This is a genomic window from Clostridium septicum, from assembly GCF_003606265.1.
Taxonomy (GTDB): domain Bacteria; phylum Bacillota; class Clostridia; order Clostridiales; family Clostridiaceae; genus Clostridium; species Clostridium septicum.
In genome coordinates this window covers 3,344,229-3,399,422 of record NZ_CP023671.1, presented here as the reverse complement: position 1 = coordinate 3,399,422, position 55,194 = coordinate 3,344,229, and the positions used below count along the sequence as shown (strand labels likewise).

At 25.5% G+C, this 55,194-nt stretch carries 60 protein-coding genes, 1 pseudogene and 1 riboswitch (1 of these 62 cut by a window edge); of the genes and pseudogenes, 7 read left to right on the top strand and 54 right to left on the bottom strand.

Features of this window, described 5'->3' with window-relative positions; translation table 11 throughout:
- Positions 1-148: 148 nt before the first annotated feature.
- The 5 genes from CP523_RS15820 to CP523_RS15795 form a co-directional block, all read right to left on the bottom strand.
- Complete coding sequence (locus CP523_RS15820; RefSeq protein WP_066678930.1) at positions 149-1,315, bottom strand: MFS transporter; 1,167 nt, start codon at positions 1,313-1,315, stop codon at positions 149-151.
- Positions 1,316-1,467: 152 nt separating this feature from the next.
- Positions 1,468-1,833 (bottom strand): hypothetical protein, encoded by a 366-nt coding sequence (locus CP523_RS15815; protein WP_066678928.1) that lies wholly within the window; start codon positions 1,831-1,833, stop codon positions 1,468-1,470.
- A gap of 152 nt (positions 1,834-1,985) precedes the next feature.
- Entirely contained in the window at positions 1,986-2,714 is a 729-nt protein-coding gene (locus CP523_RS15810; protein WP_066678927.1) for an HAD-IB family hydrolase, read from the bottom strand.
- A 734-nt stretch (positions 2,715-3,448) separates the two neighbouring features.
- Entirely contained in the window at positions 3,449-5,113 is a 1,665-nt protein-coding gene (locus tag CP523_RS15800; protein ID WP_066678925.1) for a ribonuclease J, read from the bottom strand.
- 73 nt (positions 5,114-5,186) lie between these two features.
- Entirely contained in the window at positions 5,187-5,972 is a 786-nt protein-coding gene (locus tag CP523_RS15795; protein WP_066678923.1) for a CPBP family glutamic-type intramembrane protease, read from the bottom strand.
- 167 nt (positions 5,973-6,139) lie between these two features.
- On the opposite strand from CP523_RS15795, the gene CP523_RS16650 reads away from it, so the two are divergent.
- Complete coding sequence (locus tag CP523_RS16650; RefSeq protein WP_066678921.1) at positions 6,140-6,655, top strand: DUF6512 family protein; 516 nt, start codon at positions 6,140-6,142, stop codon at positions 6,653-6,655.
- Between the two features lie 30 nt (positions 6,656-6,685).
- Here CP523_RS16650 and CP523_RS15785 read toward each other — a convergent pair whose 3' ends face one another.
- From CP523_RS15785 to CP523_RS15740, 10 genes are all read right to left on the bottom strand, one after another.
- Positions 6,686-6,955, bottom strand: a complete 270-nt coding sequence (locus CP523_RS15785; RefSeq protein ID WP_066678919.1) for an ATP cone domain-containing protein — start codon at positions 6,953-6,955, stop codon at positions 6,686-6,688.
- Positions 6,956-7,051: 96 nt separating this feature from the next.
- Positions 7,052-8,560: a DUF1846 domain-containing protein gene (locus tag CP523_RS15780; RefSeq protein ID WP_066678917.1), complete on the bottom strand. Its 1,509-nt coding sequence runs from the start codon at positions 8,558-8,560 to the stop codon at positions 7,052-7,054.
- A 180-nt stretch (positions 8,561-8,740) separates the two neighbouring features.
- Positions 8,741-9,112, bottom strand: coding sequence for a DUF1540 domain-containing protein (locus CP523_RS15775; RefSeq protein ID WP_066678915.1), 372 nt, complete (start codon positions 9,110-9,112; stop codon positions 8,741-8,743).
- Between the two features lie 132 nt (positions 9,113-9,244).
- On the bottom strand, positions 9,245-10,579 hold the full coding sequence (locus CP523_RS15770; protein ID WP_066678910.1) for an APC family permease: 1,335 nt from the start codon (positions 10,577-10,579) through the stop codon (positions 9,245-9,247).
- A 627-nt stretch (positions 10,580-11,206) separates the two neighbouring features.
- Positions 11,207-11,542: a hypothetical protein gene (locus CP523_RS15765; RefSeq protein ID WP_066678908.1), complete on the bottom strand. Its 336-nt coding sequence runs from the start codon at positions 11,540-11,542 to the stop codon at positions 11,207-11,209.
- 42 nt (positions 11,543-11,584) lie between these two features.
- Positions 11,585-12,145, bottom strand: a complete 561-nt coding sequence (locus tag CP523_RS15760; RefSeq protein ID WP_066678904.1) for a metal-binding protein — start codon at positions 12,143-12,145, stop codon at positions 11,585-11,587.
- A 12-nt stretch (positions 12,146-12,157) separates the two neighbouring features.
- Positions 12,158-13,579 carry a transcriptional repressor LexA gene (lexA, locus tag CP523_RS15755; RefSeq protein ID WP_066678902.1) on the bottom strand — a complete coding sequence of 474 codons (1,422 nt, stop codon included), beginning with the start codon at positions 13,577-13,579 and terminating at the stop codon, positions 12,158-12,160.
- 85 nt (positions 13,580-13,664) lie between these two features.
- Positions 13,665-14,567 carry an AEC family transporter gene (locus CP523_RS15750; protein ID WP_066678900.1) on the bottom strand — a complete coding sequence of 301 codons (903 nt, stop codon included), beginning with the start codon at positions 14,565-14,567 and terminating at the stop codon, positions 13,665-13,667.
- Positions 14,568-14,671: 104 nt separating this feature from the next.
- Positions 14,672-14,914 (bottom strand): TIGR04540 family protein, encoded by a 243-nt coding sequence (locus CP523_RS15745; protein ID WP_083089635.1) that lies wholly within the window; start codon positions 14,912-14,914, stop codon positions 14,672-14,674.
- 311 nt (positions 14,915-15,225) lie between these two features.
- A complete protein-coding gene (locus tag CP523_RS15740; protein ID WP_120140380.1) occupies positions 15,226-16,248 on the bottom strand; it encodes an IS6 family transposase in 1,023 nt (340 codons plus the stop codon).
- 124 nt (positions 16,249-16,372) lie between these two features.
- On the opposite strand from CP523_RS15740, the gene CP523_RS15735 reads away from it, so the two are divergent.
- The gene (locus tag CP523_RS15735; RefSeq protein WP_083089620.1) at positions 16,373-17,545 is read left to right on the top strand and encodes a DUF1002 domain-containing protein; all 1,173 of its coding nucleotides are present in this window, start codon (positions 16,373-16,375) and stop codon (positions 17,543-17,545) included.
- A 394-nt stretch (positions 17,546-17,939) separates the two neighbouring features.
- On the opposite strand, the gene CP523_RS15730 is transcribed toward CP523_RS15735, so the two are convergent.
- The 15 genes and pseudogenes from CP523_RS15730 to mobB all read right to left on the bottom strand — a co-directional run bounded on the left by CP523_RS15730 (position 17,940) and on the right by mobB (position 29,870).
- Positions 17,940-18,707 carry a hypothetical protein gene (locus CP523_RS15730; RefSeq protein ID WP_066678597.1) on the bottom strand — a complete coding sequence of 256 codons (768 nt, stop codon included), beginning with the start codon at positions 18,705-18,707 and terminating at the stop codon, positions 17,940-17,942.
- Positions 18,708-18,777: 70 nt separating this feature from the next.
- Positions 18,778-19,506, bottom strand: a complete 729-nt coding sequence (locus CP523_RS15725; protein ID WP_066678599.1) for a metallophosphoesterase family protein — start codon at positions 19,504-19,506, stop codon at positions 18,778-18,780.
- Between the two features lie 15 nt (positions 19,507-19,521).
- Positions 19,522-21,114 carry a hypothetical protein gene (locus CP523_RS15720; RefSeq protein ID WP_066678601.1) on the bottom strand — a complete coding sequence of 531 codons (1,593 nt, stop codon included), beginning with the start codon at positions 21,112-21,114 and terminating at the stop codon, positions 19,522-19,524.
- The gene (locus CP523_RS15715) at positions 21,107-21,817 is read right to left on the bottom strand and encodes an ABC transporter ATP-binding protein (RefSeq protein WP_066678603.1); all 711 of its coding nucleotides are present in this window, start codon (positions 21,815-21,817) and stop codon (positions 21,107-21,109) included. Before CP523_RS15715 ends, CP523_RS15720 begins: the two co-directional genes overlap by 8 nt.
- 175 nt (positions 21,818-21,992) lie before the next feature.
- On the bottom strand, positions 21,993-22,298 hold the full coding sequence (locus CP523_RS15710) for a hypothetical protein (protein WP_066678605.1): 306 nt from the start codon (positions 22,296-22,298) through the stop codon (positions 21,993-21,995).
- A 139-nt stretch (positions 22,299-22,437) separates the two neighbouring features.
- Positions 22,438-22,884 carry an MOSC domain-containing protein gene (locus CP523_RS15705; RefSeq protein WP_066678606.1) on the bottom strand — a complete coding sequence of 149 codons (447 nt, stop codon included), beginning with the start codon at positions 22,882-22,884 and terminating at the stop codon, positions 22,438-22,440.
- A 3-nt stretch (positions 22,885-22,887) separates the two neighbouring features.
- Entirely contained in the window at positions 22,888-23,859 is a 972-nt protein-coding gene (gene moaA / locus CP523_RS15700; RefSeq protein WP_066678608.1) for a GTP 3',8-cyclase MoaA, read from the bottom strand.
- 41 nt (positions 23,860-23,900) lie between these two features.
- A complete protein-coding gene (moaC, locus tag CP523_RS15695) occupies positions 23,901-24,377 on the bottom strand; it encodes a cyclic pyranopterin monophosphate synthase MoaC (protein ID WP_066678610.1) in 477 nt (158 codons plus the stop codon).
- A gap of 11 nt (positions 24,378-24,388) precedes the next feature.
- The gene (locus tag CP523_RS15690; protein WP_066678614.1) at positions 24,389-25,405 is read right to left on the bottom strand and encodes a molybdopterin-binding protein; all 1,017 of its coding nucleotides are present in this window, start codon (positions 25,403-25,405) and stop codon (positions 24,389-24,391) included.
- A gap of 17 nt (positions 25,406-25,422) precedes the next feature.
- Entirely contained in the window at positions 25,423-26,082 is a 660-nt protein-coding gene (gene modB, locus CP523_RS15685; protein ID WP_066678615.1) for a molybdate ABC transporter permease subunit, read from the bottom strand.
- Between the two features lie 9 nt (positions 26,083-26,091).
- Positions 26,092-26,808, bottom strand: a pseudogene (modA, locus tag CP523_RS15680) (molybdate ABC transporter substrate-binding protein).
- A 41-nt stretch (positions 26,809-26,849) separates the two neighbouring features.
- Positions 26,850-27,341 carry a MogA/MoaB family molybdenum cofactor biosynthesis protein gene (locus tag CP523_RS15675; RefSeq protein WP_066678618.1) on the bottom strand — a complete coding sequence of 164 codons (492 nt, stop codon included), beginning with the start codon at positions 27,339-27,341 and terminating at the stop codon, positions 26,850-26,852.
- On the bottom strand, positions 27,341-27,901 hold the full coding sequence (locus CP523_RS15670) for a molybdenum cofactor guanylyltransferase (protein ID WP_066678619.1): 561 nt from the start codon (positions 27,899-27,901) through the stop codon (positions 27,341-27,343). The genes CP523_RS15675 and CP523_RS15670 overlap by 1 nt, the downstream gene beginning before the upstream one ends.
- Before the next feature lie 18 nt (positions 27,902-27,919).
- A complete protein-coding gene (locus CP523_RS15665) occupies positions 27,920-29,122 on the bottom strand; it encodes a molybdopterin molybdotransferase MoeA (RefSeq protein WP_227909507.1) in 1,203 nt (400 codons plus the stop codon).
- Positions 29,123-29,228: 106 nt separating this feature from the next.
- A riboswitch (molybdenum cofactor riboswitch) is annotated at positions 29,229-29,369 on the bottom strand.
- Complete coding sequence (gene mobB, locus CP523_RS15660; protein ID WP_066678620.1) at positions 29,367-29,870, bottom strand: molybdopterin-guanine dinucleotide biosynthesis protein B; 504 nt, start codon at positions 29,868-29,870, stop codon at positions 29,367-29,369. (Overlaps the previous riboswitch by 3 nt.)
- 206 nt (positions 29,871-30,076) lie before the next feature.
- Here mobB and CP523_RS15655 point away from each other — a divergent pair, with 206 nt between their 5' ends.
- Positions 30,077-31,036: a TDT family transporter gene (locus CP523_RS15655; RefSeq protein WP_066678621.1), complete on the top strand. Its 960-nt coding sequence runs from the start codon at positions 30,077-30,079 to the stop codon at positions 31,034-31,036.
- 69 nt (positions 31,037-31,105) lie between these two features.
- Here the strand turns inward: CP523_RS15655 and CP523_RS15650 are convergent, their stop codons facing one another.
- From CP523_RS15650 to CP523_RS16145, 5 genes are all read right to left on the bottom strand, one after another.
- A complete protein-coding gene (locus tag CP523_RS15650) occupies positions 31,106-32,332 on the bottom strand; it encodes an NAD(P)/FAD-dependent oxidoreductase (RefSeq protein ID WP_066678623.1) in 1,227 nt (408 codons plus the stop codon).
- Positions 32,332-32,745 (bottom strand): 4Fe-4S dicluster domain-containing protein, encoded by a 414-nt coding sequence (locus tag CP523_RS15645; RefSeq protein ID WP_066678625.1) that lies wholly within the window; start codon positions 32,743-32,745, stop codon positions 32,332-32,334. The genes CP523_RS15650 and CP523_RS15645 overlap by 1 nt, the downstream gene beginning before the upstream one ends.
- Positions 32,746-32,757: 12 nt before the next feature.
- Positions 32,758-34,836 (bottom strand): nitrate reductase, encoded by a 2,079-nt coding sequence (locus CP523_RS15640; RefSeq protein ID WP_066678626.1) that lies wholly within the window; start codon positions 34,834-34,836, stop codon positions 32,758-32,760.
- Between the two features lie 393 nt (positions 34,837-35,229).
- A complete protein-coding gene (locus CP523_RS15635) occupies positions 35,230-35,457 on the bottom strand; it encodes a hypothetical protein (RefSeq protein ID WP_066678628.1) in 228 nt (75 codons plus the stop codon).
- Between the two features lie 86 nt (positions 35,458-35,543).
- Positions 35,544-35,735 carry a hypothetical protein gene (locus CP523_RS16145; protein WP_141669551.1) on the bottom strand — a complete coding sequence of 64 codons (192 nt, stop codon included), beginning with the start codon at positions 35,733-35,735 and terminating at the stop codon, positions 35,544-35,546.
- Between the two features lie 197 nt (positions 35,736-35,932).
- Here CP523_RS16145 and CP523_RS15630 point away from each other — a divergent pair, with 197 nt between their 5' ends.
- Positions 35,933-37,522 (top strand): IS1182 family transposase, encoded by a 1,590-nt coding sequence (locus CP523_RS15630; RefSeq protein ID WP_066678630.1) that lies wholly within the window; start codon positions 35,933-35,935, stop codon positions 37,520-37,522.
- 215 nt (positions 37,523-37,737) lie between these two features.
- On the opposite strand, the gene CP523_RS15625 is transcribed toward CP523_RS15630, so the two are convergent.
- The 5 genes from CP523_RS15625 to CP523_RS15605 all read right to left on the bottom strand — a co-directional run bounded on the left by CP523_RS15625 (position 37,738) and on the right by CP523_RS15605 (position 41,386).
- Positions 37,738-37,929, bottom strand: a complete 192-nt coding sequence (locus CP523_RS15625) for a hypothetical protein (protein WP_066677279.1) — start codon at positions 37,927-37,929, stop codon at positions 37,738-37,740.
- Positions 37,930-37,943: 14 nt separating this feature from the next.
- Entirely contained in the window at positions 37,944-39,173 is a 1,230-nt protein-coding gene (locus tag CP523_RS15620; protein WP_120140379.1) for an IS91 family transposase, read from the bottom strand.
- Between the two features lie 187 nt (positions 39,174-39,360).
- Positions 39,361-39,909, bottom strand: a complete 549-nt coding sequence (locus tag CP523_RS15615; protein WP_066678687.1) for a Yae1 family protein — start codon at positions 39,907-39,909, stop codon at positions 39,361-39,363.
- An 88-nt stretch (positions 39,910-39,997) separates the two neighbouring features.
- The gene (locus tag CP523_RS15610) at positions 39,998-40,939 is read right to left on the bottom strand and encodes a DUF6414 family protein (protein ID WP_066678688.1); all 942 of its coding nucleotides are present in this window, start codon (positions 40,937-40,939) and stop codon (positions 39,998-40,000) included.
- A 117-nt stretch (positions 40,940-41,056) separates the two neighbouring features.
- Complete coding sequence (locus tag CP523_RS15605; protein WP_066678689.1) at positions 41,057-41,386, bottom strand: hypothetical protein; 330 nt, start codon at positions 41,384-41,386, stop codon at positions 41,057-41,059.
- Between the two features lie 196 nt (positions 41,387-41,582).
- Between CP523_RS15605 and CP523_RS15600 the strand changes: the two genes are divergently transcribed.
- Complete coding sequence (locus CP523_RS15600; protein WP_066678690.1) at positions 41,583-42,533, top strand: L-lactate dehydrogenase; 951 nt, start codon at positions 41,583-41,585, stop codon at positions 42,531-42,533.
- Positions 42,534-42,558: 25 nt separating this feature from the next.
- Here CP523_RS15600 and CP523_RS15595 read toward each other — a convergent pair whose 3' ends face one another.
- From CP523_RS15595 to CP523_RS15575, 5 genes are all read right to left on the bottom strand, one after another.
- Positions 42,559-45,153 (bottom strand): 3'-5' exonuclease, encoded by a 2,595-nt coding sequence (locus tag CP523_RS15595; RefSeq protein WP_120141028.1) that lies wholly within the window; start codon positions 45,151-45,153, stop codon positions 42,559-42,561.
- 230 nt (positions 45,154-45,383) lie between these two features.
- Entirely contained in the window at positions 45,384-46,280 is an 897-nt protein-coding gene (locus CP523_RS15590) for an HD domain-containing protein (RefSeq protein ID WP_066678693.1), read from the bottom strand.
- 71 nt (positions 46,281-46,351) lie between these two features.
- On the bottom strand, positions 46,352-47,185 hold the full coding sequence (locus CP523_RS15585) for a pyridoxamine kinase (RefSeq protein ID WP_083089623.1): 834 nt from the start codon (positions 47,183-47,185) through the stop codon (positions 46,352-46,354).
- A gap of 18 nt (positions 47,186-47,203) precedes the next feature.
- Positions 47,204-47,722, bottom strand: a complete 519-nt coding sequence (locus CP523_RS15580) for an ECF transporter S component (RefSeq protein ID WP_066678695.1) — start codon at positions 47,720-47,722, stop codon at positions 47,204-47,206.
- A gap of 126 nt (positions 47,723-47,848) precedes the next feature.
- Positions 47,849-48,079 carry a hypothetical protein gene (locus CP523_RS15575; RefSeq protein WP_083089625.1) on the bottom strand — a complete coding sequence of 77 codons (231 nt, stop codon included), beginning with the start codon at positions 48,077-48,079 and terminating at the stop codon, positions 47,849-47,851.
- A gap of 170 nt (positions 48,080-48,249) precedes the next feature.
- Here CP523_RS15575 and CP523_RS15570 point away from each other — a divergent pair, with 170 nt between their 5' ends.
- Positions 48,250-48,639 (top strand): PadR family transcriptional regulator, encoded by a 390-nt coding sequence (locus tag CP523_RS15570; RefSeq protein WP_120141027.1) that lies wholly within the window; start codon positions 48,250-48,252, stop codon positions 48,637-48,639.
- On the opposite strand, the gene CP523_RS15565 is transcribed toward CP523_RS15570, so the two are convergent.
- The 5 genes from CP523_RS15565 to CP523_RS15545 all read right to left on the bottom strand — a co-directional run bounded on the left by CP523_RS15565 (position 48,632) and on the right by CP523_RS15545 (position 52,353).
- Positions 48,632-49,651: a hypothetical protein gene (locus CP523_RS15565; RefSeq protein ID WP_066678699.1), complete on the bottom strand. Its 1,020-nt coding sequence runs from the start codon at positions 49,649-49,651 to the stop codon at positions 48,632-48,634. The two genes, CP523_RS15570 and CP523_RS15565, sit on opposite strands and share 8 nt — an antisense overlap.
- The gene (locus CP523_RS15560; protein ID WP_066678701.1) at positions 49,632-50,528 is read right to left on the bottom strand and encodes an ABC transporter ATP-binding protein; all 897 of its coding nucleotides are present in this window, start codon (positions 50,526-50,528) and stop codon (positions 49,632-49,634) included. Before CP523_RS15560 ends, CP523_RS15565 begins: the two co-directional genes overlap by 20 nt.
- Positions 50,529-50,912 (bottom strand): GntR family transcriptional regulator, encoded by a 384-nt coding sequence (locus CP523_RS15555; protein WP_066678703.1) that lies wholly within the window; start codon positions 50,910-50,912, stop codon positions 50,529-50,531. It abuts the gene before it with no gap.
- Complete coding sequence (locus CP523_RS15550) at positions 50,909-51,544, bottom strand: hypothetical protein (RefSeq protein WP_066678705.1); 636 nt, start codon at positions 51,542-51,544, stop codon at positions 50,909-50,911. The genes CP523_RS15555 and CP523_RS15550 overlap by 4 nt, the downstream gene beginning before the upstream one ends.
- Positions 51,545-51,708: 164 nt before the next feature.
- On the bottom strand, positions 51,709-52,353 hold the full coding sequence (locus CP523_RS15545) for a hypothetical protein (protein ID WP_227909510.1): 645 nt from the start codon (positions 52,351-52,353) through the stop codon (positions 51,709-51,711).
- A gap of 188 nt (positions 52,354-52,541) precedes the next feature.
- Between CP523_RS15545 and CP523_RS15540 the strand changes: the two genes are divergently transcribed.
- Complete coding sequence (locus CP523_RS15540; protein WP_066678709.1) at positions 52,542-53,000, top strand: hypothetical protein; 459 nt, start codon at positions 52,542-52,544, stop codon at positions 52,998-53,000.
- Positions 53,001-53,042: 42 nt separating this feature from the next.
- On the opposite strand, the gene CP523_RS15535 is transcribed toward CP523_RS15540, so the two are convergent.
- From CP523_RS15535 to CP523_RS15520, 4 genes are all read right to left on the bottom strand, one after another.
- The gene (locus CP523_RS15535; RefSeq protein WP_083089627.1) at positions 53,043-53,591 is read right to left on the bottom strand and encodes a hypothetical protein; all 549 of its coding nucleotides are present in this window, start codon (positions 53,589-53,591) and stop codon (positions 53,043-53,045) included.
- A 19-nt stretch (positions 53,592-53,610) separates the two neighbouring features.
- Positions 53,611-53,796 (bottom strand): hypothetical protein, encoded by a 186-nt coding sequence (locus CP523_RS15530; RefSeq protein ID WP_066678711.1) that lies wholly within the window; start codon positions 53,794-53,796, stop codon positions 53,611-53,613.
- Positions 53,797-53,907: 111 nt separating this feature from the next.
- Positions 53,908-54,492 carry a hypothetical protein gene (locus tag CP523_RS15525; RefSeq protein WP_066678713.1) on the bottom strand — a complete coding sequence of 195 codons (585 nt, stop codon included), beginning with the start codon at positions 54,490-54,492 and terminating at the stop codon, positions 53,908-53,910.
- 64 nt (positions 54,493-54,556) lie between these two features.
- Positions 54,557-55,194, bottom strand: partial view of a ClC family H(+)/Cl(-) exchange transporter gene (locus tag CP523_RS15520; protein WP_066678715.1) — the end only. The gene runs 925 nt beyond the window's last position; only the last 638 of its 1,563 coding nucleotides appear in the window; its start codon lies off the right edge, out of view — the gene reads right to left on this strand; the stop codon is at positions 54,557-54,559.

Here is a 55,194-nt window from a genome sequence, read left to right as displayed (position 1 = left end):
CTGTTAAACCTCTAATTTATAATTAATTAATCTAACATATTTGAAGGCTAAAAGCTAGATAATATCTAACTTTCAGCCTTCAAAATTTTTATACTTTCCTGTACATTAAAAAAGAGTGATTATATAAATCACTCTTTTCATTAATCTTTTATTTATCAATTACTTCTAATTTAAATTTAGTTAATATTATATAGCCTATAATTAACACAAAACTAGCTATTAAAAATGGTAGTTTACTTCCAAAATCAAAAATAAATCCTGCAAATAATGATCCTAATACCATTCCCATAGACTTAGCTGAATTTTGAAGTCCCATAAGAGAACCATAATTTTCTTTTGTAAGTCTTGTTATTATATTTTGCTGTATTGGTACATATATACTTCCAATTGTTACAAAAATTATTATCCAAACAAAAAATAATCCTGTATTCTTTGTTACTGCTGCAAGAAGTAACGTTATTCCTAAGAATATAGTTAAGTATTTAAAACTTATTGTATCATCTAATTTTTTACCAATATACGGTGTTAAAATTAAATTCCCTAAAAATCCACAAATACCTGCTATAGATAGAAATGCTCCATTAAATGAAGGTGGTAATCTTAGTATAGATTCTATGTAATAATTAATTGATGAGCTATAACTTGTTGATGAAAAATAAAAAATAACTACCATTAAAAGTATTAAAACTAAATTTTTATTTAGTTTTTCATTTTTATTACTAAACCTAAAACTATTTAATTTTATAACTACCTTTTCTCCATTATTAGTAATAGTTTCAGATAACATAAAATATATAACACCACTTAATATAATACAAATTATAGATTGAGTTAAAAAAGTTAACTTATAATTTGTATTACCAATAACTCCTCCTAACAAAGAACCTAATGCATTTCCTACTGTATTACAAGCTGCGTAATATGCCATTATTTTAAGTCTATTTTCTTTTGTTGTTATATCTGTTAAATATGCTATAGAAACAGTTAAATATCCTGTAATAAAAGCTCCTCCCAATAATCTAAATACTACTATTACTACAGAATTATTACTAAAACCAAATCCTATTTGACTTATTCCATAACCTAAAAGACCTATAATTAAATACTTAACTCTCCCTTTCTTATCTGATAAACCTCCCCATATAGGTGAAAAAACAAAATTACCAAATGACATAGTTGCAAAAAATACTCCAAACATAAAAGAAGGTAGTCCTAATTCTCTTATAAGTGCAGGAGTAACTGGATGTGCCATGCTTAAAGCAATTGATATAAATATAGTTAATATAAGTAATGACCTAATTGATTTTTCTTTCATATAACAGCGCCTCTTCTTTAACCTTATATATTTCCTTATAGTAATGTTAATCTAATATTTATAATAATGTCAAGAATTTAAACTATTCAATATTATTTATAAAATAAAAAAACTATAGAGTTATTTTAAACTCTATAGTTTTAACATTTAACTTATCTTGCTATTTTAGTGTTATTTATAATAGAATAATTAACTTCTTTAAACTCATTTTCATTTTTAAGAACAAACTTAAAAAGGTTTTTAAATAAGGCATTTACAAATAATAACTTTTTCTCTGAAAGTTTAGGAAGCTTTTTAGAATAATATGATAAAAATGTATCGACTGGTGATATATTTAAATAATCATTATTAAATATAGCTATCTTTAAAAAATCTTCATCTTTTATTGCAACTTTAAAAACTTCATGAATCCTTCCATTCATCATATCTCTAAATTCACTATAATTTTTTTTGAAAGACTCTTCTGCTTCTAACATAAATTCAACTGGTGATTGTAAATTTAATTTATCAAATTTCATATTAAATTCCTCCTAAAAATCTATCTAAATATTAATTATTTATCTTTTTATATTATAATAATACCAGCTTTAGAATACGTTTTCAATATATTTTCAGAAAATTCTTGTTATAAGTAGAAGCTAAGGTTCTTTGTAATCTTAGCTTCTATATCTTATATTATATCTATTGTATTTATATCTAAATTATATGTTACATCTTTTCTTTCTACAATAAGCTTTATTTTATCCATAAGTGCATTATCTTCTTTAACTTTACCTATAAGCTCTTTAGTTGGATTAATTGCATATGGATTTCCAACAGATTTAAACATTGTAAAGTCTCCTGATGTATCTCCATAAGCAAAGCTTTTATCTAAATCTATATCATATTTATCTTTTAATTCCGTTATAGCATTTAACTTACTTTCATGATCCCACATAGGTATTATATCTCCATTATAAGTATTATCTTCTCCCAACTTATATATAGTTCCTCTATAATCGTCCATTTTATACTTCTTAGACATTTCTCTAACTAATTCTACTGGTGAACCAGATATAGCAATTACAATATGTCCTTGATCTTTATGCCATTTAATTCTTTCTCTACTAAAAGTATATACTCTATCTCCTTTTTGCTCTATAACCCTTTTAGCTATATAGTCTATATGATACTTATTAATTCCTTTAATAGCATCCGTATATATATCTACCATTTTTAATAGGTAAGTATCATAATCCCCCTGTCTTTTATCCCACTTTATATATGATGGTCTAACATCTCTATACCATTTGTTTTCATTTACTAATTCATATTTAATTATTTTTTTAAATACTTCAGTTATAAGACCTTCTCTATATATAGTTCCATCAATATCAAAAAATGCTGCTACTTTTCCCATTATAACTTCCTCCAACTTCTTTTGTTTTATAACTATAATTTTATTTATAGTATTATACCACTTTTTTCTTAATGATGAAAATAGCATTATTTTGTATATTATATTAAATTCAATATATACCACATAATAAAAATTGAAGAAATTGATATTTTAGTTTTATACTCAAATGTATAGCAACCAAATTCATCATATTTACATCTTAATGAAAATATATTATTATATCTACTAATATTGTTTTTTAATATGTTATATATTCCATTATTATTATACTTCTCTGCTGCTAAATCATTTGTTATATAATCTTTAACTTCATTTACTCTTAAAATAGATACCTTTGTTACTTAAAATTATATTATCAAATTTTTGTTTATCTCTATTATTTTTTATAATAACATTAGATATTATTTTATATTTTTCTATACTTAATTTTTCTAGCTAATTTTGAACTTTCTGTTCTAAAAGTAAACCCGATTTGATTATTTCATTTTTCTTTTTATTATTCTTAAAATATGGAATAAATAAGAAAAGAAATATTACTATTAAAAAGAATTGTCTTCCAAATGAAATCATTCCAAAATCAATTAGAGTAATGGATATATTATATATAGCTAATATAAAAATCAGAATGGTAAATATATACGATGTTTTGTTAGTAAAGCCTTTCATATTGTCATCTTTAAGTTATATTATATATTAATTATTTACCTAAAATATCTTAACTAAACCAAATCTTACTAAAGTTCCATTATTATTGGTATTACACTAGGCCTTCTTCTAGTATTTTCATAAATATATCTTTCTACAGCTTTTTTTATATTTGTTTTTAATACACACCATTCTATAATATTTTTTTCCAAGCATTTATTTACTTCTATGCTAGCTATTTCTTTAACTTCATTTATTAATTTTTCGGATTCTTTAACATATATAAATCCTCTAGTTATTAAATCTGGACCTGCTATTATGCTATAACTTTCTCTCTCAATTGCCACTACTATTGTTACCATACCATCCTCTGCCAATTGCTTTCTATCCCTTAAAACAAGAGTACCGACATCCCCTACCCCTAATCCATCAACATATATTGACCCTGTTTTTACTTTTCCATCAATTTGTGCAAAATCTTCGTTTAGACTTAAAACATCTCCTGTTTCTAATATAAATGTATTCTTATTAGCCATTCCTAGACTCTCTGCCAATTCACTGTGATGTTTTAAATGCCTATATTCTCCATGTACTGGCATAAAATATTTAGGATGAACTAATGTATGTATAAGCTTTAATTCCTCTTGATAAGCATGACCTGATACATGAACCTCTTCTAAATCTTCGTATATAACTTCAGCTCCTCTTTTAAATAATTCATTAATAACTTTTGATATAAGTTTCCCATTACCGGGAATAGGAGATGCTGATATTATATACAAGTCCTTGGCCTCGATCTTTATCTTTCTATGATTTGAAAATGCAATCCTTGCAAGGGCTGCCATTGGTTCTCCTTGACTGCCTGTAGTTATAATAGTTATTTGATTATTAGGATAATTTTTTATATCATCTATTGTAATTAAACATTCTTCTGGTATATGAAGATATCCAAGATCTATTGCAACTTTAGATATATTCTCCATACTTCTCCCACTAAATACCACTTTTCTTCCGTATATCAAAGAGGAATCAATTATTTGTTGCATTCTATGAATATTAGATGCAAAAGTAGCTACTATTACTCTTCCTTCTGCTCCTTGAAATATTCTATTGAAGGTTTTTCCAATAGACTTCTCTGACATTGTAGAACCCTTTCTTTCAACATTTGTACTATCTGCCATTAATAATAATACTCCTGATTTTGCTATATTAGAAATTCTCTCTAAATCTATAACTAACCCATCTATAGGCGTATAGTCTATTTTAAAATCTCCTGTATGAAGAATAGTTCCTACTGGACTATGTATGGCTATAAAACATGAATCAGCTATACTATGGGTACTTCTTATAAATTCAACCTTTAAGTAATTAAATTGAATAATATCTCCAGGATTTACTTTATGTAGTACTGAATCTGATAAAATATTATGTTCTTTTAATTTATTTTCCACAATTCCTAAAGTTAATTTTGTTCCATATACCGGTATATTAAGTTGTTTTAAAATATATGGTAATGCTCCTATATGATCTTCATGTCCATGAGTTAAAAAAATTCCTTTTATCTTTTCGCTATTTTCTTTTAAATAACTTATATCTGGAATTATTAAATCAACTCCATACATACTTTCATCCGGAAAACCTGCGCCACAATCTATCACTATTATTTCATCTCTATACTCAAAAGCAGTAATATTTTTTCCTATTTCTCCAATTCCCCCTAAAGGAATAACTTTTATATTAGATTTACATAACATTATTTTTCCTCCTTTTAATTTACATAACCTAATAAAAATAGTTTTCCTTTATATAATAAAATTAATTCCTATATTAGACCAATAAATTTATTAAAAATACTACTAAAGTTAAAATTAAAGAAGATAAATAGTTACTCATGCAATGAGATACTATAGAAACCCCTAATCCATATTTGCAATATAAAAAACCAAATAACAACCCTGGTAATAAATATATAGGAAGACTTAAAATGCTTGGACCATGCATAATAGCAAATATTAAAGAAGTAAAAATAAGAGCCATAAGTCCATATCTACTTCTTAAATTTAACACATTTATCTCTATTAAACTTTTCTTATCTTTTCTTATCTGTTGAAATATAAATCTAAATATTACTGCACAAATAGTAAAACCTCCAACCCTAAAAACAAACTCTTCTAGTATAGCTGGAGTAATTGATGTAACTAATAAACTTTCAAAACTAAAATCTTTGTAAGTACTTACAGCCTGATTTGAGCCTATAGCTATTACTCTTTTCCCTATAAAAACTGGTATAATCCTATATAAATAAGTAATAAACATAATTCCTAATCCTGATATAGTTCCTATACCTATTCCTTTTAATATACTTTCCTCTCTAAATAAATTGTCCTTCAAGAAATCCATTCCACCTATAACAGTTAAAATAGTTCCTATAATTAATATAGCTTCGCCTATATAAAGCACATCACTCATCTGTATATCTAATATTAGCATTAACTTAAATAAAGTTAGAACTTGCATTGTTAAAATGGAAATTAAAAATGATATTATTATGTATCCCATTTGTAGTCCTACCTTATTAGTTTTAAATTTATTATCTACAACTGATCTTTTCATTATATTTACTCCTTTTAAAATTCATTAATCGAAGTAATATATGATTTTTATTTTTAATATATTCAAAATAAAATTTTCTTTTATAATTGCAAAGTCTATATTTTATTTGTTATTTTTTATTATTTTTAGATATATAATATATAAAAATAATAAAAGAGGTTTTTTATATGGATAGACTCATTACTATTTGCGTTATATTTAGTTTTATTTTAGGAACACTTCTACACTTTACTTATGAAATATTTAATAGAAATAAATTTATTGGATACTTTTCTGCTACAAATGAAAGTATTTGGGAGCATATAAAACTCTCAATATTTCCAATTTTTATTTTTATGATAATATTAATTTCTTTCAATTACAAAAATATAAACAATCCTTTCTTTGCCCTAGGTATATCACTATTATTTTCCTTAATAATAGTACCTACCTTATTTTATAGTTACACCTATTTCACTAAAAAATCTATATTTTTAATTGATATATTAATATTTGTTATTGCAGTTGTTTTACCATTTTTACTTATTAAATATATAATAAATCTTCCTAAATTTTTTATAATATTTGAGTTAATAGGAATACTCTTAACTGTAAGTATACTTTTTATGTTTTTTTATTTTACTTATCATCCTCCTAAACATAAAATATTTATCCCTTTTAATTATTTAAAGAAAAAAAGCTAGGAATAAATTATTCCTAGCTTTTCAATAATATTATTTATCATATCTAATATAAGTTTTAATAATATTTCTAAATCCTTCTTTTTTAAGAGTATCTATAACAACTCCTATTATTTCATAACTTGAAGTAATTTCTGTTTTTTCTCTAATTTGTTCTAAGGTTTTTATAATATCTTTTTTTAACATATTAAGATCTGATTCATTTAAAATAGTATCAGCATCTCTTCCTGCATTTTCTATACTAGTTATTAATTTTTTTGAAGAAAACTCTTCCTTTTTACCATTTTTCTTTAATATTTCCATGATAATCACCCTCCAATAATATAGTAAAATTTGTCGTTATATATACATTATACCATAATATTGACGTTTTTTTCTAAAATTTATAACTATATACTTTTAATTATTATAATATAAATTATCTGTTTGATATTCTGGATCACAAGTAATATCAATTCCTAGTTTCCTAAATGTTTGATCGTCACTTCCATTTACTATTGTAGTTGAATGTGCTTGGCATCCCTTAAGCATTGATAGTTTATTAAGTGCCGCTTGAGCAGTAGGATTTGTTGCCGCACATATACTAAGAGCTATAAGTATTTCTTCACAAGTTAAAGCTGTGTTCTTGTTTCCAAAAGTCTTAGATTTTAAATTTATAATAGGTTCAAGTATAACAGGTGATATTAAATGTATATCATCATTTATATTTGCTAAATATTTAATAGCATTTAATATAACAGCTGCAGATGCATCCATTAATTCTGATTCTTTACCTGTTAATATAGTTCCATCAATTAGCTCTAATGCAACAGCTGTAGAAATTTCATTTTTATCTGAAAGCTCCTTTAATTTAGCTGCATGTTCTCTAGAAGGAATAACTACTTTTCTATCTGACTCTTTTAAATTTAGTTCTTCCATAATAAGCTTAGCTCTATCAGCTGTTTCTTTATCAACATATCCTTTTTTATATTCACAAGCAGTTTTAAAGTACCTTCTTATTATTTCTTGTTTTGATGCTTCCTTTACTACTTCATCATCTACAATACCATAGCCAACTCTATTAACCCCCATATCTGTTGGTGATTTATAAACTGATTCTTCACCAGTTATTTTTTCTATAATTCTCTTTAATAAAGGAAAACTTTCTATATCTCTATTGTAGTTAACAGCAAGTTTATTATAAGCATCCATATGGAATGAATCTATTAAATTTACATCTTTAAGATCTACTGTTGCTGCTTCATATGCTATGTTTAAAGGATGCTTTAATGGTACATTCCATACTGGGAATGTTTCAAATTTTGAATATCCCGCAACATTTCCTCTTCTATATTCATGATATAATTGACTTAAACAAGTAGCTAATTTTCCACTTCCTGGTCCTGGTGCTGTTACAACAACTATTGGTTTTGTTGTTTCTATATATGGATTCTTTCCATATCCCTCATCACTAACTATTGTATCTACATCAGCTGGGTACCCCTTAGTTGCTTTATGTTTATAAACCTTTATTCCTCTACGTTCAAGTTTATTTATAAACACAGTAGTTGCTGGTTGTCCATTGTATCTTGTGATAACTACGCTATTTACATCTAATTCATAAGCTCTTAAATCATCTATAAGTCTAAAAACTTCTAAATCATATGTTATACCGAAATCTCCTCTTATTTTATTTCTTTCTATATCACCTGCATAAACACAAATAACAACTTCTACTTTTTCTTTTAATTTATGTAATAACTTTATTTTAGCATCTTCATCGAATCCTGGTAGTACTCTTTTAGCATGAAGATCACACATTAATTTACCACCAAACTCAAGATATAACTTATCATAGTCATTAACTCTTTCTAAAATGAACTTTGATTGCTCTTCTAAATATTTCTTTGGATCAAATCCTAATTTCATTAATACCGCCTCACTAACTTTATTTACTAATCTTCTCATATAACTAAGTTTTTATTATACAACATTATTTTTTAATTTTCTACATTTAAAATTACTAATAATACTATTTTTTTATATAAATAAGTAAGTATTTTTTTGTTTTATCTGCTGACTTATTTATATTTAATGTTATTTGTAACTTTATATATGACTATTTATTAAAAATGTTTTACATTTTATACCTTCACATTCCTTAGCTTTAAAACCCTCAATCATTACAGTTTTAGATTTACATATTGAAGATTCATTATACTTACAATTTATTAACTCGTAATATATATGTGGTAATTCTATTTTAGAATTACTACTATCTATATCGTTTAACATATCCCTATAAAAATCTATTTTTCCTATCATTTTAACACGCTTAGAAAGTTTAAATTTTTCAAAACTAAAACATTTAGAACCATGGTATTTTTCATTACTACAACTTAACACTCTTATAGTATGCATATCACAAATTCCAAACAGATTATGATTGCATTTTCTTACATTACAGGATAGTTTATTCATTTTATCACCTACCTATATCAAAATAAATTAGTAACACCTATATATTAGAATTATCATATTATCATTTATTTATTCCATTCTTTACATAAATAAAAAAAAGATAGAAATAAATCCTATCTTTTTTAAAACATATTATTCTAAATTAACCTTTTTACTTTGATATTTCCAAAATACTATTGCTGATAAAAGTATTATTACTGATATACTAGCATTTATCCAAAATAATGGATTTCCAATACTACCTACTAAGATTATTAATGATCCTAAAGTAGCTAATAATGGATTTAATAATCCCTTCCATACACCAACTATTTCGCCACTTAGTCCCATTCTAAAGACTTTAGCATATAAAAGTATATATAAAACATAATTTATTGTAATTGATATTTCTGATATATCTGAATTTGGTAATAGTGAAAATTTTTGTGTTAAATAATGAATAACTAACCATGTAATTGATATTACTAATGCTATAATTGATGATTGAATAGGCATTCCTAATTTTTCATTTACCTTTGAGAATGTCTTATATTTAGGGAACATTCCTCTTATAGCTAATGAATATGGTAATCTAGTAAGACCCATTGTTAATCCATTTACTGTTCCTAAAATTGATATAACAACAAAAGTTAATATAATTTTAGCACCCCAAGCACCAAAAATATTATTTGCTGCAAGATCTACATGGGCATCACCTAAACTCATTACTGTTTCTGGTCCAACATAAATACTTATTCCTACAAAATATAATAAATAAATTCCTAATATAAATAATGGAGCCACTACTAATGCCTTAGGTAAATTTTTACTTGGTTCTTTTATCTCATGAGCAATTGATGTAGCTACAATCCATCCATCAAAGGAAAATGCTATTGGAGCAATTGCAGAAATCCAAGCAAAGGATTGCATATTAGTTATATCAGTTATTGCTATAGCACTTGGTTTTCCAAAAACTAACCCTGCTATTGCTATAAATATTAAAGGTATTATTTTTATAACTGTAGAAGCATTTTGAAAAATACCTCCAAGTTTAGCCGATAATATATTTGTAATAAATATAATTAACATCATAGCTAGTCCAATTAAAATTTGAGTCTCTAGAGTACTTTCTAAGCCAAATAACATAGATATGTATATACCTGAAACCCATGTAACCACTGATATAAGTGTTGGATAATATAAAAATGTGTGAAACCATCCAAATGCACACGCTACTGACTTATTGTAAGAATACTCTGCATAAGTTATTATTCCACCTGCTTTTGTATTACGTGATGCAAGTTCTGAAATTGTTAAACTTCCAAAAATAATTCCTATAGCTGCTATACAAAACACTAAAATTCCTAAACTAACACTTCCATTTGTAGCTATTAAGATATTATCACTTTTAAAGAATATTCCTGATCCTATAACTACTCCTACTATCATTCCTATAGCTGTAAATAAACCATATTCATTCTTCTTCATATTATTCCTCCTTATCCTACGTAACCTTATTTGATAATATAACAAATAGTTGTTATGAATATATCATAATTTATTAAACATTAAAAGTCTTTACTAAAACTTTTTTCAATTTATTATAAAAATTTTAACAAATAAAACTATAATAATTTATTATTCTCTACTTTATTATAATAAATTGCCTATAAATTATTTCTAATTCATATATTTTGTTAATAAAATAACAAAATATATGAATTCTTATAAAATATGTTATTTAAATAAATATTTAGAATATTCAATGACTAATTATACAAATTCTTACTTAAATAAAATAATAGACTAGCCTACAAAATGTAAGCTAGTCCATTAAATCCGTTCACCTAATATAACCATAATCTCTCATTTTTACTTATACCATAATTTCATTTGAGAAATATTAGGATTAATATATCTTCACTATAAAATATACTTTAACAAACAATTTTACAGCTATATTTTTTATAATTTTAGTCCTAGTTATTTCTTAACTATAATTATACAACCTTTTTATATTATTAAAATACTTTCGATAAAACTAGTGTTTAATTTTTCTATTTGTAAATAATAGTATTTTTTTATTTAAAATTATTAAGTTATATTTAAGTTTAGTTATTTTATTTTTATATTACTTTTTATTGTAGAACTAGGAAATAATTGATTATAGAAGTTCTCAAACCCTTCATCATCTATTTTAATCTTCTCATTATCATTTATATAAAATTTATCCATAGTATCAACTATTAATTGAAACTTATTTATATTATTTTCTTCTAATAATACTTCATATAAATATGCTAAATGGTCTTGTAAATAACATTGTATTGTCTTTATATCTTCATCAGAAACTTTGCCTTCTTTATACATCTCTTTAATAGGACCATTTCTAAATATAAAATATGCTGATGCCTTTGATATTTTAGCTATATGCTCTTTTGCTTCCTTCATAAAGTCTACACCTCTTTTAAAATAATTCAATTAAACTTATAATTATGCTATAAATTTATTTTTTCTCTTTATATAAATTTTATTTTTTCTTCTAAATTTCTTTTTTATAAAACTAGAAAATAAATCAGTAATAGTATGTAATCCTGAACCTAAAAATAAAGCTAAAACTATATTTATTGATATAACTTTATTTGAGTTTATGTATTCTAAAGTTAGATTTATTAAATCATCAGTTGCTAAATTTATTACTTTTAAAGAATATAAAACTGAACATACTATTAAAACTATTATATATGTATATATAATACGTATTATGGGACCTAATAAAAACCCATGAGTAAATATACTCCTATGCTTAAAAATTTTTTGATATGGATTCCAAATAAATCTAATTTTTCCCCATCTATAATATTCTGAACTTTTAATATCTAAGTCACCTGAAAACATAAAGCCACCAAATAAATAAGTTACTACTCCAAATAAAGTTACAATAACTAATTTATTGGAATTTTCAAGTAATTCACTATTAATCATAAAAAAAACTAATCCTATAAAAGGGGATACTATTAATGTTACTTTATCATGTGTCTTCCCCTTGGCCATCTTAAGTACTCCTTAACTGTACTTAATAACTCCTATTGCAATTCCTAAAATATTAACATCTTTATCTCTTAATGTTATATTAGTATATAATGGGTTTGCTGGAGTAAGTACAGGTTCTTCTCCATTTGTATTAAGTATTTTTAAAGTTGCCTCTCCATCTAAACTTGCCGCTACTATATCATTATTATTAGCTGTAGACTGTTTCCTAATAACTACAAAATCTCCATCACAGATATCTTTATTAATCATACTATCACCTTTAACTTTTAAGATGAAAGTATCAGAACCTCTTCCAATCCAACTTTTGGGTAAAGAAAAATCACCTTCAACACTACCATTCATCTCTATTGGACTTCCTGCTGCTATATCATTAAATATTGGTATATCTAAAAGTTCATCTTCTTTAAATGATAAACCATCTTTAAGTAATATCTCTTTTTCTACTGCTGATGTATCAATATCAAAATTAGCTTCTGTTTTATTCTTTATATTTAAATATCTATAGGTATCTATTGTCTTTGGCATAATAATCTCTTTATTGTTAAATATTGTCTTGTATAAAAATGTTTTGCCCTTAAAATCCTCTCCTAAAGTCTTTAACTTCCTTCCTTTAACAAGCCATGAATATTTCTCATTACAAAGCTCACTATTAACAATGAAAATTAAGGAAGAGTAAGGATTATTCTTATAAATAGATTTTACAAAATCTATTTCACTCCTAGATAACTTTTCAGAATCATCTAATATAATGTGAGTATATTTTATATTATGTTTCTTTACATAGTTCTTAGCATATAAAACATCATTAAATCTATCTGAATAATTATTATCTTTTAAAATATTTACATAAGCATCTTTAATACTATATATTACTTTTCTTGAATTAGAGTTTTTATTAATTCTTTTACCTCTACCTTTTCTATCTATAATTAAATATTCATCTAAAGTAAAATCACAAGCTCTAATCCATAATATCTCATCTAATATAAAGTCATAATCCATTTTTCTAAGTATCTTATATTTTTTAGAAAGATCTTTTATTTTAGGATATAAATAATTTTTTATTTTTAAAATATTTTCATTATCTATATAAGTTTCATTTATTGAATTTTCCATTCTGTATGCTTTAGAGTAATTTAAAATCATATCATTTAATACATTAGACTCAAATCTTCCCTTATCTAATGAAAATAAAGAATAAAAATGATTTTTATTTTTTTCTATATTATACAGACTTATAACTTTGTCTCTATTAAATTTATCAGAAGAGATAAATAATATAGAATCCTCCTCATAAATACAATAATTATTTTCTAAATTGATAGCCTTATAAATAGATGTAGTACTTTTTCCTGTACCATTTTTTCCTTTTAATATTTTATATCCCACAGATTTTTGATTTATAAATTTACTTTGTACCTTAGAAAACTCCATATATAGTCACCTTCTCCCATACTATCATATTATTCTACTCTATTTTTAATAATATATATATGTGAGCTATATGTCAAACTAGAAATTAGAATTTTAACACTAATTTCACTATAATGGGAAATGTTAATGTAAATAATAATGTTGATACTAACATTAAAGCACTTGAATACTTATAGTCATTTTTATACCTCTTTGCAAAAATAGTTGAAAATTCACTAGTTGGCATTGCTTGAAGTAATATAATTGTACTTATAACCATAGAGTCTTCATTTAACAACTTTGCTAGTATAAATATTATACCAGGCATTATTATTAGCTTTATAAATACAGAATAATATATTGTAATATCACTAAATACACTCCTATAATCAACCTCACCTATTATAGAACCTATTATAAGCAAAACTAAAGGAGTAGTTATATCCCCTACTACTTTAAAGCTATAATAAATAAAATTAGGTAATTTAATATTAAAAATAACCATTAATAATCCTAAACAAATAGAAATAGTACCAGGGTTTACATAAGATTCATTTTTATTTCCTGTATAAACCTTTCTTCCGTATATCCAAAGCAATGAATAAAAAGTCATATTAAAAATACTTGCGTAAATCATTCCCTCTGCCCCAAATATACTTTCAATTGCTATTACTCCAATAAATCCACAATTTGAAAATACATTTGAAAACTTCATTATCATCCCCTTATTCTCCCCTATTGGCTTTATACATATATAGTTTACAATTATCAAAATTATAAAAGAAAGAAAACTATAAATAAAAGCTTTAACTATATTTGACAGCATACTACTATCATAGCTAAAGCTAAAGGAAGTAATTATAAGGAACGGAAGTGTTATATTAAAAATAAAACCTGTCATAGATTCTTGTAATTCATCTGTTACTATTTTCTTTTTCCCTCCATAAACTCCTATTGACATAATTAAAAACATAGAAACTACTTTCATTAAAACTTCATTTAAATTCAATTAATATTCCCCCTACCAAAGAAGTTATTCCATTTTTTACCTTTTAATTATATCATAACCATTTTTTTAGAACAATTAATTTTATCTACTAAAATACTTTACCACTAAATATCTTTTACTATTGATATTAAAATCTTTAATCTATTCTTTCCAAGAATTTGCTGAAGTTTTTTAGTTATATCCCCTTCTTTAAATACTTTATCTTTATTTTCTTCAACTATTTTACTTATATTTTCTCTCAACTCAACATCTGGAATCTTATTATCAAAATAATCATCTATATATTTTCTTAATGCATAACCTAAGTCTGCTTGACTTTTATAAAATGTTCTTATATTACTAATCATATTTTTCTCCTAAAGATATTAATTATTTTCTTTATACATATTTTATACTTTTTTTATACTAAGTCAAATAATTACTTCTTAAAATAATCTTAAATATTCTAATAAAGGTTGATTTTTACTTGTAAATTTTAATAATATTAATATGATATTATTAATATTGAATCTGTTAAGTTGATATGAAAAAATAGCTTGATTTTTCATAGAATTACTTGCTCTTTGAAAATTATATAAGTTTGAATGTTTTATTGTATGGCAAATAAGCCTACAATAGCATTGATTTTTTGCAGGTTAATCAAAGGTATTAAATTTAATTAAGATGCTGAAAACCAAGAGTTTTTAGAAAAGCTATCGCTGGCGAAGCCGGCAACTTCTGCTGGAGTACAGTTATTTAATGATCCATGTGGTCTAATAAAGTTATAGTGAAAGATAAATAAATATATAAGGTTATTAGCTTTTTGAAAAGAGTTGAATCCTTTCTTGGTTTTATACCAGGCTTTAAATGTTTTATTAAATGATTCAATTAAATTATTATTTGTATCACTAGACATTGGAGCTACAGGAATATGAGTTGTATTGGGCAATAGCGTAGCCACGGCTTCATTATATGAAGGTAATCTATCAGTTATAAAATTAGCTGGTTCACCAAATTTTTTAGCTTCATTTACCAATGCGTATGCTGAATCAGAACTTCTAGATTTAGTTAAATGAAATGCTAAAATAAATCTAGTTTCTGAATCAATAGCTAACCAAAGGTAGTATCTTTCACCATTAATAAATACTACTGTTTCATCAGCGTGCCAATCGTCAGATTGTAAGTTTAAACTAGCTTTAAATTTATCAGCCTTTTGTTTAAAGAAAGGTGCAAATTTATTAGTCCAACTGGCTATCGTGACATGAGATACTTTAATTCCAGAGTTAATCATCAAGAATTGAGAAATGGCTCTTGTTGATGAATTATTTAAAAAATATAGTGTTAATGCAGTTAGTATTACATGTAGCGGAAAACGCATTCCTTTCATTGAAAGGGAACCACTAACTAATTCACTAGAAGCTGTATCAATATTGGTGGTGTGATGTTTTACTATTATGTGATTACACTTCTTGTTATTGCACTTATAGCGATTGTAATGTTTATATGCATGATGTAAGTAAGTTCCCTTACCGCATCTAGGACATTTAGGATTATTTAGTTTAGGACGTCCGTCACCGTCGCCTAGGACGAATTGGCGCTTACACTGCTTACATTGATACTTTTGTTTAGCCTGCTTATTCATACCAAACTTATATAGTTTATCAGAATTACAGCGTGGGCATTTTATATTAGTTTTGCTCATTGTTCTTCTCTCCTTTTCGAAGGGGGTATTATTTAGTCTTGCAAACCTATTGTATTTCCTTGGGTTGAGAAGAGCAATGTTCATATAACTTAACAGATCGTTAATATTTATAAGGAGATTTATTATGAAGAAGAAAATTTTTAGTTTAATTACAGCTTCTGCTATTGCAGTTTCATGCTTTACAGTAAATGTACAGGCTCAAAATAAAGAAAGAGTAACATTTGGAATAGATTTAAATGATTATCAAGAAGAACAAATGCTAAAAGAGTTTGGTGTTTCTAAAGATAAAGTTAGTATAGATAGAATAACTAACGATGATATAATCAGACAACTAGGTCTTGACCCTAACGACAAATCAAATTATCAAGGTGGATGTTATTCATCATCATATGTAAAACTTACTGATAAAGGCGGAATTAATGTACAAGCCAATAATCTAACGGAAGTAACAGGACTAATGTTATCTAATGCATTAGTTACTTCTGGTGTTACTAGTGCTGAAGTTAAAGCAAGTTCCCCATTTCCTGTTACAGGTACATCTGCTTTATCTGGAATACTAAAAGGATTTGAACAAGCTAAAGGAGAAGAACTTTCTCTAAAAAATAAAAAAGTTGCTCAAAAAGAAATTGAAACTACATCTAAACTAGCAGATGAAATTGGTGCTGATGAAGCTGCTGCAGTTATAAATGACATTAAAACAGAAGTTATTAAAAAAGCTCCTAAAAATGATACTGAAGTTAATAAAATAGTGGATAATTTAACTGAAGACTATAAAGTTAATTTAACAAATAACCAAAAAGACAATATTAAAAGTCTAATGACTGAAATAAATAATTTAGACATTGATTATAGTAAAGTTAAAAACACACTAAATAATTTAGGGGATCAGTTATCAAATGCACTTAAAAATGCAGGTAAAGAATTATCAGAAAGTGGATTTTTCCAAAAACTTCTAGATGGTATTTCTGACTTCTTTAAAAGTATAGGGGAATGGTTTAAATCACTAGGTAATAAAGAAGCTATAGATAACTTAGATAATAAGAATTCAAATAATCCTGCTACCACTAATAATTCTAATTTAAATTCTGATAATAATGAGGAAAACAAAACCACAGATAATAAAAGTGATGAAAAATTAAATTCTGAAAAAAATAATTCTAATTCTGAAGATGATAATAAACTCAAGGAAGATGTAAATAAAGAAAAAGAACAATCTATCTCTAATACAAATACTGAAAGTGAAGTAAATACTACTAATACTGAATCTCAACCATCTTCAACATCACAAAGAAATTAATAAATATAAAAATAGCCATCCCATAAAGTTAAACTTATAGGATGGCTTATTATTTTATTATTTTTCATTCACTTTTATTAGTATTTTTCTTCATTATTACTAATCATATTTGTTAACTTGTTTTCGAGATAAATTTATATTTTCTACACATAAAGAATAATATGTTATATATTTTTCTAAAAATAAAGTAGTATTCTAACTTAATTGAATACTACTTTAATAAATTTATATATTCTTATTTTCCATCTATATTTTGCTATACTTTTAATTATATCTATAACCTTTAAACTAAAGTTAATTAAAGGTAAGTGTTATTTGACAGGTATGTTTTGTTTCATATACTCATGAAAAGATATTATTATTCTAAGAACATAAGTAACTTTTTATTCTTACTTCATATACCTGTAGTTTTAATCTTATATCTATCTTCTCCAAAAACCGCTATATTTTGAAGGATAACTACAAACCTACCATTTTTCCACTTTAGTCTATTTTGTATTATAGCTATAACCTTTTCTTTATCATGACTTATTAATGTTTGATATATATATAGCTCTTCTTGAGATCCAAACTCTTCTCCCCAAGTTGATCCTATTGGATAAACTGCATTTAAATCTGTATTTATAAGTTTAGCGTTTATACTTAGTATTCCAAATTTATCATATATTTTAGATAACCATTTTTTATTATAATATTTTATTGTAATTAAATACATCATATTTAATCTTTTACAATAAACTTCTATTATATAATTATCTTTATAAACAGCTTCTATAATATATTCCTCTAAAAACTTATGACCATTAAATATCTCTTTATATTTTCTATCTATATAAGAAAATATATAGTTATTATTTTTATCTTCTAAAATATAGTTAAAGCCTTGGACTAATATGTCTTCTTTATAATTAGTTGTAAAATTACCTAAATATAATTTATAGGTAATACCTGTGTGGCTTTCTAGGTCTATTCTATCAATATGTCCTGTAAGTCCATTTTCAACTCTAATAAATATTTCTCCTGTAAACTTATGCTGCTTATTATTTTCATGAATTTCAATTAAAGATATCTTATCATTGTGCCCATTACCAGTAGTATCACCATATTTAACTTCAATAACTACTTCCCTTACATCTAAGATTTTATTTAAATTTTTACTCATAAAAAAACCTCATTATTAATTTATATTAATATATGTTTTTTAAGGTTATTTGAGCATAAATATTAAAAATTCACTTCTTTAATCCTCTATATATTGCATATTTTAATTCATATATATATTCTTCTTTATCTGGCATATCACTTTTTTCAGCATCTTCTATAGATTTATTTACATCATAAGGAATTCTTATTATTGATGTAGAGATTACATCTTTCTTTTTTGAATTATATTCCCCTTCAATTATTGCATAAGCTGCCTCACTAATTTCTAAAGGATTTCCTACACTACCTACATTTATCAATGTTTTACCAGCAAAGTATTCTATAAATGCATAATGTAAATGTCCATATATAACAATATCAGCTTCTTTTCCATTTAATTGTGGTGGTATAAATAATTTAAGCTTATCTTCCTTTGTTGATTCTACTGCAACTCTAAAAAACAAATCTTTAATTGATGAATGAAAAATTCTAACTAAATTTCCACTTATATAAAATTCACTATATATTGGAAGGTTTTTTAGATATTCTAATTGATCATTTCTTAATTTTTCTTTATGCCATTTTACAAAGTATTTATTATTTACTTCTGATACAAGATAGTCCCAGTTACCTTTAATAACTATTTCACAATTATTTTTAACTTTATCAACAACTTCTTCTGTATTAGGTCCCTTTCCTACTAAATCACCTAAACATATAATTCTAGTTATTCCACGCTTATTTATATCATTAAACACAGTATTCAATGCATTTAGGTTTCCATGTACATCTGAAATTATAGCTATTTTTTCCCTCATTAAAATCACCCTTTATCATTTTAATTTAAATGTTTTTGGAGCTACTTTATAAATTACTATAAGTGCAATTATCATATATATTATAGTTGCTATACTAACCCCTATACTAAAATAATATGAAGATGTTTTATAATGTAAACATCTATAACTTAAAATATAAACAATCCAATTTACAACTTTAAAAGTCGGACTTTTAATTGTTAATTCTGAAGTATATGGTTGTATTACATAATACATAAATAAATGATGAATAGAAAAAAATGCTGATAAGCATATTATACATATTAATGTAGGTATTATTTTAATTAGAGAAGAGGCTTGTCCACACCAAATTATTAAAATTATAAAAGCTACACATAGTGCTATAGCTGGTATAATATTAAGTGATACAATTTTTTTTAATCTTGATGTAAAATTTGATAAAATAACTTTTCCTTCTGTGTAATATGAATACCTTAAAAGACTTTTATCACAATTATAAAACATAGCTTTGCAAATTCTTTCTGTGGTTGAAATTGTGTACATTATAAATACCATTAATGGAGTTGATATTGTAATAGCATCAACCATTTGAATTTTTAAATTTGGCATAAAAAATAATGTAATCATAGCTATTAAACATAAAATACCTATTATTACCACTCTAATCTTTATTGAATTAACCATTATTTTTCTGTGTCTTAAAAAGAATAGTGAATTTAAATATTCATATCCTTCTTTATCTTCATAAACTTTAGAAATTAGTTGACTTTTTTCTATTTTATTCTCATCAATTTCTACATCTGAAAAATTAATATCAGAAACTAACTCATCACTAATAAAAATCTTATCTTTTGTTATATATTCTTTTGCTAATCTAGTATATCTTTTATATTTCCATAAATATAAAAAACTTAATGTACCTAAAATAGCTATACATAAAAAAATAAATAAATTAAATAATATTTTATTAAAATCTATTATATAACCTAAATAAGGCAAAAGATATGCTGCTGCCAACCCTATAATAAATATTCCTACAAAAAAATAAGTCTTTTTGCAAATTATTTTCTTTTTTTTATCATATATGTATAGTCCTATAGCTTCTACTATAAATCTAAGAGAAGTAAACTCTATAAGTAGTAATATAGCTTTTAAAAAAGGAACTCCCATTATTAATATAGCTGGAACAAAAAATATAAAATCTGCTAACCTTATATATATAATTTGACTTAAATAATAATCCCTTGCATTAACTCGCATTAAATTAATCATATTAAACACTTTTTTATCTGAGTCAAATATCATAGTCCCTAACAAAGGTCCCATAAAAAGGCTTAAGAAAAAAAAGATTTGCAAATAAACTATATGTTTATCATAATCACCCTTTATAAGAAACTTTGTAGCCAATATAATCATAAGAAAAACATATATAATTTTTCCCACAAACTTAAAAAGTATTCCAAATACCTCTGATATAATACCTAGTGTTAACTTTATATTAGTCTTGTTATATAACTCATCAGAAAATTTTTTACCTATAAAAGGAATCTTCTTTAAAAAGTATATAAAGGTATTTGCTTCTTCTGCAAATGATACTTTATATGTATTAATAAAGGTTCTAATCATTAGTTTCCTCCTTTAAGATATTTATAATTTTTTCTTCAAAATCTGAACTATTTAAAATTTTATTATCTACTCCTTCTAAAACTCCATTGTTTAATACAACTATTTCATCACATAAATCTGTTGCTAACTGCAAAATATGTGTTGAAAAAATTATTATATGATTACTTTTTATCCTTTTTAATAAATTCTTTATTTCAAGAGCTACTACTACATCAAATGATGTTAATGGTTCATCTAATAAAATTACAGGTGGTCTACTTATTAAAAAACATAACATTTGAATTTTATTTTTCATTCCATGGGAATATCCCTTTATAAGTCTATATCTATCCTCTTTATTTATTTTTATTATGTCAAAATACTCTTCAATAGTTAGTATATTATCTATTTTGTTTTTATTAATATCTATATAAAACTTTAGAAATTCATAGCCTGTTAAAAATTCAGGAAGAACTGGCTCTGAAAACACATACCCTACCTTTGAATAATCTAAAATTTCTGTAGAATCTCCATCTTCTGATAATATTATCTTTCCATTATCACATTTAATCTCACCACTTATGCAATTAAAAAGTGTAGTTTTACCTGCTCCATTACGACCTAGTAATCCATATATTTTTCCTTTTTTAAAAATAAAAGAAGCTCCTTTTAACACTTCTTTATTTCCATAATTTTTTTTAATATTTTCTAAGCTTAACTCCATCTGGTCTCCCCCTAACAAGTTCATATTTTGTTATAAAGTATATCATACTTTATAACATAATTCGATTTATTTAACATAAATTATAATTATACATACTATATAGTATACTATTACAAATGAGGAATTTCGCTATGAAAAAAGGATTTTTTAAACTCTTTGAGTACTGGAAGTCAACTTATATAAGTTTTAAAATATTATCTATTTTAGCATTTTGTTCACTTCTATCAATTATAATTTCAGTATTTAATAACCACTTAGATGCTAATGGCAATTTAGTTATAATAAGACATACTTTTTCATCTATTATAGGATACTTCTTAGAAAATACTACAAAAAAAGTATTTATTTGTACTGATGAAGTTATTATTTTAAGAAATTTAATCGTAGGCGTAATTTCAATAACAATTTTAATTGTTATCACCTTAGCTTGTCTTTTTAATATTAATGTAAATAATCCTTCACTATTGTTATTAAAAAACATTCTATGTTCATGTGTAGGTTTTTTAATAAGTGCTAGTGAAACCTGTATAAAATAAAACTTATCTATATAATATACAAAATAAAAAAAGATGATTTCTATAGTAGATAGAAATCATCTTTTTAATACTTCTTAAACTTTTTTAAAGCAGTATTCCTGAATCTAATAAAATACACTCATCTCCTACTTTTATTTTTCCACCCTTTATAACTTTGGTAAATATCCCATTAGTTGGCATAATACATTGTCCTACTTGATAGAATATTGCACATTTATCATGGCACTTCTTTCCTATTTGAGTTACTTCTAACTCCACTTCTCCTACCTTAATCCTTTGACCTACAGGAAGTTTATTTAATTCTATTCCTTCAACTACTAAATTTTCTCCAAAGGCTCCAAAATTTACATTTGCCCCTTTAGATCTAAAGTTTTCTATTTTTTCTAATGCTAATAAACTTACTTGTCTATGCCATTTTCCTGCATGGGCATCTCCTTCTATTCCAAAGTCTTCTATAACATTTACTTCATTTACCATTACCTTGGCAGTTCCCTTTTTTTCACTTGTACATATAGCTATTAGTTTATTCATTCCTCATCCTCCAATTTCATTCATAAATCTTATCTCTTCATCTTTGTTATTCTCATTAAATAAATGTTTTTCAGGTTTATTATATATATTTTCTGAAATAAGATTTTTCAATTTTTCCTCTGTTATTCCTTGCCTTAATAATTCCCTTAAATTGACTCCATAATTAAAATGTAAACATTGCTTTAAAAATCCATCTGGAGTTAATCTTATTCTATTACACTCACTGCAAAAACAATTACTTATAGCACTTATAAATCCAACTTTACCTATTGAATTATCTATTTTTATATATTTTGCAGGACCAGAACTTTTTTCTCTTTTAAATTCTTTTAAATTCTTATATTTATTTTTTATTATACTTAAAATTTCTGAATTAGTAACTGGTTTAAACTTTTTACCTTCTCCAATCGGCATAAGCTCTATAAACCTTATATCTATAGGTTTAGTAATTGTTAAATTTACAAAATCTAAAATTTCATCTTTATTTATTTCATCTATTATTACAGTATTAAGCTTAACTTTAATGTTATTCTCAATACATTTATCAATGGCTTTTAAAACTTTATTTAACTCGCCACCTCTAGTTATATTTTTAAATCTATCATACTTTAGAGAATCTAAACTTATATTTACACCTTTTACTCCATTTTTCGCTAAAGTTTCTATGTAATCTAAAAGAAGTATTCCATTAGTTGTTATATATATTTCTTCTATTCCATCTATTTTATTTATATCTTCTATTAACTTTAATATATCTTTTCTAACTAATGGTTCCCCTCCTGTAATTCTTATTTTTTTTATTCCAAGTTTTGAGAACTCACATACAATTTTATAAATTTCTTCATTAGTAAGCTTCTCATCTAAATTTAGAAATTTATTATTTTTTTCACCCATGCAATAAATGCATCTTAAGTTACAATTATCTGTAACAGATATTCTTAAATAGTCTATGTTTCTCCCAAATCTATCTTTCATCCTTTATCTATGTACATTGTTTAAAAATTAAGATATTAAACTTAAAAATTAAACTCGCCACTTTTTCCTCCTGTTTTCTTTAATAAATGAGTTCCCTCTATAACCATTCTCTTGTCTACAGCTTTACACATATCGTAAATAGTTAGCGCTGAAACCATGGCTGCAGTCAATGCTTCCATTTCTACTCCTGTTTTATCAAAGATTTTAACACTTGCTTTTATATCTATACAACTTTCATCTTTATTTATTTTAAACTCTATATCACAACTTGATATCATAAGTGGATGACACATAGGTATTAGATTTGAAGTTTGTTTACTTGCCATTATTCCAGCTACTCTTGCTACTCCTAAAACATCTCCTTTTCCAATTTTACCTTGTTCTATAAGATTTAAAGTTTCTTTACTTGTTTTTATTTTTGAAACTGCTATTGCCACTCTTTTAGTTTTATCTTTGTCTGATACATCCACCATTCTTGCGTTTCCACTTTCATCAAAATGAGTTAAATTATTCTTCATAAATCCTCCTATTATTTTCCGAAAGAACAATGCGGGAAAGTACATACTTTACAATCTAAGCATAATCCCCCATGTCCATACTTAACTATATCTTCTAAGGTTAATTTTTCATCAGCAAGTATTCTTGGTAATACTAAGTCTAAAATTGTTCTTTTACAATACATTGCACAACTTGGAATTCCAAGTATAGGTAGTTCATCTTTATAAGCTAATAAAAACATAGCCCCAGGCAGAACTGGTGAACCATATGTTATTAACTCCCCACCACATTCTTTAATTGCTGTTGGAGTAACATCATCTGGATCTACCGACATTCCACCTGTACATATAACCATATCTGCTCCATTTTTAATTACTTCTTTTATCCCCTCTTTAATTCTTTCCTTATCATCTGGTAATATTATTTGTTTAACTTTACTATTACCATACTCTTTAAGCTTTCTCTCAATTACAGGTAGAAAAGCATCTTTTATTCTTCCATAAAAAACTTCATTTCCTGTAGTTATTAAAGTTATATTTTTTTCTTTATATTCTTTAATTGAAATAATTGGTTTTTTTATTAACTTTTCTGCTTCTATTATTTTTTTCTCATCTATTATTAAAGGTATAACTCTAGTAGCCGCTATTTTTTCTCCATTTTTTATAGGTGTATTATTATGTATAGTTGAAACTATTATTTCTCCCAATGAATTTATTTTAAGTAAACTTTCTTTATCTATTTTCAAAAGGCCTTTTTTATCTGCAAAAAAATCTATTTTCCCCTCCTTAATTTCTTCTGATTTAGTTATTCCATCTCCCATAATTAAAGGTACTAATCTTTTTGCTGCATCATTTTCATGTAATTCCCCATCTTTAGGTTCCCATACATAAACATGATCCTTTCCAATTAATAATAATTTTTCTATATCTTCTTCTTTTATAATATGACCCTTTTTAAAAATTCTTCCTTTAAATTCTCCAGGTATTATTTGAGTTACATCATGAGAAAGCATAGTTCCAACTGCATCCTGAACTTTTATCATTTTCATTAAAATCACATCCTATATTAATTAATCATATTTTTTATTAAATAGTTATATATGCTCATTAAAAATATAGCAACTGTAAATACTATTATTAAAATTTGTATTGCTTCTTTATTATTATTATTTTCAATTGCATAGAACATAGCCATTGGTAATGTTTGAGTTTTTCCTTTAATATTTCCAGCAACTAAAATAGTTGCTCCAAATTCTCCAAAGGCTCTAGCAAATGATAATAAAATTCCTGTAAGTATCCCTCCCTTTGAAAGAGGAAGAACTATTTTTGTAAATATTTGAATATCATTAGCTCCACATATCATGGCTGCCTCTTTTACCTCTTTATCTACTGATATAATAGAAGCTTTTATGCTTTGATACATAATTGGAAGTGTTACAACTACAGCAGCTATTATTGCCGCTGATATTGTAAATATTATAGATGTATTAAATAAATTTTTAATCAATTTCCCTATCCATCCACTTTTACCCAAAACTAATAATATTAAGTATCCAGTAGCTGATGGTGGGATGAACATGGGCAATATTACAAAAGCCTCTATCATTTTCCTTATCTTTGTGTCTTTATCTAATATAAACTTTATTAATGCTAAAGACATAATTAATGTAATAATCACTGAAATTATAACTACTTTTATAGAAATAAATGTTGCTTCTTTTATCATTAATACTCCTTACATAGTAAATCCATATTCGTTAAATATTTCTTTGCCTTTATCTGCTGTCATAAAGTTAATAAATTTTTTAGCTTCATCTTTATTAGATGATGAATTTATTAATGCTAATGAATATGAAATTTCTTTATGAAGATTATTAGGAACCTCTAATACCACTTCACTAGATTTTAAATCTAAAGAATCACTTTTATAAATAAACCCATATTCAGCATCACTATTTTCCACATATGTTTTTACTGCTTTTACATCTTTAGCTAAAACCATTCTATCCTCAAGGCTAGAAAATATATTTATATTCTCTAATGATTCTTTTGCATATTCTCAAGCTGGAACTGTATTCCATTCACCTATGGCTATTTTTCCATCTATATTTTTTAAATCTTCTAATGAATTAAAATTATTCTTAACTTCTTTATTCTTTATTAATACTAATGAATTTTTAATTGGATCTGACCTGTCTTCGCTTAATACTAGCCCATCTTTAATTAACTGATCTACATACTTCTTACTTGCAGAGAAAAATATATCTACTTCTGCTCCTTCTGATATTTGTTTCTTTAAAGTACCCGATCCAGCAGCATTTATATTTATTTTCACATTGTTATTTTTCTCATATTCTTCTTTTATTTTCTCAATAGGATCTTTTAAACTAGCAGCTATACTAATTGTTATTTCCTTATTTTTCACTTCATTCTTCTTACTAGAACACCCCATTAATAAAATCCCCATTGAAAGTATTAAAATTACTATTTTACTTATTTTCTTGCACATTCTTTTGCCTCCCCTAATAAAATATCTATTCCATGTTTAATGTCATCTAAAGCAAACTCTAATGCTTCTTTACATGCTTTAGGACTTCCAGGTAAATTTACTATTAATGTATTTTTTCTTATACCTGAAACAGCTCTTGAAAGCATAGCTCTTTTAGTTATACTTAGACTATACCATCTAATTGCTTCACAAATTCCTGGAGTTTCTCTTTCAATAACTACTTTTGTAGCTTCTGGTGTAACATCTCTAGTAGAAAACCCAGTTCCACCTGTAGTTAAAATTAAATTTAAATTAAGTTCATCACTCATATATAAAAGCTCATTAGATAACATATCTTTTTCATCTGGAAGAATTATATACTTCTTTACTTCAAAGCCATTTGCTTCTACTATTTCTTTTATAACTTCTCCACTTCTATCTTCTCTTTCACCTTTGTAGCCTTTATCACTACTTGTTATTATCCCTATAGTGTACATTATATCTCCTCCAATTCTTTATATTCTTGTATTGTATTCACATTAGTGAAATTCTTTTCTTCTAATCCCTTAATAATTTTATAATTTAAATTTAAAATTATTTTTTGTAATTTATTATTTTTATGCTTTAGATTTTCCTTTAAAATATTTACTATATCTTTTGAATATACAGCACATAATGGCTGAAGTCTATTATTAACTTTAGGTATTAAAATATCAAAATCACTATCTTCTTCTCCTAACCTTTTTAAAAGTTCTCTACTTAGAAGAGGCATATCACAGGCTACACATAAACAATATTTAGTTTTTGAGTTTTCTAATGCAGAATGTATTCCACTTAATGGTCCTTGTTCTTTATAAATATCTTCGACAACTCTTAAATTAAACTCTTTATAAATTTCTTTATTATTTGCAATTATTATTATTTCTTTATAGTCTTTACCTTTTTCTATTATATTTTCTATAAATGTTTTTTCTCTATATTTTAAAAATGCTTTATTGTTATAGTTCATACGACTACTTTTTCCTCCAGCTAAAATAGCTAAGGTTTTATCAATCACTATAAATTCCTTCTCTCTTTAAAGTCTTATTATATTTACTAACTCCCCTTTTTTAACACCTAGACTTCCTTCTTCTATTTCAACTATACAATTTGAATTTAATGTAGAGCTTAAAATTCCATTTCCACTTTTCTTCTGAGTTATTTTAACTATTTGCCCTTTTTCATTTGTAACTAAATGACCTCGTATAAATCTTCTTTGAGGACTTTTTTTATTTATATCATCATAAAGTATAGCCTTTTCTCTTACTATAGAAAGCTCTTCTTTGCCATTTAATTTTTCTAAGCTTGGTTTCACTAGAAGCTCAAATGTTGTTAATGCAGCTGTCGGATTCCCTGAAAGACTTATAACTAAAGCTTTATTTAATTTACTACACAATACGGCTGAGCCAGGTTTAATTTTTATTTTCCAAAACAACCTTGTACCCCCAGCTATATTTACAGCTTCATTAATTAAATCTTTTTCCCCAACTGAAACTCCACCTGTTGTTATTATTAAATCAACTTTGCTAGAAATATCTTTTAATTCTTCAGATATTTCTAATTTACTATCTTTTACATGTTTTATTAGTGATACATCATATCCTAGTTCTTTAATTCTTGCCATTATACTATATCTATTGCTATTATATATTTTCCCTAAAGTTAATTCTTCTATAACATCTAAAACCTCATCACCAGTACTTATTATGGCTATTCTAGGTTTTTTATAAACTTTCACTTCACTAATTCCAGAACTAGCTAATATTCCTATATCTGCATAATTAAGTTTTCTGTTAGCCTTTATTAAAAGTTGATCTTTTTTAATATCTTCACCTTTAAAACAAATATTTTCATTTTCTTTTAATGATTTTTTTAATTTTATAAATTCTCCCTCTACTATAACATCTTCTTGCTTTATTACAGCATTAGCGCCTAATGGAATTGGTGCCCCTGTCATTATTCTTATAGTTTCAAAATCTTTTATTTCTTTTTTAGAAAAACTACCTGCATATACCTTATCTATAATTTTTAATTTAGTATTTTCTAAGTTTGATGCCTTTATAGCATATCCATCCATTGCTGACTTATTAAAAGGTGGATTATCTATTTTTGAATATATATTATTTTTTACTGTTCTATTAACAGAATCCATTAAAGATATAATTTCTGTATCTAAAGGTAATATATTTCTATTTAATATATCTATCGCATCCTCTAATGAAACAAATTTTCTCACCATTAAAATCTCCTTTTAATTAACTCTTTAAAAATTTCTAAAAATAAAATAAGCTTATTACTTATATTTTGGGCATAAGTAATAAGCTTATTTTTAAAGCATAAAAATTTATACTTTAACTTATTTTCCTTCCCAAAATGTGGAGGCAATGTCTTTTCAAACAGAACCTTGTGAATTTATAAATTCAGGCATAATAACCATTGACTATACTATTCTTTAGGTTAATTATGCTCCAGAAAACTTACTTCTATTTAATTTTTGAATATTCTTTTTCATTTTCAACTAAGTCTGCTAAAGCTTTATAATCTTCTTTATCAATAACTGGAACATCAAAGTAATTTATATTTTCATTACTAGCTATTGCTATTAAATTTTCTTTAGGAGTTATTATTTCTTTACTTAATCCCTTTCTAAAAACTTCTATCTTCCTAAGATTACTATTTTTATATCCTTCTACTAATACAAAATCCTTATCCAGTACCATATTAATTATTTCGTCTAAGCTTACTTCATTATTTACCTCTTTTATCATTGCTAATCTATTTTTAGACGATATAATTACTGTTTCTGCTCCAGCTTTCCTATGTCTATATGTGTCTTTACCTTTTTTATCAATATCAAATCCATGTACATCATGCTTTATAGTTGAAACACTATAACCTCTACCACTTAACTCTTTTATCAATCCTTCTATTAATACTGTTTTTCCAACATTAGATCCAGTTCCTATAATATTAATTATCTTACACATTATTATCTTTCCTTTATATTTTATTTGAATTAATTATATAATTTATTTTTTCTAAACTCTTTAAAATATTATACACTATTTTCGACACATCTTCTTACTTTATAAGTAAATTATGTATTTATTTTGTATTTTTTCAAATTACTACTTGAATTTTAATAAATTTACTGTATAATTATTTTATAATTTATTTATAGGAGGTCTTTAAATTGTCAAATAAAGACATATTATCAAAAGAAAAATTAAAAAATTTACCTATCGGTGTTATGGCTACTTTGTTAGGTACCTTAACATTAAGCAATGTATTTGCTATGCTTGGATTTAACTCATTAAGACATCTAGCTGTTAATATTGGAGTTGTAATTATACTTGCAGGATTTATGAAGTTATTTTTACATCCTAAACAAGTCTTTACAGAAATGGACGACACAGTTTTAGGAAGTATTTATCCTACTTTCTGCATGTCAATGATGCTAATGGCTGCTTATTATGTTAAATATAATTTTACATTAGGTAAATCTCTGTGGTTATTTGCAGTATCTCTTAATGTTATAGTACTTATAATTTTTACTTATAATAATTTAATAAAGAAATTTGAAATCAATAAATTTTTACCGCCTTATTTTGTTCCTTATGTTGGAATAATAGTAGCAGTAATAACTAGCACAGCTATGAAAGCACCTGTTATAACTAAAGTAATATTCTATTTTTCATTTATTGCATATTTTATAATATTGCCTTTTATGATTTATAGATTGGCTACAAAACCTGTTGCTGATTTACCATATCCAACACTTTGTATAATGGCTGCCCCACCTAGTCTTTGTGTAGTTGCTTACTTAACATTATTTAAAGAAGCAAATGTTTATCTAACATTATTTGTATATTTAATAGTAATATTATGTTGTATATACATGTACACCAGACTACCTAAAATTTTAAGAATGAAATTTACACCTTCATTTGCAGGTATAACATTTCCACTTGCAATATCAACGCTTGCTACTTTTAAAGTAAGTGCATTAATGAATGATATTGGACAAGCTACTTTCTCAAATATCTTAAGAGAATTAGGGTCATTACAACTTATACTAGCTTCTGCTGGAATATTATTTGTTATTTACAACTTTATTAAATTATTAATTGATTCATTTAAAATAGAAAACTAACAATACATATTTAAGGTTATAAAGTAAAATTACTTTATAACCTTTTTATTTTAGTTAATTTTAAAACTACTATTTATAACTGTATTCAAAATTTTCTTCTATATTAAAGAAATCTGAGTAATCTATGTCAAAAATATTTTTCTTTACTTTTGAAATATCTATTTTTTCTTTTATAAGCTGAGTTAAGACTCCTGCATAAGATAAATCCCCTTGAATTATACTTCCATATATTTTTCCATCTTTATGAATTATCTTTTTATAATTATCTTTATCTCTTCTAATTTCTACCTTATATGAATCATCTGGAGCCTCAGTTATTCCTAATGACATTGTAGCAATACCAACAAAATTCATGGTATTTTTACTTCCAAAGAAATCTGTCATAATTAAAGAATTGTTTAGCATATTATTAGCTGCTATTATTCCTTCTTTTACAGCCGTTGGCCATATAGGGTTTCTTCCTGTTACATCCCCAGCCCCATATACGTTTGTAATATTTGTTTCTCCCTTTTCATTTATAATTAAACCAAACCTATCTGTAGCTACTTCAGTTTCATTTATAAAGCCAATATTAGCCCTTACTCCTGTAGCGACTATTACTAACTCACATGGAATCTCTTCTCCTGTATTTAATAGTAAGGCTTTAGGATTTTTATTTTCATCAATTATAAGCTTCTCTGCTTTAACATTAAGCTTTAAATTTACTCCTTTTTCCTTAAACTTCTCTTCATAAACTTTAGAAGTGTATTTATCTAATTGAAGTGGAAGTATTTTATCTCCCATTTCTACTAATGAAACATTTAAACCAGATTCTAATAGTCCACTAATAGCATCTATACCAACTAGTCCAGCTCCTAATACAACTACATTTTTTATATTATTTATTTCATTCTTTATAAGAATTGCATCTTCTAAATTTCTAAGTCCTACTACTCTATTAGCCTCTCTTAAATTTACAATTGGAGGTATAAAAGAAGAAGCTCCACTAGCTATTAAAATCTTGTCATAGCTTAAAATATTATTATTTGAAAGAACTATTTTTTGATTTTTTTCATCTAAAGAAATAACCTCTACACCCTTAATCCAATTTATATTATTATTTGTAAAAAAGTTTTCATCTGCAAAATTTAATTCCTTAATATTTCTGTGATTTGAAATATAGTGATGTAATATACATCTTGAATATACATATTCATCTTTTGATACTAATGTTATTTCTGCATTCTCATCTAATTCTCTTAATGTTTTAGCCCCACTTATCCCTGCTGCTGAGGCACCTATAACTACATATTTCATTATTCATCTACCTCCTCTAAAGTAATTGCTGACATAGGACATTTTTCTACACATTGAGGAGTACCTTCCTTCGAATTCTTACACATATCACACTTCATAATTTCTTTGTGCTTCTCCTTTTCGGCTTTTAATACACCATAAGGACACGCCATTATACACATATAACAACTTGCACATTTATTTTTATCATAATTAACTAATCCAGTTTCTTTATCCTTACTCATAGCTCCTGTCATACAGGTGTAAACACACTCTGGCTTATCACAATGTCTACAAAAAATAGGAGCATATTTGCCATTACCATCTATTGTTATTCTACTTCTAGTTTCCTCTGATTCATGAGATACTAAACAAGCTGTAGTACAAGTTAAACACCCTACACATTTTTTTCTATCTATTTTTATTCTCTTCATGTTAATAGCTCCTTAATGATTTATTTTTTCAATATTTACTGCCACTGTCTTATATGATGGCTCCTTTGAATATGGATCAAATATTGAAGGCGTTAATGCATTAGTTTCTATATAATGAATTGGTGCATATAAATGATTTTTCTTAACATTGTCTGTAATTTTTGCAGTAAACTCTGCTTTAACACCATTGGAAGAATTGATTCTAATTCTTTCATTTTGTGAAATATTTAACTCTTTTGCAAGTTCTTCATTTATATAAACATAAGAATCTTTTAGAGTTATATTAGAAACTATATCAATTTCTCTTGTTCTAGTTTGTGTATGCCATTGTCCAACAGTACCTCTACCTGAGTTAAATATGTAAGGAAATTCTTCTGTTGTCTTTGTTGGACACTCTAAAACATCTTCAAACATAAACTTAACCTTTTTGGATGGCGTATAATACTTATTATCTTCAAAAAGTCTTCTTTCATCTTCTTTAAGAACTTCACCTTCTTTAAATGGCCATTGTACTCCTTTAGACCCCTTTAAATCTTCATAATTAACACCTGTAATATCACAAGGCATTCCCTTTGAACACTTCTTTAAAAGTTCAAAAGCATCTTGTGGTGTTCTCCACTTATCTAAAAGATTTCCCATTCCTAAAGCTTTTCCAACTCCTAAGAAAATTTCATAGTCCGTAAGTTCTCCATCTTCTTTTTCTAAAACTGGTGAAACCATTGATAAACGACGTTCTGTGTTTATTAAAACACCTTGTTTTTTTATAGCTGGAACTGATGGTAAATATAAATCACAAAGTTTAGCACTATCTGTATCTTCATATATATCTTGAACTACAAAGAAATCTAAATTCTTTATAGCCTTTTCAAATTCCTCATTATTGCTCCATGAATGTCTTGGATTTGTACATATTACCCAAAGTCCTTTGATTTCCCCTGATTTTATTTTTTCTATTATCATGTTATATGGTAGTGTTGGTTTTGATGGAAGTAAACTTTCTTCAATTTCTAAAGCCTCTGCAACTGCTTTTCTTCTTACTGGATTGTCATATTCACCTCCACCATAAAGACCAGCTGTATTACTAAAAGCTCTAGAACCCATTGCATTACATTGTCCTGTCAATGAATTAGCACCAGTACCTTCTCTTCCTATATTTCCAGTCATTATTGCAAGATCTATAATTGATTGAGCAGTTCTTACTGCCTCGTATCCCTGATTAACTCCCATTGTCCACCAGAAAGAAACACGCTTTCCTTCATGAATAATTTGTGCAAGTTCTAAAACTCTTTCCTTTGATATGCCAGTAGCTTCTTCTACATTTTTTAATGTAAATCTAGTTACGTGCTTTTTAAATTCTTCAAAACCTTCTGTGTAGTTTTCAATATACTCTTTATTAATCCAATTCTTTTCTATTAATACATTAGCTAAAGTATAAAATAAAACTAAATCTGCTTTTGGTTTTATATCTATCCATATGTCTGAATTTAAAGCAGTTTCTGATTTTCTTGGATCTATTGTTATTATTTTAGCTTCTTTATTTTTTCTAACACGCCCCCACAATACTGGATGTGCTATAACAGGATTGGCACCAATAAATACAATAGTATCTGATAATTCAATATCATTTAAAGTATATGGAGGTGCATCAAATCCGAAACTTTGCTTATGTGCAACAACTGCAGTTGCCATGCAAAGTCTTGTATTTCCATCTCCATTTATTCCCATGTAATTTCTTCCTACATGTCCTAAAAGCGCCATTTCCTCGGTAGTCATCTGACCTGTACTAATAAAAGCAACACTTTCTTTACCATACTTTTCTTGTATATTTGTCATTTTTTCTGCAAAAATGTTAAATCCATCTTCCCAGGAAATTTCAACCATTTCATCTTTTTCATTTCTTAAAATAGGTGATTTTCTAGCTTTAATTTTGCTTTGTTGCTTATCTAAATTTAATCCTTTAATACAGGAGAATCCCTTATTTACTGGATAATGCTCCGTTGGTAATATCTTTTTTATTTTTCCATCTTCAACATAAAAATCTAGGTTACATGCCAAAGCACAGTAGTTACAAGTTGATTGTATTTTTTTCATCTGATAACATCTCCACTCTTTTGTATTTATTTGTAATATTTATAACCATTATTTAATCTTATACGTTTTTAATTTTATCATCATAATGAAAATTTCACTGTGATAATTGTCACATTATTAACAATCTCTAATAAGATTTTTCTAACAAATTAGTGCAATCTAATAATCTATACTAATTATTAGATTGCACCAATTTTTTTAACTAATTCCTATTTACTAAAAATATATTTATTACATCAACAATGCATCTCTATTTTTAAATTTAATAAAACATATGGTTAACTAACAGCATAATAAAACTTACATTGCTAATTTTACTATAAAATAATGTCAATGTAATATATTTTTACATTGACCTTAAATATTATTCTATTTCCACTATGTTAATCTATATTAGTTAATTACTTTTTCATTATTTTTCTCAGATGCATTATTATCTAAAGCCGTAGATTTTCCAAAGTAATAACCTATAATCATACTAAAAATCGGTATAAACTCTGATGAATTAATTTTTCCAACAATACTAAGATAACAAAAGACTATTGTAACTAATAATGCTATAATTTTCCTTACGCTTAAAAATACATCTTTAAAGTTTTTAGGTATTTTATCACTTTTCATAAATATACACCTCCATAAAATAAATATATTCAGTAGCCTATATTATAGTGAATTTTAACTTTAGTTTATTTAATCTAAAAAGTTAATTATCTATTTGTTCTAATTAATCTTCTTGATTCTTTATCTATAGTTTCCATCAATTTCTCTAATGTATCAATGTCAAAGCCTGCTGCATTATAATAATTTATTAGTTCTTCTTCCATCTTATCTAAAGATAATCTTTCATCGAAGTTATGAAAAGTTTTCACGTACAACTCCTTTATTTTATCCTTGTTCATAATATCACCTCTGTATATTTTCTGTCCTTTTTTATGCTCTTAATAGTATCTATTCTTTTGAAAATTGAAATATGCTAAAATTAATGTAATATTTATCTTAAAAGAAATAAAAGAGCTGTATCAAAATAAATTTTGATACTTAGCGAAAAAAAAAGGAAGTTCGAATTGGAACTTCCTTTTTTGCGCATAGTATATATATGAAAAACTTCACAAAAAATGTGATACCTATGCATCAAATAGGTTTCCCAATCCAGGTTCCTTTTATACCATGTGAAGATGATTCAGTGAGATTGCTATTTAAAGTTACGGAGGGATTAGATTATACAAGATTATATAATACATACTCTACATTAGGTAGAAATCCAGTAATTGATCCTGTCATCTTATTTAGAATTTTAATATATGGATATATGAATAAATTATACTCTAGTAGAGAGATTGAAAAAGCGTGCAAACGTGATATTAATTTTATCTGGCTTTTGCAGGGGCAAAAGGCTCCCGATTACAATACAATTGCTAGATTTAGAGTTAATAGATTAGAAAATTGCATTGACGATTTATTTAATCAATTAATATGTAAATTAGGCAAAATGGAGGAAATAAAATATAAAAATATATTTATTGATGGAACAAAAATCGAAGCGAATGCAAATAAATATACTTTTGTTTGGAAAAAGACTACTGATAAGTTTGAAGCAAAACTTCAAAAAAAAATTAACTTAATTTTATCTGATATATTTAAAGATTTTAAAATTAATGTTGGTAAAATTGAAGGTAAAATATCAGTAGAAAAAGTAAAGGCTATACTAAGCAAACTTGATGATATAAAAATAGCTAATAATATTACATTTGTGCAATGTAAAGGCAAAAGAAAAAGTGCTTTACAAAAATACATAGAATCTTTAGAAGAATTTATTGAAAAGCAAAGTAAATATGATGATTATAATAACACATTTAATGGACGAAATAGTTTTTCAAAAACAGATAAAGACGCAACCTTCATGCACATGAAGGAAGACCATATGAAGAATGGGCAATTAAAGCCAGGATATAACATTCAAATAGGGGTTGAAGGTGAATATATTGTTGGTATTGATATATCAAGTGAACGTTCAGACCAATTAACTCTTATTCCATTCTTAGATAAACTGGAAGAAGAATTACCTGTTAAGTTTGAAAATGTTATAGCTGACGCTGGATACGAAAGTGAAGAAAATTATAGGTATCTATCTGAACATAAACAAAATTCATATATCAAACCTCAAACTTATGAAAAGTCCAAGAGTAAAAAGTTTAAAAATGATATAAGTAAAAGAGAAAATATGAACTATGATGTTAAAAATGATATTTATATTTGTGCTTTCGGGAAAAGGATAGTTCCAGTATCAACTAAATATAGAACATCAAAATCTGGTTATATATCTGAAATTACAATATACGAATGTGAAAATTGTAATGATTGTCCTTATAAGAATACCTGTACTAAAGCTAAAGGAAATAAAAGACTTCATGTTTCAAAAGATTTTATAAAATATCGTGAAAAATCATTAAATAAAATAACCACCCATGAAGGGAAGTTATTAAGGATGAATCGTTCTATTCAAGTTGAGTGTGCATTTGGAGTACTAAAGCAAGACTACGGTTTTAGGAGATTTTTATTAAGAGGTAAGAAAAATATAAAAATAGAATTTCTACTTCTTTGCTTCGCTTACGATATCAAAAAGTTGTTTAATAAAACACTAACAAATATAAATAGAATATTATTACATAAAATGAAAATGGAGTAAAGTTATAATTTTACAAATAGGAGGTGATTTTACTACCTTCTATTTGTTGTGCTTTAAAGTATTAAATATAACAATAATTACTATAAATATAATGAATAAATATTGAAAAAACCATAAAAAAGTGGCTTTCGCCACGCTCCCTTCGGGAATTTAATTTTAAGTACCTTAAAAAGCATAGAACCGATATCTGTTCTATGCTATATTTTTCCTATTAATTAATACTTTATTCCATATACTCCAGTATACTCTTTAGGCCTCATTACTCCTCCGCACTTTTCACATGAAAAGCATGGTGGTTCATCAACATTGCTTTGATCCATTTCATCAAAATATTCAACTACTTCTTTAGGAATATTTTCTTTAGCTCCGCAAATAGTACAAATATATAATATTTCCTCTGTTTTCATTTTACTTCCTCCAACTAAGTTGTTTTCGGAATTATTTTACCACTTAATATACGTTTAGTAATAGCATAATTTTCTATAGCCTTTTCTAATTTTTCTTCATTCTCTTCTATAATCTTAATTCTCAGCCGTTCCCTCATGGACCCATATTTAGGATATACAATATCATGAAATCTCATTTTATTACCACAGTTAGGACATTTACACGGATTTACACCACTTATTGCCAGTATTCTATTCTCCCAAGTTGCTATAGATCTTCTTATACTTAATATCTTTTCATCTATCATTTTTATAAAATTAAATTTTCCTTTGCTTCTTCTAGAATAAATTCCAAAGTATCTTATCATTTTAAAATTTTTCTCTGGAATATGTCTTATTATTCTTTTTATGAACTCATATACATGTACAGTTTCAACTATGACCTTATTATCTTCATGTCTAGTATATTTATAAGTCACATTTTCACCATCATATTTAAGAATCCTTGATTCCGCTATCGCAGGACGTCCCACATATCTCCCTACATATTTTGCTGCTGTCTTCGCTGATTTTATCTCAGTTTTAGCATGAACATAAAAACCTTTATCTTTCTCTTTATATAGTTTATTTTTTAGTAATTTAATTTCTTTTGTATTTCCATTTATATAAGTTATTTCATCTAACAAAACCTTTTGCCATCTTTTTCTTAATGATTCATAAGATATGTGCCTTATATGCCTCCATTCTGTTATATTTCCTCTCCCTCCTTCTGTAACCATCATATGTACATGAGGATTCCACTTTAAATCTCTTCCAAATGTATGTATTACAGTTACTATACCTGGTGTGAATTCCTCCTTTCTATTTAAACTATGCATCCAACTCGTAACAGCTCTCGCTGCGCACTTCGGCAATATCTTAAGTCTTTGTCTATCCAGTCCAAAGAATTCTCTTAATTCTTTTGGTATAGTAAAAACTATATGTCTATGCCTAACATTTATTAAATTTCCCAACATATTATCAATCCAATTATCCGTATAAATCTTTCCACATGAAGTACAAAATCTACTTTTACATGTAAATCCGATTCTCTTTGTAGTATTACAATTATTACACTTCAATTCAATAAATCCATACTTTGTATCTTTACACTTTAAAACTTTTTCTACTTCCTTTTTAACATTAGGTCTAATCTTATTTTTATATAACTTTTCAAACTCTTTCCAATGGTCTTCCAATATTCTTTTTATTTTACCTTTTTTCATCTGTTAAACCTCTAATTTATAATTAATTAATCTAACATATTTGAAGGCTAAAAGCTAGATAATATCTAACTTTCAGCCTGCAAAATTTTTATACTTTCCTGTACATTAAAAAAGACCGTCTACGTAAATGATTAAAAATCATTTACGAGACAGCCCCTTTATTTTAGCTTAAATTTAAATGAAAATTTTAACAACAGTCATTTTCGTTCCATCTTCCACTGCTACTACTACAAGTATTGTCTTCAAAGTCAAAATCATCTCCACAATTTGAAGTATCTTCGCAGCCATTATTTTGAGCTGCATTTAATCCAGCTAGATATCCATCCTTATATCCTTTTTTGTAACCCTCTCTACATCCATAAGCTTTTCCTCTTTGGAAACCTTCTCTAACTCCAGCTTCTCTTCCATCTTCGTAACCTTTTTGGTATCCTTTTTGAGAGCCATCTCTATAACCTTTTTCATAGCCTTTCTTATATGCGCATTCTGCTCCATCTCTTAAACCTTTTGCATAGCCTCTTTCACAACCATCTTTTAATCCCTTAGCATATCCTTTTTCACAGCCCTCTTTTTTCCCATCTTCATATCCAGCTTTATATCCTTGTTCGTTTCCACAACAAAAACCTCTGTTATATCCCATTCTATATGCATTTCTGCAATCATTACTTAATCCAGCATTATTGCTACTAACTACTCCAATATTATTACATTCATTGTTAGAATAATTGTACTCACACATTATATTCTCCTCCTTAGTAAGACATATTTCTACTAATATAATATGCAGATTATTAATTTTTTGACATTATGAAAAATTAGAATTACTTTTATATACAAATACTTATAGGTAACATAACTGTAGCTTTACCCTTTATACTTATATCTGGCTTATTAGGTAATAATATACCATTTTTTTCTAAAATATCAAAATATGGATCCATTGATTTTAGCAATTTTTCGTAATATTCTTCTTGAGAAGATTTTCGAAATAAACTTAATTTCTCATTGCTACAACAAATCTTCATAGTTTTTCCTATTACTCTACAAGGACAACTTGTAAAATCATACATACATGCTTTAGAATTTAAAAAATATGTGTTATTAACTACTAAAATTATATAACTTTTCCCATTGGATAAAACCATTTCTTCAGTTCCATTTTCTGTAATGCAATTTTTCATACATTCTAATAATTTAACTATAACTGTATAGTTTAACCCTTTTAATTTTGAATCTTTTAATAGGCTATCTAAAAATTCTGTATTATAACAAATTAATGTATTAATTAATGTATTTAAATATGGAACTATAGATAAAGTAGTAATTTCCCCTTGAACTTCTATAATTTCTCCTTCTGTAAGATCTTCTTCAACAATATTTTCACTTTCAATTAATTTAATATTATTATTATCATATAAGGAACTCACCAATTCATTATGTAATAAAAAAGTAGTGTTTATTCTTTGAAATTGTTCTTGTATTCTATCATATTCTTTACCTTCCACTCCTCCATCAATACCTTTGGTATTTTGATAATTATTATCTAGAAAATGATGTCTTACCTTATATCCATCAGTTTTATCCTTCCCTTGTTTTTCACCATTTCCACATGCCTCTCTATTACTAATGTTAATATTTCCTGATAATGTTCTATCTTTTATATTTGTTACTGTTTTTATATCTATATATCCATTTAATGCTAATGCATTCATATTTTTAATCAAACTTTCATCCATATAAATAAAAAGATCAAGTAGATTGTTATCCATGCTGTCCCCCTTTACTTTTTAAGAAACTCTATAATCCTTCCAATATATTATATTTAACACAGTATCTTAAAATGACATAAAAAAATAAACTTACTTAAAGTTTAAGTAAGTTTATTTTTAATTTTTGTCCCTTAATATAGATTTTATTTCTTCTAAAATCTTTTCGTCAGAAGCATCTGATATAAGCTTACTAGTTTTTGAACTTCTTAACATATGAAGTATTTCAATTTCTTCCTGAAGCTTTTCAATAGCTATCTCAACTTCTTTTTTATTTTTTTCTCTTACCTTTTCCGAATAAATTAATTCATTGCAAACTAAACAATATGCTGAAGCTTCTACAACTTCTATTCTACCAATATTTAAATCCTTAGTTACCTTTTTACCCTTTAATATATATGGTTGTATCTTTTTGCAATGTTCACAATATCCTCTATTATCATTAAACATATATCCCACCCGTTTCAACTTCATTGTTAACTATTTTATAATACATCATATGTATATAGTTTGTCACTATTACAAATTATATACTTATAATGAAAATGTATATTGATAATTATTATTAAATGATATATAATATTACTAAATTAATCATACTATTTTACTCTTCTTTATTTGCAAATATTATTTAGGAGTGATGAAAATGATAAAAGAAAAAGGAAATAAAATCTCTATAATAGGAGCTGGTTTTGTAGGTTCTACTACTGCCTATTCTTTAATGATACAAGGCTTAGCTTCTGATATTGTTATCGTTGATATAAATAAAGAAAAGGCTGAAGCTGAAGCTATGGATTTATCACATGGTGCTGCTTTTGTTAAAGCAGTAGATGTTAAATCTGGAACTTATGAGGATACTAAAGACTCTGATATTGTAATTATTACTGCTGGAATAGGCCCAAAACCTGGTGAAACAAGACTTGATATAATAAATAAAAATCTAAATATATTTAAAGACATTATTCCCGAAGTTGTTAAGTATAGCCCTAACTCAATTTTATTAGTTGTCTCAAATCCTGTAGACATATTAACTTATATAACTTATAAATTATCAGGTTTTCCTAAAAATAGAGTTATTGGATCAGGTACTGTTTTAGATACTTCAAGATTAAAATATATGTTAAGCGAGCATTTTGATATAGATGCTAGAAATGTTCATACTTATATAATAGGTGAACATGGTGACTCTGAAATTACAGCTTGGAGTTTAACAAATATTGCTGGAATGGATGCTGATAGTTATTGTGATACTGTTTGCTCTAAATGCGACAAAAAATTTAAATATGAAATACCTAATTTAGTTAAAAATGCTGCTTATGAAATAATAAATAGAAAGGGTTATACAAATTATGCGGTTGGATTAGCTATAACTAGAATAGTAGAAGCTATTTTAAGAGATGAGGATTCTATTCTTACTGTTTCTTCTTTATTTGAAGGTCAATATGATATAAATGATGTTTATCTTGCTATTCCTACTATAATAGATAGAAATGGAGCAAAAAAAATTCTTGAAGTTCCTCTTTCCCAAGATGAAATATCTAAACTTAAAGAATCTGCTGACTTATTAATAAACCATCTTTCTAAAGCAAAAATTTAATTTTTAAAATATAAGTACCAAGATTTTAAACTTCGGTACTTATATTTTTTATAAATTCTTTTGGTATTTTAAATATAAATCTACTTATATTATTTCTTTTTCCATTTGAGCTTTTTGAATAAGTTAAGTAAAGCTTCTTTTTAGCTCTAGTAATAGCTACATAGAAAACTCTTTCCTCTTCTTTCAAATTAGAGCTCTTTATTGATTGGTATGATGGAAATACATTTTCTTCCATGCCTGCTAAAAATACATAATCAAATTCTAGTCCTTTAGCTTGATGAACTGTTATTATAGGAATTCTTGATTGATTTTTTAATATTCTTTCCATATCTCCATTTGAAAGGGATGTTACTTTTAATAACTCTATCATAGAATCCTCTGGACTCAATCGAAAATCATCTAACTCCTTAGAAATAGAATAGAACTCTCTTAATCTAAAAATTCTTTGTGGCTCTTTTTCATATAATTTTTTAATATTAAACTCTTTAATAACTTTAACTATTATATCTTTAGGTCTTTTAAATTTACTTTCCTCTTTTAATTTTTCAAGCTTTACACTTAATTCTTTAAAATTTCCCAAGTATTTTCCTGTTAACATTTGTCTCTCAAATGCTAAAGGTATTATTTTATCTTTTATAGCTATCACTAAAAGATCTGCAGTTGCTAAAATATCATCCATTGCATCATGAGTTGGTTTATTCTTTATTTTAAAAATTCTACTTAATGTTTCTAATTTATAATTTTCTAAATTAGGATAGAATCTTCTGTATATTTCTAATGTATCATAAAAATCTAAAAAACTATGAGACCCCAAATTATTTCTTTTTAATTCACTATTTAATATATTTATATCATATTGGACATTATGTCCAACAATAAGTGCTTCTTTAGAAAATTCTAAAAACTCTTTTAGAACCTTTATTTTATCTTCTCCATGTACTTTTAAATATTCATCACTAAATCCGTGTACTCTTTCTGAATTCATTACTGATTTATTATTTTTAAGCACCCTCTGGAACTTATCTATTATTTTACCTTGTGAGTCTATTTTTATTGCAGCTATTTGTATTATTTCATCTTTTGTTGTATCCACACCTGTACTTTCAACATCAAAGACAATTAGATTATTATTATTAAACTCTTTTACGAGTAATGAGTATTTTTCACCATAAATATGAGTTTTCTTATCTATGAAATCATTAATACTTATTCCTACTTCTTTATATATATCTGATTCTATAATCTCAATAATTTTAGAAGATATACCAAACTTAAATCTTTTAATTATTCTCTTTAAGCTATTTGAATCATATTTATTTACACATAATTTTAAAGTTGCTATAATATCTTTAATTTCCTGCCTTCTAAAAAACCTAAATTCATCGATTAGTATAAAATTTAATCTTTCTTCTTTTGGTAAATTTAAATTAAGTCTAATAAATTCCTTAGATAAATTAGTATTATATCTATTGTTTCTAGTAAGTACACAAATTTTAGAAATATCTTTTATATCTAACTTTTTTATTTCATCAAATATAAATCTTGCCTCATCTTTTATATTATTTAACGAATTAAAGCAAATTTTTTCTCCATCCATATTATTTACAGCTTTGATTTGATTTTTATATACTTTTTCTACTTCCATAGAAAAAGTATTTTTTAAATACCTAAAAGATGCATCTATAAGATTTTTAGTTGCACGATAATTTTCATTAAAAACTATCTCTTTCGGATTATATTTTTTAGTAAAATCCTTTATTATTAAATCTGGAATAGATCCTCTCCATTGATATATTGTTTGAAATTGATCACCACAAAGCAATATATTACTTCCATAAAATAATTTCTCTATTATTTCATATTCCAAGTAACTAGTATCTTGAACTTCATCAATACTTATATACTTAAATTTTCTTCTTAAGTTTTCTACTACAGTAGTATCTTTAAATAATTGATGTACTTTTATAATAAGATCATTAAAATCTAATCCATGGTTATTGTATAAAGCACTATTGTAACTTTGTACAATTTTAGCGCCTTCTTTTTCTAATATATTTATCATATTATAATTAGTAGAATATTCCTCAGATACACATATTCTTTTAATTTCTTCATATTTTTCCTTATATACTCTCTTTATAACCTCTTCATAATCTTTTAATGAATTATCTGAATACAAATTTAACATTCCTATATTTTCTTTTATTAAGGAAATAAAATTTTGAAGAGAAAGTAGAGGAAAATTAAAATAATTAACTGTTCCTATAACTTCTTTACAATCCTCTTCATCAAATATAACAAAATCTGTGTATATATCAGTACTTTTTTTAGCTTGTTTCTTTAATATATCAAAACAAAAACTATGAAAAGTTTTAATAATAACTTTATTACTATTTTTTTTCAATATCCTTTCAATTCTTTCTTGCATTTCTTTACTTGCCTTATTTGTAAATGTAATACATAATATTTCTTCTTCTTTAGCTCTATTTTTTTCTATTATATTAGAAATTCTATATGCTAAAGTATTTGTTTTCCCTGTTCCTGCCGATGCAAGCAATAAAATATTTTTATCAAGTTCTTCTACAACTTCTCTCTGTTTTATATTAAGACTAGTTGGCATTAACTCACCGCCAATTTTATTTTTTTATAATATTATAACACAAAAAGCACTTATTCATTTGTGAATAAGTGCTTAACTTAATTTACTGTTCTCTTAAATATTGTTTTTTTAATTAATATAATGTTGAATAAATTATTGTACTATACTTATCTCTTTATGCGTAAATATTTACCAGGTGAAGTTTGAAGCATTCATAGTATGCATCATTAAGATATAATTTGATATTTTTATTATAAAAGTAATCTTCCTTCTATTCTTCTTTCATAATCAGTCCATTGGCCAGGATTTATCCCCTGTGAAATTATATCTACTTTATTTAATGTTGCATCTACATAATCTGCATAATGGACTATAAAAGATTCTTGACTCTTTGGTGATTTTGGTGATCCATATTCAAGTTTACCATGATGTTGAACTATTATGCCTTTTAATCTCTCTTTAAACTCGTCAGAATACATTTCCTTATTCTCTCTAAAAGCATCTTCAAGCATAGATACACCTATAACTATATGTCCTTCCATTTCTCCTTCTAGTGTATAGCCAAAAGGTCCACCATAATACATTTCTCTTACTTTTCCTATATCATGGAGCTTAGCACCTAATATAGCTAATTCTTTATATCTACAATCATATCTATGGGCAAATACTTTAGCTAAATATGTTACATTTAATGTATGTTCTGCTAATCCTCCTAAATAATTATGATGATGATATACACCTCCTATTGCCATCTTAAATTTTTTCAAAAACTCTTCGTTTTTGAAAAAATAATCATTTATAGCTATTACTTCAGGACTTTTAAACTCATCTCTAGTAATCTCATCAAGTTCTTTTATTATGTCTTCAACTGGTCTTTTAACAGATGGAATATATGTATATACGTCAAATTTTTCTATTTTTTTTATTGCTTCTACTTTAAAAGGAGATTTAAAAATCCCTTTAACCATAATAACTTCCCCAACTTTTGGAGTAGAATCCTTATATGTTATTATCGCCTTAACTTCTGATGTCTTATCTCCTATATAGGCTATTATACTATTATCCTCTATTGATAATATTTTCATTACCATCAAACAACTTTCTATTTTCTCACCATTTTTTACATCTTTTAAATATTTATGATCCATCATTATGTCTCCTTCTTAAGTTATTATATAATTATTATTTCTCTATTAAATATTTCTAATTCATTAATAACTTAATTAAGTATTTTATGTAAGCATTTTTCTAATAAAACCCCTTCTTTTGTTGGATAATTATATTTATTACTTTCTCTTACACAATCAAGTACGAATTTACTTGCTTTTTCTACTGACATTTCTACTGATAAACCATTTATAATATTCCCAAGTAATACAGCTGCAAAAATATCCCCTGTTCCAGGATAGCTCTTTTTTTCTTTTTTATGAGATATTATTGAAAATTCATCCAAATCACTTCTATATATTGCTATACCAATTTCCCCTTCTTTAGCTGGTAAACTTGTTATTATTACATTTTTAGCTCCAAGCCTCACTAAATCTTTTGCTATTTCCTCAACCTCCTCTAATGTTGCTGTAGTTTTAATTTGTTTATTTGTTAATAAGCATGCTTCTGTAAAATTTGGTGTTATTATATCTGATAGTTTTATTAATTCTTTTAAATCTTCTACATACTCTTTATTAAAATTCGAATAAAGTTTTCCTGAATCACCACAAATAGGGTCAAATAAAATTATCTTAGGTTTATTAAAATTAGTTATAAATTTTTTAGTACTTCTTAAAATCTCTCTAGTTCCTAAGTATCCAATAAATATTCCATCAAAACTTATATTATTTTCTTTATAATGATTTATTGAATCTTCTATAAACTGTACATTATATCTTATTACTGGTTTTCCAAATCCTCCAGTATGTGTAGATAAAATAAGAGTGGGTATAGGACAACATTCTATACCCATAATGCTTAATACCGGCATTACATTAGTTAAAGCAGCTTTTCCTATACCACACATATCATGAAGAATGGCTATTTTATTAATTGGTTTTTTCAAAATTACCACCCCTTTTTACTATATTAAATTAGACTTTTTAACTACTTTCTTAACTGCAGTTGCTAAAGGTACAGCTATAATGACTCCTATTGTAGTTGTAACTAGTGATGTACTTAAACTAGTTACTGCAACCGCCCATGTTTTCCCGAATATAAGTAAATTACTTATAAAATATCCTATAAGTGATACTAATCCACCTACTATAAATCCTGCTATATTATATTTAAAACTATTTCCTTCTTTACCATTAGCAAATGATATTTTTCCTGCTACATATCCTGTTAATCCTTTTACTATTAAAGTTGGTATTGTCCATGCTACAAAATCACTTAATAAATCAAAAAGTGCACATCCAATTCCCCCGGCTAGGCCAGCATCTTTTCCAATAAGTACCGCTGCTATAAAAATAGCCGTAGTTCCCAAATGAACCATCGACATTGAACCCCCAATTGGTATTCTAATATTTATAAATGTTCCTACATAACACATAGCTGCAAGTAGTGCAATAACTACCAACCTTTTTGTTTTAAAATTCATTATTAATCCCCCTAAATTTTTTTCTCCTTCTATATGATATTTATTTATTCTAATTTAGTCAAATGTATCCATACAATATATTTTTTATAAATAAAAGGGTGCTTTTGCACCCTTTTACTTATTCTTTTACCAGCAACAGCCGCCAAATAGTAATAGTATAAATAATAGTGGGAACCAACCGCCACCGCAGCCTCCCCAGCCTCCGAAGCCGCCACCGCAACCTCCAAAGCCGCCACCGCAGCCACAACAATTATTGAAGTTACATCCACAACTATTACCACATCCACAACCTCGTGAACAGCAACTGTTACAACATCTGTTACAACAACAGCATGATTTACATGATCTCTTTGACATGTTCACCAACTCCTACTCTTTCGTATATTATATAGTATTCTTTTTTTATAGTTTTGGTTCTATAAATTATATTTTTAATTAATTATCATTTACGAGGATATTATTTAAATAGATTTTTATATTTAAATATGTTACAATTAAATTATAATTATATTAAGGAGATTTAATTTATGGATAAAAGAAATAGACTAGTTGCCCCTAGAAACGTTGTTAATACTAAGATGCTTTATAGCTTTTATATTCTTAAAGAGCTTGCTAAAGGAGAAACTATATTTGGAAATAAGGTATTAGAAGCTTTTAAAAATAGATTTGAATATTCTGAACTTCCTTTTCCTGTATCATCTAGTACTATATATGAAACACTTTATGATTTAGAAACAAAAGGCTATGTAAAAAGCCATTGGAGTGGAGATGAATTTTTAAATAAAAGAAGCAAAAAAATATACTCCATCACTGATGAAGGAGTATATTTTTATAAAAATCATATTAGTGACTATGTTAATAACCTAAATAAAACAAAATCAACTTTAGATGTTATGATAGAAATGCTGGTTAAATAATTAACCCGCTTTTTCTTTTCCTTTTTAATTTCTGTATAAACAAATATGATATTATTGATAAAACTACTATTAATAAAATCCTAAAAGTTATTTCCATACCCCAAGTTAATTCATAATAAAAAATATAATAATTTATAAAATTTATTATTATTGGAGATAAAATTAATCCTATAAAAGTATATGCCATAAATCTTCCTATTATTTTAGGGAACTCAAACATTATACTCTCAGTCATATTTTCAACTTTGATTTTATTAGTTAATACACTTGAAATTATCAAAAAAACTATTCCCATTACACTAATAATTCCTAAAACCAATAAAATCCTCCTTATATTTAAATCATAATAGTTATTATTAAACAAAAATTCATTCACAAAATTAAAGATATGTTGTCTATAATCAACTTTTAGTCCAGATATTATCATATTTGTATTATATAAAAATGATAAACCATATATACCTAAAAATACTACTGAAAAAATTAAAAAATAAAGATTCGAAAAAATTGAATCTAACAAAAATAATACTCCTATAATAAAAAGTGATAAAGAGATCATTTTTATTAAATCAATTGCTATTAAGTTTTTAAAATTATTTAAATAACTAATTAATTCATAATTTCTTATATATCCTTTCCAGACTATCAAAAAATACATTATAAAAAATATTATTGTTGAAATTATTACTATTAATAATTCCCTTCTTCTAACATCTTTTTTAGTAAATGGCCCTGATAAAAGAGTTGCCCACTTTTTTCTTTTAAACATACCTACTGATATACTATATACCATAAAAATATACAAATATAGTATAATTATAATATCAGTATCTACAATTAATTTAAGATATTTATAATTTGTAGTATATAAAACTTGACTTGGAATACATATAAACCAATCATTAATTAATAGATTTAATATAAAAAATATACCAGTATAACATACCAATAATAGAGGCAAAATATTAGAATCACCTTGATAAAATAAACTTTTATTTAAATATCTCCTCATAATCATCCTCCTTTTCTAATTTATGAATAAATACTTCTTCTAAACTTAAATCTATCTCTTCTATAAATAACGGATTAAACTCTTCCAATTTCTCTTTAAAAATATTATCATATTTATCTGTTACTATTGTAAAAACTCTTCCTATTTGAGAAATACTAAATATTCCATCTATATTTAAATCTTCTTTATATACTGGCATATCAAAGGCAACTTGTATTTTTTTTATATTTTTCTTTATTCCCTCTAAAGAATTGTGATATGCTATTTTACCCTCATCTAACATTATTATGTCATCACATATTCTTTCAAGTTCTATTAAGTTATGAGAACTAATAATAATTACCCTTTCTTTATCAATAACTTCTTCCATTATAAGTTTTAGTACTTTTTCTTTTAAAATGGGATCTAAACCTGATGTAGGTTCATCTAACACTAAAAGTTCTCCATTTAATGATAATGCAAGCATTAAATTCACTCTTACTTTCATACCTTTAGAAAGTTGAAAAAACCTTTTATTTATTGGAATTTTAAATATACTATTTATTTTATTAAACCTATTTTCATCAAAATTATCATATATTAATTTATAATAATTAACAATCTCTTTAATGCTTATTAAATAAAAACTATTATGTTCATCTGGTACATATGCTATTTTTTTCTTCACTTCAGAATTATCATATATTTTCTCTTCATTTAATAAAATCTCTCCTCCATTTCCTTCATAAATACCAACTAAAGCTTTAATTAAAGAGGTTTTTCCAACTCCACTTGGTCCCACTAAGCCTAATATGGTTCCTTTTTTTACATTGAAATTAATATCCTCTAATATCTTTTTATCCCCTAATTTTAATGATAAATTATTAACTTTTAACATCTAATTTTCTCCTTCCATATCATTAAAACATTCATTAAGGGCCTTTATTAAGTCCTCTTTTTTTAAACCTAAATATTTAGCCTCTAACATTATCTTTTTTAATTCTTCCTTAATTTTTTCAAATTTCTTATCTGAAAATATTGGCTTATAATCTTCCACCACAAATGTTCCCCTACCTCTCAAACTTTCTATTACTCCATCTCTTTCTAATTCTCCATAAGCTTTACTTACTGTATTAGGATTGGCAGTTATAATGCTAGATAATTCTCTAACAGAAGGAAGCTTTTCACCTGGTTTAATAATACCTTTTAATATAAGCTCTTTTATTTTAATTATTATCTGTTCATATATAGGGGTACTACTTCTAGCATCTATCCTTATCATCTATATACCTCCCCATAAAATTCATTAAGAATTTCATAATAATCAACTACATATCCTTCACCTTCATCTACAATAACAATAATACAACTTCCATTGTAAATTGATTCTTCATTTAAATTCTCTTTTCTTAAAAATTCTTCTTTTACAGTTCCATTTTCGTTTATATCATTTCTTTTTAAATTATCCCAGTTAATATATTTTCCTGTTACTTTAAAGTATTCTATAGATTTAGGAATAGGATAGTTTTCAATTGTAGAATATGAATTATCATGTATTTTTTTTATATAATTTATTTCATTATCTGTAGGACTCTCTATCTTATACTCTATAAAAGCTGGAAATGGATTTCTCCCCAATAAATTACTTTGATGTTTATTATCTCCTAAATATAACCTATATCTTCTAGATATACTTTCATAGAACTCATTTGTTTTAACTAACTTATAATAATTCCTTTTATTATTCTTAACTTCTTCTAATACGTTTGAATAGCATATAAAATCTTGTATAGCATCAATTTCTTTAGTATGTTTAATTTTTTTATCATACACATCTATTTTATTTGTAAAAATAGTTATTATAAAAATTATTGATACTAGTATTCCAATTGCTAATAATGTTGATTTTTTCATGAATATCCTCCTTATTTATACTATATTGACTAAGTGTACTATATCATATAATACACTATTATTATATTACATTATTTTACTATTTAATATTAATATTTTATTAATAATCTTATTAAAGTTTAATTTTTTCTTAATTTTTATATAAATTAAAAGCAATCAACTCTTTATTGTGATTGCTCTTTTCTTTCCTTGATTAAATTTTCAGTATAGCATAAATTGTCTAAAATCATTAAAACTTCTTTATACCCTTCTTTTATTAAATCATTATTATAAAGATCCTCATATGAAAGCTTATCAATATCTGTATTTAATATTTTTTTATAATTATCACCATATATTTTTTTTAATATATCTAAAAACCCTCTTTTTATAATTTTATCCCCTTCTAAATCATTATAATTCCAATTATATATGTCTTTATTAACTTTTTCTATAATTCCATAAAGTTGGTATATATAACTTAATTCCTTTAAAGAGTACTTGTCACTTAATGATGCAACTGCTTTTTGATATTCAGTACTTATAGGTAGAATATATAAATATGATATTTCTTCTTTGTTTTGAAGAGTTCTAATACTTTGAAATATCGCTGTACATATATCTAATCTCACTACATTTGCATAAGTACACTTTTCTTTTATTTTATATTTTTCTTCATACTCTCTATTTGCTTCTTGTATTCTATATTGCTCTTTTATAGATTTTGAAGTAGTTTTTTTACTTATATAATAACTAAAAATAGCACCTATTAATGAACCTGTCACAATAGCTGATGCTGATATTAAAGTAGTGATTACATTATCTGTCACTAAAAGTCCTCCTTTCATGCTTTTATTTATTTTTTGTAGTTTTTTTAATAATATATCTGTTAAATTATTGATTTTAATTTAAATAATAGTTATCTTTTTAAAACAAATATCATATACTTATCTTATTAATGTAACGTAAAATCATAAAAATAATATTATATTATTAAAAACTTAAAAGGAGGACTATAATGAAGAATTATCTTGAAGAAAATTTATTTATAAAAAATCAAATTTCAAACTCTCAATTTGTGAAGGTTGAAGTTACAGACTTTCATTTAATTAATACTAATTTTAATATAAAATTAAAAAATATTGATTTTAATAAATTTGATGAAGTCTCCGTAATTCTTAAAAATATTAAAACTAAAGAAATCTACATTTGCAATACTAATTTGAATAAAAATTCATTAATACTAGAATTAAGCTCTCTAAATTATCTATGTAGTGATAATGAATATATGGTTTTAATACTTTGTAAAAAAGATACTTATTTTGAAGTTTTATATCCTATTTTTAAAGATTACTCTAATAATATTTCTACTAATTATCAAATATCAACATATTCTAAAGTATCTTGGTATTTGCGTATAATAGATACTGGCGAGTTTAGACTTTCTACTATATTAAAATCTAATTATTGTAGTTAAAAATTTAGACTAGTACAGATATACTAGTCTAAACTAATTATTTTACAATTTTAATTTATTATTTTCAGCTAATTTTTTATATTTTCTAAATATATTATCATCTTCATAAAATACAGGAAATTTAAATCCATAATTTCCCCATATAGTTGTTGGAAAAGATCTATAGTAAAAAGTTATAAAAAATAATTCCCTAGTTGATAATCTAGTAAAAAAAGGTATTAATGATTTATCCAAAATAATAAAATAATTTGTTTTAGTTTTAAAATTCAGTTTAATTCTCTCTAATGTTTCTATATCATCCTCATCTAGGCTATTATATAAGTTAAAATAAGCTTTTTCATCTAAATTACTTAAATAAAAGTCTATAATTAATGGAATATCAGCATTTTCACTCTTATTAATCTCAAAAGCAGCTTCCATAAAACCTATAAATCTATTTTCTATGTTATTATAATTATCTTCAAATTTATTTATAAGAATTGAATTCTTGTATTCTTCAAATCCTTGAAGTATATTTTTAAACCTTATATCTATATATCCTTTAAAACTTTCTTCCGATATTGGTAACATACATTCTGTTATATCTTTCATCTTTCCCCCACACTTTGTATTATTTATTATTGAAATTCCATTCTATAACTTGATCTCTTACTTTATTCATTAAAGAACTTAAACTTTTAGCCTCTATTTTCTTAAATTCATTAATGCTATTATTTTTTATTATTTGCGTATACTTAGTAACTTTATTATGATCGCTATTCCAAATTTCTATTATTTTCTCTTTTTCTATCTCCAATTTATATAACCTCCTTAAAAAATAATAACTCTATTTCTTAAAACTATTATTTGTTTTTTAAGGTGATTTTAAACAAAAAACTCAGTCTGAAACCTGAGTTCTTACTTAACTTTAATCTATAAATTTTGCTTTTAAAAATCCAAAAACATCTGTATAAGAAACTGCGACCCTTTCTTTAACTATCTTATTACCATTAAAAAGATAAGCATATAAATAAGTTTTTCCTTCTAGAATATTTTTTATTCTATATACAATTAAAGAATCCTTACCTGAAAGCCCTTTAGCCATTTGCATATACCTATTTAAATATAATATTCTTTCTTTTGATACTACTTCAATAACTTGCATAAATGATGTATTATTAGTTTCTTTATTCATATTATTAAACAAATTATCTAATGATTTTATATCATTTACTAAATCTTCCTCTATAGAATAATAAAAAACTTCATCTTTAGGCATTGCTTTTTTATCATCATAATCATGCCAAATTATCTCTATTTTATTATTTATAAATTCATTATCTTTATCAATTCCTGTAACTATAGAAGAATAACCTAAAACTTCACCTACTGAAACTAAATAATCTATCTCTTTTTTTAGTATGGAAAACTTATCACTATCTTTATTTAAATTAAATTTTATATAGTTTCTAATTAATCCTTCAAATATATTCATTAAATCAAATTTAAACATACTTCCACTCCCAATTACCTCCTAATTAACTCTCTATTTTACTAAATATTTTATCATAAAATATTTAAATAGTTAATTGATTTATTTCCTCCAATATAACACTAGCTTCCCCTTCATTAACAAGAACAACTAAATAATCTCCTGCTAATATTTCGGTATCACCTTTTGGTATTATTTCTTTATTTCCTCTTTTAATAGCAACTAATAAAGCTTTTTTAGGCCACTTTGTATTTTTAACTTTCGCTCCCGAAACTGAACTTCCCATATGAACTCCTATTTCTAAAAGTGTTTTTTTGCAATTTGTATTTTCTTCTTTATTTTCTTCTTTGTTAACCCTTAAAAGTCTTTCTAGTAAACTTTCATAAATACCTTCTGATTTTAATAAATCTGAAGTAATATATGATACCATTACTACAATTGTTAAAGGAAGTAAATGTTCAAAAGTCCCTGTCATTTCTGTTATTAAAACTATTCCTGTTATTGGTGCTTTTACAATTGATGCAAAATGACCTGCCATTGCTAATATTATAAAATTTACTATAAATAATGTTGGTATATTTGTAAAGTTACAAACGACCACTCCAAATATGTTTCCAATTAAAGCTCCAAGCACTAATAGTGGAAAAAATATTCCCCCTGGAACTCCTGAACCGAAACTACAAAATGTGAATATAAACTTTATTAATAAAAATAAAATAAGTA

Bases quoted from the DNA above. Each gene is read 5' to 3' on its own strand.
- CP523_RS15820 (WP_066678930.1), bottom strand. From the start codon at position 1,315: ATGAAAGAAAAATCAATTAGGTCATTACTTATATTAACTATATTTATA.
- CP523_RS15815 (WP_066678928.1), bottom strand. From the start codon at position 1,833: ATGAAATTTGATAAATTAAATTTACAATCACCAGTTGAATTTATGTTA.
- CP523_RS15810 (WP_066678927.1), bottom strand. From the start codon at position 2,714: ATGGGAAAAGTAGCAGCATTTTTTGATATTGATGGAACTATATATAGA.
- CP523_RS15800 (WP_066678925.1), bottom strand. From the start codon at position 5,113: ATGTTATGTAAATCTAATATAAAAGTTATTCCTTTAGGGGGAATTGGA.
- CP523_RS15795 (WP_066678923.1), bottom strand. From the start codon at position 5,972: ATGAAAAGATCAGTTGTAGATAATAAATTTAAAACTAATAAGGTAGGA.
- CP523_RS16650 (WP_066678921.1), top strand. From the start codon at position 6,140: ATGGATAGACTCATTACTATTTGCGTTATATTTAGTTTTATTTTAGGA.
- CP523_RS15785 (WP_066678919.1), bottom strand. From the start codon at position 6,955: ATGGAAATATTAAAGAAAAATGGTAAAAAGGAAGAGTTTTCTTCAAAA.
- CP523_RS15780 (WP_066678917.1), bottom strand. From the start codon at position 8,560: ATGAAATTAGGATTTGATCCAAAGAAATATTTAGAAGAGCAATCAAAG.
- CP523_RS15775 (WP_066678915.1), bottom strand. From the start codon at position 9,112: ATGAATAAACTATCCTGTAATGTAAGAAAATGCAATCATAATCTGTTT.
- CP523_RS15770 (WP_066678910.1), bottom strand. From the start codon at position 10,579: ATGAAGAAGAATGAATATGGTTTATTTACAGCTATAGGAATGATAGTA.
- CP523_RS15765 (WP_066678908.1), bottom strand. From the start codon at position 11,542: ATGAAGGAAGCAAAAGAGCATATAGCTAAAATATCAAAGGCATCAGCA.
- CP523_RS15760 (WP_066678904.1), bottom strand. From the start codon at position 12,145: ATGGCCAAGGGGAAGACACATGATAAAGTAACATTAATAGTATCCCCT.
- lexA (WP_066678902.1), bottom strand. From the start codon at position 13,579: ATGGAGTTTTCTAAGGTACAAAGTAAATTTATAAATCAAAAATCTGTG.
- CP523_RS15745 (WP_083089635.1), bottom strand. From the start codon at position 14,914: ATGATTAGTAATATAAGAACATTTTATAAAAGTCAAGCAGACTTAGGT.
- CP523_RS15740 (WP_120140380.1), bottom strand. From the start codon at position 16,248: ATGAGCAAAACTAATATAAAATGCCCACGCTGTAATTCTGATAAACTA.
- CP523_RS15735 (WP_083089620.1), top strand. From the start codon at position 16,373: ATGAAGAAGAAAATTTTTAGTTTAATTACAGCTTCTGCTATTGCAGTT.
- CP523_RS15730 (WP_066678597.1), bottom strand. From the start codon at position 18,707: ATGAGTAAAAATTTAAATAAAATCTTAGATGTAAGGGAAGTAGTTATT.
- CP523_RS15725 (WP_066678599.1), bottom strand. From the start codon at position 19,506: ATGAGGGAAAAAATAGCTATAATTTCAGATGTACATGGAAACCTAAAT.
- CP523_RS15720 (WP_066678601.1), bottom strand. From the start codon at position 21,114: ATGATTAGAACCTTTATTAATACATATAAAGTATCATTTGCAGAAGAA.
- CP523_RS15715 (WP_066678603.1), bottom strand. From the start codon at position 21,817: ATGGAGTTAAGCTTAGAAAATATTAAAAAAAATTATGGAAATAAAGAA.
- CP523_RS15710 (WP_066678605.1), bottom strand. From the start codon at position 22,298: ATGTTTTTTAATAACAATAGTGAAGGATTATTTACATTAATATTAAAA.
- CP523_RS15705 (WP_066678606.1), bottom strand. From the start codon at position 22,884: ATGAATAAACTAATAGCTATATGTACAAGTGAAAAAAAGGGAACTGCC.
- moaA (WP_066678608.1), bottom strand. From the start codon at position 23,859: ATGAAAGATAGATTTGGGAGAAACATAGACTATTTAAGAATATCTGTT.
- moaC (WP_066678610.1), bottom strand. From the start codon at position 24,377: ATGAAGAATAATTTAACTCATTTTGATGAAAGTGGAAACGCAAGAATG.
- CP523_RS15690 (WP_066678614.1), bottom strand. From the start codon at position 25,405: ATGAAAATGATAAAAGTTCAGGATGCAGTTGGAACTATGCTTTCTCAT.
- modB (WP_066678615.1), bottom strand. From the start codon at position 26,082: ATGATAAAAGAAGCAACATTTATTTCTATAAAAGTAGTTATAATTTCA.
- CP523_RS15675 (WP_066678618.1), bottom strand. From the start codon at position 27,341: ATGTACACTATAGGGATAATAACAAGTAGTGATAAAGGCTACAAAGGT.
- CP523_RS15665 (WP_227909507.1), bottom strand. From the start codon at position 29,122: ATGGTGAGAAAATTTGTTTCATTAGAGGATGCGATAGATATATTAAAT.
- mobB (WP_066678620.1), bottom strand. From the start codon at position 29,870: ATGTGTAAGATAATTAATATTATAGGAACTGGATCTAATGTTGGAAAA.
- CP523_RS15650 (WP_066678623.1), bottom strand. From the start codon at position 32,332: ATGAAATATGTAGTTATAGGTGCCTCAGCAGCAGGGATAAGTGGGGCT.
- CP523_RS15645 (WP_066678625.1), bottom strand. From the start codon at position 32,745: ATGAAGAGAATAAAAATAGATAGAAAAAAATGTGTAGGGTGTTTAACT.
- CP523_RS15640 (WP_066678626.1), bottom strand. From the start codon at position 34,836: ATGAAAAAAATACAATCAACTTGTAACTACTGTGCTTTGGCATGTAAC.
- CP523_RS15635 (WP_066678628.1), bottom strand. From the start codon at position 35,457: ATGAAAAGTGATAAAATACCTAAAAACTTTAAAGATGTATTTTTAAGC.
- CP523_RS16145 (WP_141669551.1), bottom strand. From the start codon at position 35,735: ATGAACAAGGATAAAATAAAGGAGTTGTACGTGAAAACTTTTCATAAC.
- CP523_RS15630 (WP_066678630.1), top strand. From the start codon at position 35,933: ATGAAAAACTTCACAAAAAATGTGATACCTATGCATCAAATAGGTTTC.
- CP523_RS15625 (WP_066677279.1), bottom strand. From the start codon at position 37,929: ATGAAAACAGAGGAAATATTATATATTTGTACTATTTGCGGAGCTAAA.
- CP523_RS15620 (WP_120140379.1), bottom strand. From the start codon at position 39,173: ATGAAAAAAGGTAAAATAAAAAGAATATTGGAAGACCATTGGAAAGAG.
- CP523_RS15615 (WP_066678687.1), bottom strand. From the start codon at position 39,909: ATGTGTGAGTACAATTATTCTAACAATGAATGTAATAATATTGGAGTA.
- CP523_RS15610 (WP_066678688.1), bottom strand. From the start codon at position 40,939: ATGGATAACAATCTACTTGATCTTTTTATTTATATGGATGAAAGTTTG.
- CP523_RS15605 (WP_066678689.1), bottom strand. From the start codon at position 41,386: ATGTTTAATGATAATAGAGGATATTGTGAACATTGCAAAAAGATACAA.
- CP523_RS15600 (WP_066678690.1), top strand. From the start codon at position 41,583: ATGATAAAAGAAAAAGGAAATAAAATCTCTATAATAGGAGCTGGTTTT.
- CP523_RS15595 (WP_120141028.1), bottom strand. From the start codon at position 45,153: ATGCCAACTAGTCTTAATATAAAACAGAGAGAAGTTGTAGAAGAACTT.
- CP523_RS15590 (WP_066678693.1), bottom strand. From the start codon at position 46,280: ATGGATCATAAATATTTAAAAGATGTAAAAAATGGTGAGAAAATAGAA.
- CP523_RS15580 (WP_066678695.1), bottom strand. From the start codon at position 47,722: ATGAATTTTAAAACAAAAAGGTTGGTAGTTATTGCACTACTTGCAGCT.
- CP523_RS15575 (WP_083089625.1), bottom strand. From the start codon at position 48,079: ATGTCAAAGAGATCATGTAAATCATGCTGTTGTTGTAACAGATGTTGT.
- CP523_RS15570 (WP_120141027.1), top strand. From the start codon at position 48,250: ATGGATAAAAGAAATAGACTAGTTGCCCCTAGAAACGTTGTTAATACT.
- CP523_RS15565 (WP_066678699.1), bottom strand. From the start codon at position 49,651: ATGAGGAGATATTTAAATAAAAGTTTATTTTATCAAGGTGATTCTAAT.
- CP523_RS15560 (WP_066678701.1), bottom strand. From the start codon at position 50,528: ATGTTAAAAGTTAATAATTTATCATTAAAATTAGGGGATAAAAAGATA.
- CP523_RS15555 (WP_066678703.1), bottom strand. From the start codon at position 50,912: ATGATAAGGATAGATGCTAGAAGTAGTACCCCTATATATGAACAGATA.
- CP523_RS15550 (WP_066678705.1), bottom strand. From the start codon at position 51,544: ATGAAAAAATCAACATTATTAGCAATTGGAATACTAGTATCAATAATT.
- CP523_RS15540 (WP_066678709.1), top strand. From the start codon at position 52,542: ATGAAGAATTATCTTGAAGAAAATTTATTTATAAAAAATCAAATTTCA.
- CP523_RS15535 (WP_083089627.1), bottom strand. From the start codon at position 53,591: ATGAAAGATATAACAGAATGTATGTTACCAATATCGGAAGAAAGTTTT.
- CP523_RS15525 (WP_066678713.1), bottom strand. From the start codon at position 54,492: ATGTTTAAATTTGATTTAATGAATATATTTGAAGGATTAATTAGAAAC.